The organism is Salmonella sp. SAL4457 (assembly GCF_046548235.1).
In the GTDB taxonomy this organism is placed as follows: domain Bacteria; phylum Pseudomonadota; class Gammaproteobacteria; order Enterobacterales; family Enterobacteriaceae; genus Salmonella; species Salmonella enterica.
In genome coordinates, this window is sequence record NZ_JBGDZO010000005.1 from 179,933 (window position 1) to 237,603 (window position 57,671).

At 53.9% G+C, this 57,671-nt stretch carries 44 protein-coding genes, 1 tRNA gene, 2 other RNA genes and 1 pseudogene (2 of these 48 running past the window's edge); 33 read left to right on the top strand and 15 right to left on the bottom strand.

Annotation, left to right across the window (positions count from 1 at the left end):
- The 5 genes from lpfE to ACLJNW_RS17045 form a co-directional block, all read left to right on the top strand.
- Positions 1-300 carry the 3' portion of a long polar fimbrial protein LpfE gene (gene lpfE, locus ACLJNW_RS17025; protein ID WP_000792957.1) on the top strand. The gene continues 228 nt to the left of window position 1, outside the view, so only the last 300 of its 528 coding nucleotides appear in the window; its start codon lies beyond the left edge, outside the window; it ends in the stop codon at positions 298-300.
- 217 nt (positions 301-517) lie between these two features.
- The gene (eptB, locus tag ACLJNW_RS17030; RefSeq protein WP_001269258.1) at positions 518-2,209 is read left to right on the top strand and encodes a kdo(2)-lipid A phosphoethanolamine 7''-transferase; all 1,692 of its coding nucleotides are present in this window, start codon (positions 518-520) and stop codon (positions 2,207-2,209) included.
- Positions 2,210-2,299: 90 nt separating this feature from the next.
- A tRNA-Pro gene (locus ACLJNW_RS17035) sits at positions 2,300-2,376 on the top strand.
- 34 nt (positions 2,377-2,410) lie between these two features.
- Positions 2,411-2,544, top strand: a non-coding RNA gene (locus ACLJNW_RS17040) — RtT sRNA.
- 35 nt (positions 2,545-2,579) lie between these two features.
- A non-coding RNA gene (locus ACLJNW_RS17045) (RtT sRNA) lies at positions 2,580-2,698 on the top strand.
- On the opposite strand, the gene ACLJNW_RS17050 is transcribed toward ACLJNW_RS17045, so the two are convergent.
- Positions 2,689-3,696 (bottom strand): substrate-binding domain-containing protein, encoded by a 1,008-nt coding sequence (locus ACLJNW_RS17050; protein WP_023204145.1) that lies wholly within the window; start codon positions 3,694-3,696, stop codon positions 2,689-2,691. The genes ACLJNW_RS17045 and ACLJNW_RS17050 overlap by 10 nt on opposite strands.
- 149 nt (positions 3,697-3,845) lie before the next feature.
- Here ACLJNW_RS17050 and ACLJNW_RS17055 point away from each other — a divergent pair, with 149 nt between their 5' ends.
- The 7 genes from ACLJNW_RS17055 to dppF all read left to right on the top strand — a co-directional run bounded on the left by ACLJNW_RS17055 (position 3,846) and on the right by dppF (position 12,608).
- A complete protein-coding gene (locus tag ACLJNW_RS17055; protein WP_023204144.1) occupies positions 3,846-4,970 on the top strand; it encodes an aryl-sulfate sulfotransferase in 1,125 nt (374 codons plus the stop codon).
- 57 nt (positions 4,971-5,027) lie between these two features.
- On the top strand, positions 5,028-6,353 hold the full coding sequence (locus ACLJNW_RS17060) for a uracil-xanthine permease family protein (protein WP_001136082.1): 1,326 nt from the start codon (positions 5,028-5,030) through the stop codon (positions 6,351-6,353).
- A gap of 555 nt (positions 6,354-6,908) precedes the next feature.
- The gene (dppA, locus tag ACLJNW_RS17065; RefSeq protein WP_000028049.1) at positions 6,909-8,516 is read left to right on the top strand and encodes a dipeptide ABC transporter periplasmic-binding protein DppA; all 1,608 of its coding nucleotides are present in this window, start codon (positions 6,909-6,911) and stop codon (positions 8,514-8,516) included.
- Between the two features lie 156 nt (positions 8,517-8,672).
- Positions 8,673-9,692, top strand: a complete 1,020-nt coding sequence (gene dppB, locus ACLJNW_RS17070) for a dipeptide ABC transporter permease DppB (protein WP_000938843.1) — start codon at positions 8,673-8,675, stop codon at positions 9,690-9,692.
- Between the two features lie 9 nt (positions 9,693-9,701).
- Positions 9,702-10,604, top strand: a complete 903-nt coding sequence (dppC, locus tag ACLJNW_RS17075; protein WP_000084690.1) for a dipeptide ABC transporter permease DppC — start codon at positions 9,702-9,704, stop codon at positions 10,602-10,604.
- Between the two features lie 10 nt (positions 10,605-10,614).
- Positions 10,615-11,598 carry a dipeptide ABC transporter ATP-binding protein gene (gene dppD, locus ACLJNW_RS17080; RefSeq protein ID WP_001196509.1) on the top strand — a complete coding sequence of 328 codons (984 nt, stop codon included), beginning with the start codon at positions 10,615-10,617 and terminating at the stop codon, positions 11,596-11,598.
- Positions 11,595-12,608 (top strand): dipeptide ABC transporter ATP-binding subunit DppF, encoded by a 1,014-nt coding sequence (gene dppF, locus ACLJNW_RS17085; protein ID WP_000103563.1) that lies wholly within the window; start codon positions 11,595-11,597, stop codon positions 12,606-12,608. The genes dppD and dppF overlap by 4 nt, the downstream gene beginning before the upstream one ends.
- A gap of 100 nt (positions 12,609-12,708) precedes the next feature.
- On the opposite strand, the gene ACLJNW_RS17090 is transcribed toward dppF, so the two are convergent.
- Both ACLJNW_RS17090 and ACLJNW_RS17095 read right to left on the bottom strand, forming a co-directional pair.
- The gene (locus ACLJNW_RS17090; protein WP_001150184.1) at positions 12,709-14,007 is read right to left on the bottom strand and encodes an aromatic amino acid transport family protein; all 1,299 of its coding nucleotides are present in this window, start codon (positions 14,005-14,007) and stop codon (positions 12,709-12,711) included.
- Positions 14,008-14,124: 117 nt separating this feature from the next.
- Positions 14,125-14,277, bottom strand: a pseudogene (locus ACLJNW_RS17095) (PLP-dependent transferase); the annotation flags it as partial.
- Between the two features lie 372 nt (positions 14,278-14,649).
- Here ACLJNW_RS17095 and ACLJNW_RS17100 point away from each other — a divergent pair.
- On the top strand, positions 14,650-14,757 hold the full coding sequence (locus ACLJNW_RS17100) for a type I toxin-antitoxin system toxin Ldr family protein (RefSeq protein WP_001537650.1): 108 nt from the start codon (positions 14,650-14,652) through the stop codon (positions 14,755-14,757).
- Between the two features lie 81 nt (positions 14,758-14,838).
- On the opposite strand, the gene bcsG is transcribed toward ACLJNW_RS17100, so the two are convergent.
- From bcsG to bcsE, 3 genes are read right to left on the bottom strand one after another with little or no spacing between them, the layout of a single operon-like run.
- Complete coding sequence (gene bcsG / locus ACLJNW_RS17105; RefSeq protein ID WP_000192022.1) at positions 14,839-16,518, bottom strand: cellulose biosynthesis protein BcsG; 1,680 nt, start codon at positions 16,516-16,518, stop codon at positions 14,839-14,841.
- Positions 16,515-16,706 carry a cellulose biosynthesis protein BcsF gene (gene bcsF, locus ACLJNW_RS17110; protein ID WP_000988321.1) on the bottom strand — a complete coding sequence of 64 codons (192 nt, stop codon included), beginning with the start codon at positions 16,704-16,706 and terminating at the stop codon, positions 16,515-16,517. The genes bcsG and bcsF overlap by 4 nt, the downstream gene beginning before the upstream one ends.
- The gene (gene bcsE, locus ACLJNW_RS17115) at positions 16,703-18,274 is read right to left on the bottom strand and encodes a cellulose biosynthesis c-di-GMP-binding protein BcsE (RefSeq protein WP_001205758.1); all 1,572 of its coding nucleotides are present in this window, start codon (positions 18,272-18,274) and stop codon (positions 16,703-16,705) included. Before bcsE ends, bcsF begins: the two co-directional genes overlap by 4 nt.
- Positions 18,275-18,518: 244 nt before the next feature.
- Here bcsE and bcsR point away from each other — a divergent pair, with 244 nt between their 5' ends.
- The 9 genes from bcsR to ACLJNW_RS17160 all read left to right on the top strand — a co-directional run bounded on the left by bcsR (position 18,519) and on the right by ACLJNW_RS17160 (position 34,375).
- Positions 18,519-18,722 carry a cellulose biosynthesis protein BcsR gene (bcsR, locus tag ACLJNW_RS17120; RefSeq protein WP_000282616.1) on the top strand — a complete coding sequence of 68 codons (204 nt, stop codon included), beginning with the start codon at positions 18,519-18,521 and terminating at the stop codon, positions 18,720-18,722.
- The gene (bcsQ, locus tag ACLJNW_RS17125) at positions 18,723-19,475 is read left to right on the top strand and encodes a cellulose biosynthesis protein BcsQ (protein ID WP_023204142.1); all 753 of its coding nucleotides are present in this window, start codon (positions 18,723-18,725) and stop codon (positions 19,473-19,475) included.
- On the top strand, positions 19,472-22,096 hold the full coding sequence (bcsA, locus tag ACLJNW_RS17130) for a UDP-forming cellulose synthase catalytic subunit (RefSeq protein ID WP_023204141.1): 2,625 nt from the start codon (positions 19,472-19,474) through the stop codon (positions 22,094-22,096). Before bcsQ ends, bcsA begins: the two co-directional genes overlap by 4 nt.
- 10 nt (positions 22,097-22,106) lie before the next feature.
- The gene (gene bcsB / locus ACLJNW_RS17135) at positions 22,107-24,407 is read left to right on the top strand and encodes a cellulose biosynthesis cyclic di-GMP-binding regulatory protein BcsB (RefSeq protein WP_000823812.1); all 2,301 of its coding nucleotides are present in this window, start codon (positions 22,107-22,109) and stop codon (positions 24,405-24,407) included.
- A gap of 3 nt (positions 24,408-24,410) precedes the next feature.
- Entirely contained in the window at positions 24,411-25,520 is a 1,110-nt protein-coding gene (gene bcsZ / locus ACLJNW_RS17140) for a cellulose synthase complex periplasmic endoglucanase BcsZ (protein ID WP_024146320.1), read from the top strand.
- Positions 25,502-29,044 (top strand): cellulose synthase complex outer membrane protein BcsC, encoded by a 3,543-nt coding sequence (bcsC, locus tag ACLJNW_RS17145; RefSeq protein WP_023204139.1) that lies wholly within the window; start codon positions 25,502-25,504, stop codon positions 29,042-29,044. The genes bcsZ and bcsC overlap by 19 nt, the downstream gene beginning before the upstream one ends.
- A gap of 173 nt (positions 29,045-29,217) precedes the next feature.
- Positions 29,218-31,224 (top strand): biofilm formation regulator HmsP, encoded by a 2,007-nt coding sequence (gene hmsP, locus ACLJNW_RS17150; RefSeq protein WP_023204138.1) that lies wholly within the window; start codon positions 29,218-29,220, stop codon positions 31,222-31,224.
- Positions 31,225-31,381: 157 nt separating this feature from the next.
- Entirely contained in the window at positions 31,382-32,668 is a 1,287-nt protein-coding gene (gene dctA / locus ACLJNW_RS17155; protein ID WP_000858228.1) for a C4-dicarboxylate transporter DctC, read from the top strand.
- Between the two features lie 219 nt (positions 32,669-32,887).
- A complete protein-coding gene (locus ACLJNW_RS17160) occupies positions 32,888-34,375 on the top strand; it encodes a M16 family metallopeptidase (RefSeq protein ID WP_001163182.1) in 1,488 nt (495 codons plus the stop codon).
- A gap of 53 nt (positions 34,376-34,428) precedes the next feature.
- On the opposite strand, the gene ACLJNW_RS17165 is transcribed toward ACLJNW_RS17160, so the two are convergent.
- The gene (locus ACLJNW_RS17165; protein ID WP_000037586.1) at positions 34,429-35,358 is read right to left on the bottom strand and encodes a sugar kinase; all 930 of its coding nucleotides are present in this window, start codon (positions 35,356-35,358) and stop codon (positions 34,429-34,431) included.
- Between the two features lie 228 nt (positions 35,359-35,586).
- On the opposite strand from ACLJNW_RS17165, the gene pdeH reads away from it, so the two are divergent.
- Both pdeH and ACLJNW_RS17175 read left to right on the top strand, forming a co-directional pair.
- Positions 35,587-36,354: a cyclic-guanylate-specific phosphodiesterase gene (gene pdeH / locus ACLJNW_RS17170; RefSeq protein WP_000595623.1), complete on the top strand. Its 768-nt coding sequence runs from the start codon at positions 35,587-35,589 to the stop codon at positions 36,352-36,354.
- A 109-nt stretch (positions 36,355-36,463) separates the two neighbouring features.
- A complete protein-coding gene (locus tag ACLJNW_RS17175) occupies positions 36,464-38,524 on the top strand; it encodes an AsmA family protein (protein ID WP_000158685.1) in 2,061 nt (686 codons plus the stop codon).
- Between the two features lie 39 nt (positions 38,525-38,563).
- On the opposite strand, the gene ACLJNW_RS17180 is transcribed toward ACLJNW_RS17175, so the two are convergent.
- The 4 genes from ACLJNW_RS17180 to ACLJNW_RS17195 all read right to left on the bottom strand — a co-directional run bounded on the left by ACLJNW_RS17180 (position 38,564) and on the right by ACLJNW_RS17195 (position 42,498).
- Complete coding sequence (locus ACLJNW_RS17180) at positions 38,564-39,886, bottom strand: MFS transporter (RefSeq protein ID WP_001148981.1); 1,323 nt, start codon at positions 39,884-39,886, stop codon at positions 38,564-38,566.
- Between the two features lie 350 nt (positions 39,887-40,236).
- On the bottom strand, positions 40,237-41,265 hold the full coding sequence (yhjD, locus tag ACLJNW_RS17185; protein WP_000191231.1) for an inner membrane protein YhjD: 1,029 nt from the start codon (positions 41,263-41,265) through the stop codon (positions 40,237-40,239).
- A 72-nt stretch (positions 41,266-41,337) separates the two neighbouring features.
- Positions 41,338-42,237, bottom strand: a complete 900-nt coding sequence (locus ACLJNW_RS17190) for a LysR family transcriptional regulator (RefSeq protein WP_000358042.1) — start codon at positions 42,235-42,237, stop codon at positions 41,338-41,340.
- A 90-nt stretch (positions 42,238-42,327) separates the two neighbouring features.
- Entirely contained in the window at positions 42,328-42,498 is a 171-nt protein-coding gene (locus tag ACLJNW_RS17195) for a hypothetical protein (RefSeq protein ID WP_153246886.1), read from the bottom strand.
- 369 nt (positions 42,499-42,867) lie between these two features.
- On the opposite strand from ACLJNW_RS17195, the gene ACLJNW_RS17200 reads away from it, so the two are divergent.
- Entirely contained in the window at positions 42,868-43,470 is a 603-nt protein-coding gene (locus ACLJNW_RS17200) for a response regulator transcription factor (protein WP_001196081.1), read from the top strand.
- Positions 43,471-43,475: 5 nt separating this feature from the next.
- Here the strand turns inward: ACLJNW_RS17200 and ACLJNW_RS17205 are convergent, their stop codons facing one another.
- Positions 43,476-43,832: a glycoside hydrolase family protein gene (locus ACLJNW_RS17205; RefSeq protein WP_001120252.1), complete on the bottom strand. Its 357-nt coding sequence runs from the start codon at positions 43,830-43,832 to the stop codon at positions 43,476-43,478.
- A 280-nt stretch (positions 43,833-44,112) separates the two neighbouring features.
- Here ACLJNW_RS17205 and ACLJNW_RS17210 point away from each other — a divergent pair, with 280 nt between their 5' ends.
- Positions 44,113-45,702 (top strand): STY4199 family HEPN domain-containing protein, encoded by a 1,590-nt coding sequence (locus ACLJNW_RS17210; RefSeq protein ID WP_000185010.1) that lies wholly within the window; start codon positions 44,113-44,115, stop codon positions 45,700-45,702.
- A gap of 12 nt (positions 45,703-45,714) precedes the next feature.
- On the opposite strand, the gene ACLJNW_RS17215 is transcribed toward ACLJNW_RS17210, so the two are convergent.
- Positions 45,715-47,364 carry an alpha,alpha-trehalase gene (locus ACLJNW_RS17215; RefSeq protein ID WP_000934257.1) on the bottom strand — a complete coding sequence of 550 codons (1,650 nt, stop codon included), beginning with the start codon at positions 47,362-47,364 and terminating at the stop codon, positions 45,715-45,717.
- Between the two features lie 325 nt (positions 47,365-47,689).
- On the opposite strand from ACLJNW_RS17215, the gene ACLJNW_RS17220 reads away from it, so the two are divergent.
- The 5 genes from ACLJNW_RS17220 to fraE all read left to right on the top strand — a co-directional run bounded on the left by ACLJNW_RS17220 (position 47,690) and on the right by fraE (position 52,946).
- Positions 47,690-48,409, top strand: coding sequence for a GntR family transcriptional regulator (locus tag ACLJNW_RS17220; RefSeq protein WP_000572565.1), 720 nt, complete (start codon positions 47,690-47,692; stop codon positions 48,407-48,409).
- A gap of 175 nt (positions 48,410-48,584) precedes the next feature.
- Positions 48,585-49,562 carry a 6-phosphofructose-aspartate deglycase gene (gene fraB, locus ACLJNW_RS17225; protein WP_080218858.1) on the top strand — a complete coding sequence of 326 codons (978 nt, stop codon included), beginning with the start codon at positions 48,585-48,587 and terminating at the stop codon, positions 49,560-49,562.
- A 63-nt stretch (positions 49,563-49,625) separates the two neighbouring features.
- Entirely contained in the window at positions 49,626-50,471 is an 846-nt protein-coding gene (gene fraD / locus ACLJNW_RS17230) for a fructose-aspartate kinase (RefSeq protein ID WP_000028435.1), read from the top strand.
- A 53-nt stretch (positions 50,472-50,524) separates the two neighbouring features.
- Positions 50,525-51,844 (top strand): anaerobic C4-dicarboxylate transporter family protein, encoded by a 1,320-nt coding sequence (locus ACLJNW_RS17235; RefSeq protein WP_000498935.1) that lies wholly within the window; start codon positions 50,525-50,527, stop codon positions 51,842-51,844.
- A gap of 58 nt (positions 51,845-51,902) precedes the next feature.
- Positions 51,903-52,946, top strand: coding sequence for a fructose-asparagine asparaginase (gene fraE / locus ACLJNW_RS17240; RefSeq protein WP_000702755.1), 1,044 nt, complete (start codon positions 51,903-51,905; stop codon positions 52,944-52,946).
- A gap of 46 nt (positions 52,947-52,992) precedes the next feature.
- Here the strand turns inward: fraE and gorA are convergent, their stop codons facing one another.
- Both gorA and ACLJNW_RS17250 read right to left on the bottom strand, forming a co-directional pair.
- Positions 52,993-54,345, bottom strand: a complete 1,353-nt coding sequence (gene gorA / locus ACLJNW_RS17245; RefSeq protein WP_000160764.1) for a glutathione-disulfide reductase — start codon at positions 54,343-54,345, stop codon at positions 52,993-52,995.
- A gap of 104 nt (positions 54,346-54,449) precedes the next feature.
- Positions 54,450-55,292 carry a 23S rRNA (adenine(2030)-N(6))-methyltransferase RlmJ gene (locus tag ACLJNW_RS17250; protein WP_000954235.1) on the bottom strand — a complete coding sequence of 281 codons (843 nt, stop codon included), beginning with the start codon at positions 55,290-55,292 and terminating at the stop codon, positions 54,450-54,452.
- A 210-nt stretch (positions 55,293-55,502) separates the two neighbouring features.
- Here ACLJNW_RS17250 and ACLJNW_RS17255 point away from each other — a divergent pair, with 210 nt between their 5' ends.
- Both ACLJNW_RS17255 and prlC read left to right on the top strand, forming a co-directional pair.
- A complete protein-coding gene (locus ACLJNW_RS17255) occupies positions 55,503-56,774 on the top strand; it encodes an acid phosphatase (protein ID WP_000766151.1) in 1,272 nt (423 codons plus the stop codon).
- A gap of 181 nt (positions 56,775-56,955) precedes the next feature.
- Positions 56,956-57,671: the 5' portion of an oligopeptidase A gene (prlC, locus tag ACLJNW_RS17260; RefSeq protein ID WP_023204135.1), read on the top strand. 1,327 nt of this gene lie beyond the right edge of the window; 716 of the gene's 2,043 nt are visible here — the first part of the coding sequence; its start codon is at positions 56,956-56,958; its stop codon lies off the right edge, out of view.

Here is a 57,671-nt window from a genome sequence, read left to right on the forward strand (position 1 = left end):
TTAAAAGATTGCGCGTATGCCACAAAGGCCAGCGTTACGATGGACGGTTCTCCGGACCCGACTGACCCCTCGCTTTTTGCCCTGGATAGCGGCGGCGCGACGGGCGTGGCGTTAAAAATTAAAACATCTGGTGGGGAGCAACAATACCCCTCCAGTACCGACTCTACGCCTGTCGAACACACTGTCTGGTTTGATGGTACGAACAAGCTGAACTATATCGCCAGCTATGTGCCTGTTAAGCCGGATGCCACCGTTGGCACAGCGAATGCGACGGTGAATTTTAGCGTCACATACGAATAATCACTGAGGGCCAGTTCGCTGGCCCTTTTCCATTTTTAGTGATTTTTTGTAAAAATCTTCTCCGATCACACTCTCCGTTGCCACTTTCCCCTCTGCTTGTGGTCTACTTAACCGTGCTTGTAGACTTTCTTACATCTGCGTTAGCCGCATATTTACCTGTTTGATTACAGAATCGTTGTACAGGTCGTTTTTATCCCGATTCCCAGGGTTTGTTTGCATGAGATACATTAAATCGATGACGCAACAGAAACTTAGTTTCTTGCTTGCGCTCTATATCGGTCTGTTTATGAATTGCGCCGTGTTTTACCGCCGTTTCGGCAGTTATGCACAAGAATTTACCATTTGGAAAGGCCTCTCCGCAGTTGTCGAACTGGGCGCCACGGTGCTGGTCACTTTCTTCTTACTTCGTCTTCTTTCACTGTTTGGCCGACGCGTCTGGCGTGTGCTGGCCACGCTGGTGGTGCTGTTTTCCGCTGGCGCCAGTTATTACATGACCTTCCTGAACGTGGTGATTGGCTACGGCATTATTGCGTCTGTTATGACCACCGATATCGATCTCTCGAAAGAGGTGGTGGGGCTGCACTTTGTATTGTGGCTGATTGCCGTGAGCGTGCTTCCGCTCATCTTTATCTGGAGTAACCACTGTCGCTACACGTTGTTGCGCCAGCTACGTACGCCGGGGCAGCGTTTTCGCAGCGCCGCTGTAGTGGTACTCGCAGGCGTAATGGTGTGGGCGCCTATCCGCCTGCTGGATATACAGCAAAAAAAGGTTGAACGGGCGACAGGCATCGACTTACCCAGCTATGGCGGCGTGGTGGCGAACTCCTATCTGCCTTCAAACTGGTTATCTGCGTTAGGGCTGTATGCCTGGGCGCAGGTAGATGAGTCGTCAGACAATAATTCGTTAATAAACCCGGCCAGGAAATTTACCTATGTTGCGCCGAAAGATGGGGATGACACCTACGTCGTTTTCATTATCGGTGAGACGACCCGTTGGGATCACATGGGGATTTTCGGCTACGAGCGTAATACCACGCCGAAGCTGGCGCAGGAAAAAAATCTGGCGGCATTCCGCGGCTATTCCTGCGATACCGCGACGAAGCTTTCTTTACGCTGTATGTTTGTACGGGAAGGTGGGGCGGATAATAACCCGCAGCGTACGTTAAAAGAGCAGAATGTTTTTGCCGTACTCAAACAGCTCGGATTCAGTTCCGATCTGTACGCCATGCAGAGCGAGATGTGGTTTTATAGCAATACCATGGCGGATAATATCTCCTACCGCGAGCAGATTGGCGCCGAGCCGCGTAACCGTGGTAAAACGGTTGATGACATGCTGTTGATTGATGAGATGCAGAACTCGCTTGCCCAGAACCCGGAGGGTAAACATCTGATTATCCTGCATACTAAGGGATCGCATTTTAACTATACGCAACGTTATCCGCGCAGCTACGCTCAGTGGAAGCCCGAATGTATTGGGGTCGATAGCGGCTGCACGAAAGCGCAGATGATCAACTCTTACGATAACTCCGTGACCTATGTTGATCACTTTATTACCAGTGTGTTCGATCAGCTACGTGATAAAAAAGCGATTGTGTTCTACGCCGCTGACCACGGCGAGTCGATTAACGAACGTGAACATTTGCACGGTACGCCGCGCAATATGGCGCCGCCGGAACAATTCCGTGTTCCGATGCTGGTATGGATGTCGGATAAATATCTTGCCAGTCCGCAACATGCGCAGATGTTCGCTCACCTGAAACAGCAGGCGGAGATCAAAGTGCCGCGTCGTCATGTGGAGCTATACGATACGATAATGGGCTGCCTGGGGTATACATCGCCGAATGGCGGCATTAACCAGAACAACAACTGGTGCCATATTCCCGATGCGCAGAAAGTCGCCGCGAAGTAGGTTGTCTGCCGACTTTCTCGCCGATTGAATTGTATTTTGCGACTAAGGGATTGACGGGCGTGCGCCTGAGCAGTAAGATGCGCCCGCATTCGGTGATTGGCGCAGCCTGGTAGCGCACTTCGTTCGGGACGAAGGGGTCGGAGGTTCGAATCCTCTATCACCGACCAAATTCAGAAACCCTGCTCAACGAGCAGGGTTTTTTGTATCTGAAGTCTGACGAGGATGAGAACCTCCGGGGGCAAGAGGTTCGACTCGAGCGAAGCGAGAGAACGTTGCGTCAGCAACGGCCCGCAGGGCGAGCCACGCAGTGGCGAGTCATCCTCTATCACCGACCAAATTCAGAAACCCTGCTCAACGAGCGGGGTTTTTTGTATCTGAAGCCTGACGAGGATGAGAACCTCCGGGGGCAAGAGGTTCGACCCGAGCGAAGCGAGAGAACGTTGCGCCAGCAACGGCCCGCAGTGGCAAGTCATCCTCTGTCACCGGCAGGTTGACGCTCGCACCACCAGTTCAGGCATGATCCCGTCGCTGTAGCTGACCTTCTCACCCGACAGAACGGCAAACAGGAGCGTGATTGCCTGTCGCGCCACCTCATCAAGATGCATATTCACTGCCGTCAGCGGCGGCAGCGATTCGCGCGCGCGGATACCGTCATAGCGAGTAACCACCCGCATTTGTTCAGGTATGGCGATGTCTTGTTCCTGAAAAGCGCGTACCGCGCCGCTGGCAAAGGTATCTATCAGCACCAGCACGCCGTCAACGTCGGGATGCGCCTGTAATAGCTGCTGCGCGGCCTGGTAGCCAGCATTTTCACCCTCGCTTTCATTGAGAGAGTAGACGACGGGGTCCTGGCGCCCCGCGCACCAGCGCTGGTAAGCCGCTTCGCTCTCCAGAACTGATGTTCGCCGTGTGTTACCGACAAATAACGCACATTTGCTGGCTCCGGAGGCCTCCAGATGCGTTAGCAGAAGCTGTGCTGTTGCCGCCGAGTGCAGCTCCACCCACGGCACAGGCGTGTCGGTCCCCGGCGTGCGGCCAATGGTGACGCAGGGAATGCCCGCTTGCGCCAGCGCCTGGAGCTGCGGGTCGTTCTCCGCCGGCTCAATCAGGATCGCCGCGTCAAAGCTGACGGCATCCAGTGGATTTGCCCCCGGCGGCACCAGAATCAGCGCATGCTGTTTTTCCAGCGCCATCATCGCGGACGTTAACGCCACCTCCATCATAAATCCCAGTCGTGACGCGCCGGAGGCAATCGCCAGCGGCACCGAAGAGAGCAAGGCAATGGTATTGGTTTTGCCGGTTCGTAACTGGCGGGCGCGAATATTCGGCGTGTAGTTGAGCGCAACAATGGCCTCTTCAATACGTCGTCGCGTCTGCGGCTCGACAAAGCGGGTGTTGTGCAATGCATTGGATACCGTCCCTGGCGATACGCCTGCATGGCGGGCAACATCAATCAACTTTGCGCGTTTTTTATTTTGAACAGCCATCTGCTTCCTGACCTGCGAAAATTTGCGCACAGGGTAGCATATTTACCAGACGGTAACGTTTGCTTTTTTTCAGTGAGGATCGTAAAAAACCCTTCATTAAAACGTTTTAATGAGGTATTTTGGCGCAAATTTATTCCTCAGGAGGCGATGTGGCACACTTAACTCAGGACTCGACTTTCACCCTTGGACGCCGTCTGGCGGGCCTTATCTACGCTGATAATGCGAAGAGCTTTGGCGGCTATACGCTTTTTGCGCCGCAAACCGCCGAAGGGCGGGTTTACCTGGTGGACGAGCAGGGCGAAGTCGCGCATCAGTGGCAGCTTCCGGTTCGCGCCGGGCGTGATGCGGTGCTGCTGCCGAACGGTAATCTGGGTTATAACGGCAGCCACCGCACTTCAGCGAACCTCTATCCGGCGTGGGATCTCTGGCACGGCGGCGACTTCTACGAAGTGACGCCGGATAACGAAATCGTCTGGCACTATGAAGACATCTTCCATCACCATGATGCGCAATGGTTGGCGAACGGTAATCTGCTGTATACCGCCGCGTCGCCGTTGCCTGCCGATATCGCCGCCCATGTTACCGGCGGCGACCCGCGCCGCGATGCGCCGGACGGCGTGATTCAGAGCGACGTCGTCAAAGAGGTCAATCGCGACGGTGAAGTGGTGTGGGAATGGCGTGCCTGGGAGCATTTGAATCCGGAAGATTTCCCGATTCATGATATTTTCGACCGCCGCCACTGGCCGATGATTAACGGCCTGTCCGTCACCCGTGATGGCCTGGTACTGATGAGCCTGCGCACGACGTCTGGCGTCATTGCCGTGGATAAAGAGAGCGGGAAGGTTATCTGGCATGCAGGGCCGGAAGTCGTAGCGCAGCAGCACACGCCGGTTGAGATGGAGAACGGGTCGATTCTGGTTTTCGATAACGGCAACCTGCGTCCCGGCGTCACCTCGCCGCATTCCACGGTGCTGGAGTTCGATCCGCAGACCAAAGCGATTACCTGGCAGTATCGCGATATCTTCCCGCCGGCGTTTTTCTCGCCGTATATGGGGAGCGCGCAGCGGCTGGCGAACGGCAACACCTTTATCTGTGAATCGGCGTTTGGCCGCCTGTTTGAAGTCACCCCGGAAGGCGAAACGGTATGGGAATATATCATTCCGTTCTTTAATGAATATCCGGAGCACCTCAGTAAAGGCATTATTCCTGGAAAACAGAACAGCGCCTTCCGTGCGCATCGCTATGCCGCTGATGCCATTAGTTGGTTGAAATAATACAGACCGCCAGCCCGCGCTGGCGGTTATTTTTTTGATGTTTTATGGGAGTTAATCATGCCGCAGCCTGGCCTTACTACGCCGGATAACGATGCATTACCCTGGCAAACCACCTTACTTTTGGCGCTTCAGCATGTGCTGGTCGTTGCCGCCACCCCCATTACCTCCGTCTTTCTGATCGCCAAAGCGCTCCACTTTACCGATACGGTGACCGCCTCGGTACTTAGCGCAACCTTTCTGATGTGCGGTCTGGGCGCTATTTTGCAAAGCCTGGGTGTGAAAGGGGTGGGCGCGCGTTTGCCGTTTATTATGGTACCGGGGGGCGCGCCGATTGCGATTTTCGTTGCGATCGCTTTACAGACCAATATCCAGACCGCGATTGGCGCCGTAATTCTGACTTCGCTGTTCTACTTTATCGCGTTGCCGATTTTCCGCCGCTGCCTGCACCATTTTCCCCCTTTTATCATCGGCATCATGCTGCTAATGGTGTCGATTAACCTTATTCGCCTGTACGGCGGGTTGATCATTGGCCAGCCAGGGAGCGCCGACTTCGCTCATCCAACCAGTATCATTTTATCGCTGGGGACTATTCTGATAACGCTGATTTTCGCGCTGGCGTTTAGCGGTATTTTGCGCCAGCTGGCGGTGATGTTCGGCCTTTTAGCGGGAACGCTGCTGGGAATGGCGTTGGGCAGCACCGATTTTAGCGGTGTTAGTCACGGGCCGCTGTTTAGTTTCCCACAGCTTTTGCCGTTCGGCTGGCCGATTTTTGATCTCTCCGCCTCGCTACCGTTACTGATTTACGCGGTCATCTCTATGGCTGAAGCAACTGGGCAAACGATTGCGACCGCGGAAATAGTCAATTCCACGCAAAATGTGCAGCAGACGATTCCACGTACCATTCGTGGTGATGCGGTAATGTCGCTGCTGGGGGGTATTTTTGGCACCTCCTTAATTATCACCTCCGGCGAAAATATTGGGGTGGTACGCACCACTAACGTGAAATCGCGTTTCGTGACTGCGGCTGCTGGAGGATTGTTAATCCTGATTGCCATATTCGCGCCGCTGGTACGTCTGGCGACCTGTCTGCCAGGTTCGGTGGTGTGCGGTACGGCGGTGATTGTCTTCAGCATTATCGGGGTCATCGGCATTGATATGATTGCGCGTGAGCCACTGCATACGCCGGGTAAAACCTATGCGCTGGCGATGGGGCTGGCCATGGGAATGCTACCTATACTGGTACCCGGCCTGTATCAGAATTTCCCGGCGGGCGTACAGATGGTCTTTGGCAACGGCATGGCAGCGGGGACGTTGACGGCGATTCTGGTGAACTCGTTGTTTAACTGGAGCGAAAAGCGCACGCAGGCCAGGGTCAAAAGTTAGTTTTTGTGATCGCGGTAGGCCGCACGACGGCCTACTTATTTACAATTTTGTGACATATTCGATGGTGTTTTTCAATGTCCGTATAACTCTTTTTTGCACACGGCTTATGAATAACCTCAGCATTTTCGCCTGTGCGTTTTAGCGTTAGTGGTATTAATCGCTCAGATAATCAACATATCGAAAGAAATTTTTCAATTAATGTCTAATTGTTAATCACTAACTGTTGCAAAATATTAAGTGAATAACTCTGCCTTTCTGCCTATAGCACAAATTTCCCTGCTGAAAATACCCTTCTGAACTTTTTTTAATCTTTGTTTGTTAATTCTCACCGTTGTTGTAAAAGCTGGTTACCTGTATTGACGTTTTGACATTCTATTGACAGATTGTAGGGAATGAGGGGCATTTTATGGAGAATCCGCACTGCAACTCAGTCGATTATGCGAACGGAATCCCCACCTCTCACTACTGACCTGACCAGGTAAAAAACAAAAAAGGCCGGGCGGTAAAAGCCTTTGCAAAGGGCAAAACAACATACATCACAATTGGAGCAGAAGAATGAGTATTTCCTTGAAGAAGTCAGGGATGCTGAAGCTTGGTTTGAGCCTGGTGGCTATGACCGTTGCAGCAAGCGTGCAGGCCAAAACCCTGGTTTATTGTTCAGAAGGTTCGCCGGAAGGCTTTAACCCACAGCTCTTTACGTCTGGCACCACCTATGATGCCAGTTCCGTACCTATCTATAACCGTCTGGTTGAATTCAAAACCGGCACCACGGAAGTGATCCCGGGTCTTGCTGAGAAGTGGGATATCAGCGAAGACGGTAAAACCTATACGTTCCACCTACGTAAAGGGGTGAAATGGCAATCCAGCAAGGATTTCAAACCCACGCGCGAGCTGAACGCCGATGATGTCGTGTTCTCTTTTGACCGGCAGAAAAACGAGCAGAACCCGTACCATAAAGTGTCTGGCGGCAGCTATGAATACTTTGAAGGCATGGGGCTGCCGGATCTGATTAGCGAAGTGAAGAAGGTAGACGATCACACGGTGCAGTTTGTGCTGACGCGTCCGGAAGCGCCGTTCCTTGCCGATTTAGCCATGGACTTCGCCTCTATTCTTTCCAAAGAATATGCTGACAACATGCTGAAAGCCGGTACGCCGGAAAAAGTGGATCTGAACCCGGTCGGCACTGGCCCGTTCCAACTGGTGCAATATCAGAAAGACTCCCGCATTCTCTACAAAGCTTTTGACGGCTACTGGGGCACGAAGCCGCAGATCGACCGTCTGGTCTTCTCCATCACCCCTGACGCCTCTGTGCGTTACGCCAAGCTGCAGAAGAACGAATGTCAGGTGATGCCGTATCCGAACCCGGCGGATATTGCGCGCATGAAAGAAGATAAAAACATCAACCTGATGGAGCAGGCCGGTCTGAACGTGGGTTATCTCTCCTACAACGTACAGAAAAAACCGCTGGATAACGTCAAAGTTCGCCAGGCGTTGACCTATGCCGTGAATAAAGAGGCCATCATCAAAGCCGTTTATCAGGGCGCGGGCGTTGCGGCGAAAAACCTGATCCCGCCGACAATGTGGGGCTACAACGACGATATTAAAGACTACGGCTACGATCCGGAAAAAGCGAAGGCGCTGCTGAAAGAAGCCGGTCTGGAAAAAGGCTTCACCATCGATCTGTGGGCGATGCCGGTACAGCGTCCCTATAACCCGAATGCGCGTCGTATGGCGGAAATGATCCAGGCGGACTGGGCGAAGATTGGCGTTCAGGCCAAAATTGTCACCTATGAATGGGGCGAATACCTCAAGCGCGCTAAAGATGGCGAGCACCAGACGGTGATGATGGGCTGGACCGGCGATAATGGCGATCCGGATAACTTCTTCGCCACGCTGTTCAGCTGCGATGCCGCCCAGCAAGGCTCCAACTATTCAAAATGGTGCTACAAGCCGTTTGAAGACCTGATTCAGCCTGCGCGTGCGACCGATGACCACAACAAGCGTATTGAGCTCTATAAACAGGCCCAGGTTGTGATGCATGACCAGGCGCCAGCGCTGATCATCGCTCACTCCACGGTTTATGAGCCAGTGCGTAAAGAAGTTAAAGGCTATGTGGTTGATCCATTAGGCAAACATCACTTCGAAAACGTCTCTGTCGAATAATTAAAAGAGCGCTGCGCCCCGGTGTTGTGTAGGCCGGATAAGCGCAGCGCCATCCGGCGTAATGCTTTATCCGCGATGCAGTTTGCGTGGGATAAGATTTGTGAGCAATACAGACTCACGGTTCCAGGCCGTGGGTCATGAGAGAGAATTCGGGTTATGTTGCAGTTCATTCTCCGACGTTTGGGACTCGTTATCCCGACGTTTATCGGTATTACCCTTCTCACCTTTGCCTTTGTCCACATGATCCCCGGCGATCCGGTGATGATCATGGCGGGTGAGCGAGGTATTTCCCCTGAGCGTCATGCTCAACTGCTGGCTGAACTCGGTCTTGATAAACCGATGTGGCAGCAGTACCTCCATTATATCTGGGGGGTGATGCATGGCGATTTAGGCATCTCGCTGAAAAGCCGAATCCCCGTGTGGGACGAGTTTGTGCCTCGCTTTAAAGCGACGCTGGAACTTGGCGTCTGCGCCATGATTTTTGCCGTCGCCGTGGGGATTCCGGTGGGCGTGCTGGCCGCAGTGAAGCGCGGTTCTATCTTCGATCACACTGCCGTTGGCCTGGCGCTGACCGGTTACTCTATGCCTATCTTCTGGTGGGGCATGATGCTGATCATGCTGGTCTCCGTCCACTGGAACCTGACGCCGGTTTCCGGGCGCGTGAGCGATATGGTGTTCCTTGATGATACCAATCCGTTGACGGGCTTTATGCTGATCGACACCGCTATCTGGGGCGAAGAGGGTAACTTTATTGATGCGCTGGCGCATATGATCCTGCCTGCGATGGTGCTCGGCACAATCCCGCTGGCCGTCATTGTGCGTATGACCCGTTCGTCGATGCTGGAAGTGCTGGGGGAGGATTACATCCGTACCGCACGCGCCAAAGGGTTGACCAGGATGCGCGTCATTATCGTCCATGCTCTGCGTAACGCCATGCTGCCAGTCGTTACCGTGATCGGCCTGCAGGTCGGGACGCTGTTGGCGGGCGCGATTCTGACAGAAACTATCTTCTCGTGGCCCGGTCTGGGGCGCTGGCTGATCGATGCGCTGCAACGCCGCGATTATCCGGTAGTGCAGGGCGGCGTGTTACTGGTAGCGACGATGATTATTCTCGTCAACCTGCTGGTAGACCTGCTGTACGGCGTGGTGAACCCGCGTATTCGGCATAAGAAGTAAGGGGCCATCATGTCACAGGTTACTGAAAATAATGTTAATGCCGCACCGGCGCCCATGACGCCATTGCGGGAGTTCTGGCACTATTTCAAACGCAATAAAGGCGCGGTCGTCGGGCTGGCGTATGTTCTCATCGTGATCCTGATTGCGGTGTTTGCCAACTTTATTGCGCCGTACAACCCGGCAGAGCAGTTCCGCGATGCGCTGCTGGCGCCGCCGGTCTGGCAGGAAGGCGGCAGTTGGGCGCATATTCTGGGAACGGATGATGTTGGTCGCGATGTCCTCTCGCGCCTGATGTATGGCGCGCGTTTGTCACTGCTGGTCGGCTGTCTGGTGGTCGTCCTGTCGCTGGTAATGGGGATTATTCTCGGCCTGGTCGCGGGTTACTTCGGCGGTCTGGTCGATAACATCATCATGCGCGTGGTCGATATTATGCTGGCCCTGCCGAGCCTGCTGCTGGCGCTGGTGCTGGTGGCGATCTTCGGCCCCTCCATCGGCAACGCTGCGCTGGCGTTGACGTTTGTGGCGCTGCCGCACTATGTCCGCTTAACCCGCGCGGCGGTTCTGGTAGAGGTGAACCGCGATTATGTGACTGCCTCCCGCGTGGCGGGCGCAGGCGCGATGCGTCAGATGTTCGTCAATATTTTCCCGAACTGCCTTGCGCCGCTGATCGTTCAGGCGTCACTGGGCTTCTCTAACGCCATTCTCGATATGGCCGCCCTCGGCTTCCTGGGGATGGGCGCACAGCCGCCTACGCCGGAATGGGGCACCATGCTCTCTGACGTTCTGCAGTTTGCCCAAAGCGCCTGGTGGGTCGTGACCTTCCCGGGGCTGGCGATTCTGCTGACGGTACTGGCATTTAACCTGATGGGTGACGGTCTGCGTGACGCGCTCGATCCCAAACTGAAGCAGTAAGAGGTTCGAGATGGCGTTATTAAATGTAGATCAATTATCGGTGCACTTCGGCGACGAAGGGACACCGTTCAAAGCCGTCGACCGCATTAGCTACAGCGTGAAGCAGGGTGAGGTGGTCGGGATTGTCGGCGAGTCTGGTTCCGGCAAATCCGTCAGCTCGCTGGCGATTATGGGGCTTATCGATTACCCAGGCCGCGTGATGGCGGAAAACCTGCTCTTTAACGGACAGGATCTGAAGCGCATTTCCGAGAAGGAACGTCGCAACCTGGTGGGTGCTGAAGTGGCGATGATTTTCCAGGACCCGATGACCAGCCTCAATCCTTGCTATACCGTTGGCTTTCAGATTATGGAAGCCATCAAGGTACATCAGGGCGGGAACAAGAAAACCCGTCGTCAGCGAGCGATTGACCTGTTGAACCAGGTGGGTATTCCCGATCCGGCTTCTCGTCTGGATGTCTATCCGCACCAGCTTTCTGGCGGCATGAGTCAGCGCGTGATGATTGCGATGGCCATAGCCTGTCGACCAAAGCTGTTAATTGCTGATGAACCGACCACGGCGCTGGATGTGACCATTCAGGCGCAAATCATTGAGCTGCTGCTGGAGTTGCAGCAAAAAGAGAACATGGCGCTGGTGCTGATTACCCATGACCTGGCGCTGGTGGCGGAAGCGGCGCACAAAATTATCGTCATGTACGCCGGGCAGGTCGTCGAAACCGGCGCTGCGCAGGATATTTTCCGCGCGCCGCGTCATCCGTATACCCAGGCATTGCTACGTGCGTTACCAGAGTTTGCGCAAGATAAAGCGCGTCTGGCGTCGCTGCCGGGCGTGGTGCCGGGGAAATATGACCGACCGACGGGTTGTCTGCTTAACCCTCGCTGCCCCTACGCCACGGACAGATGTCGTGCGGAAGAACCTGCTCTCAACCAACTGGACGATGGACGTCAGTCAAAATGTCATTACCCACTCGATGATGCCGGGAGGCCCACACTATGAGTACGCATGAGGCCACCTTGCAACAGCCGCTGTTGCGGGCTATCGACCTGAAAAAACACTATCCGGTGAAGAAGGGGATCTTTTCTCCGGAACGGCTGGTAAAAGCGCTGGACGGCGTGTCGTTTAATCTCGAACGCGGTAAAACGCTGGCCGTAGTGGGGGAGTCCGGTTGTGGAAAATCCACACTGGGTCGCCTGCTGACGATGATTGAAACGCCAACCGGCGGCGAGCTTTATTACCAGGGGCAGGATCTGCTCAAACACGATCCGCACGCGCAGAAACTGCGGCGGCAGAAAATTCAGATTGTGTTTCAGAACCCCTACGGTTCCCTGAACCCACGCAAGAAAGTGGGGCAAATTCTGGAAGAGCCGTTGCTGATCAATACCAGCCTGAGTAAAGCGCAGCGTCGTGAAAAAGCGCTGGCGATGATGGCGAAGGTGGGGCTGAAAACCGAGCACTACGACCGCTATCCGCATATGTTCTCCGGCGGCCAGCGTCAGCGTATCGCTATCGCCCGTGGTCTGATGCTTGATCCGGACGTAGTGATTGCCGACGAACCGGTCTCCGCGCTCGACGTGTCGGTGCGCGCCCAGGTGCTGAACCTGATGATGGATTTGCAACAGGATATGGGGCTGTCTTATGTCTTTATCTCGCACGACCTGTCGGTGGTGGAACACATCGCCGATGAAGTAATGGTCATGTACTTAGGCCGCTGCGTGGAGAAAGGGACCAAAGAGCAGATTTTTAACAATCCACGTCATCCCTATACCCAGGCGTTGCTCTCCGCCACGCCACGGCTGAATCCGGACGATCGCCGTGAGCGGATTAAGCTGACCGGCGAGTTGCCGAGCCCGCTGAACCCGCCGCCGGGCTGCGCCTTCAACGCCCGCTGCAGCCGTCGCTTCGGACCCTGTACGCAGTTACAGCCGCAGCTTAAAGAGTACGACGGCCAGTTGGTGGCCTGCTTTGCCGTCGATCAGGATGAAAATCCGCAGAAACCGCTGAGTTAATTGCGTTTTATGCCGGATGGCGGCTGCGCCTTATCAAGCCTACACCGTACCTGTAGGCCTGGTAAGCGTAGCGCCACCGGGCATGGCTCTCCGGTACGACTTATTCAATCAATTTTAATAACGGCGACAGGCACAACAATATTCCATATAACAGAATAAGCCAGGTTTTCAGGCCGCGTAATTTTTCCAGTTGCGCTACTTTATAAATCAGGAAAAAGGGAATAATACACGCGACAATGCCATAAAGCGGACTGCCTAACTGGAAAAAGACCAATACTGAGACGCGAAACGAAACCCAAATAACCAGAGTAACCACGATAAAGACACAGATTCCAGATGTCAGTAACAGTGGGTTGACGTTTTTGACATCCATAATACGACTCAATACATTCAGTACAATACCTTTAAGCGCTTCGTGAAAACCTAAATAAATACCAAAGAACGCGGTAAGTACGGCAAAAATATTGAGGATGGTAGAGGTAATGTGGATGATATGGCCAGGGATTACCTGAGCTGCCAGCGCAAGGGCGGAAATATTCTGCTCGAATGCTGATACCGCCTCTTCATGACTAATCGAAAAGGTAAACGAGAACGAGAAAAAGAGAATAATGGCAATCAGCGTAATATAGCTAATGCGATGCGTGCGAATCGCCATCCGGGTGGCCAGCACACGGTCAGGTTCGCGCTTACGATAGGCGATGTTCATTGGGTTTAGCACCTGAATGAAGACCGCAGAAAAGAAGCAAAATGGGATAGTGAGCAGTACGTCGCGAAAGAAAACCGATGCGGCGGGAAAGGCGGAAATATTATCAAGATTCCAGTGTGGGATCATCGCGAAACCGAATATCAGAATGATCCCGACTTTTACCACCACCATCGGGCCGGAAATTTTAAATAATAACTTTTCCCCGCCGGAGGCAATCGCCACCAGCACGGCGAAAATCGCGACTTTATAGATAATAGACTGCGAAAGATCGACCTCAGTAAGGCCGAAGGTTTTGATATAGGAGGCGCTATCAAACACCACCGACAGGGAATAAATAAACACCCCGTGGATAATCATAAGAAAATAGATTACACCGAGAAAAATGCCCCAGTTTTTGCCAAGATAGTGACTGATAATATCCGTATAATCGTCACAGGTTTCGCTTTCAGATAACGTTTTTAGATAAATATCCTGCACAATATAGGTAGCGGGATAGGCGATGATAAAAGCGGTAATAAATACCCAGATCCCCTTGAGACCGATTTGCACTGGCATTAAGACGGTACCGGCGCCGATCGCCATACCGATACACAAGAGCACCCAGCCAAAATCATATTTTGTAAACGGTAATCTCGTTGAAAGCGATGTGGTCGTAGCGTTACTGTTATTTAATGGTAATGTGTCGTCCTGCATAGAGCCCCCTGCCCAAAATATAGGCAGCTCTCTCATAAAGAATGCTGCCTATAACCAGGCTATAGTGCCTTGATACCCGATGCGGCAAACCGGTGACAGCGGTTCGCCGAGCAATCGTCAGAATGCTGCTTTTCTGCTGGCGCGTTCAAGGTCATGAATAATATCGTCGGGATCTTCAGGTCCCGCTGAAAGACGGATAAGTTCGTCGGTAATACCTGCTTTTAGCCATTCCTCTGGCGCAACAGGCGAATATGTCATAGACGCAGGATGCTGAACGAGGGTTTCGGTATCACCGGGACTGGCCGCGAGGAGGCATAATTTACAGAATTGAGCGGCTGACTGCCAGCCTCAGAAATGCTGAATGTATTCTGGCAAATAAAAGTAATCGTCTGCGAAGCGTCACGCAGATTGCACGTTAGCGCCGTGCCGGGACGGGGATTTTGCCGTAATATCAGCAGCAAGCCGGGTTTACCCGGTGAGGCGCAATGTTGCGGGGGCTTGATCCCCGGCGGCATAGGTTGCTGGATAGAGAAAACCCCCGCACGTTGACTGGTATAAACCTGGCAACCTGACGGGGGCTAACTTGAACCTCAACACATCAAGGATAGCCGCGAACGGTTGCCATTGCAACAAGGCGGCTATATGACGCTTACGCAGTTGGGCGTGGCCTTCTGGCACGATCTGGCGGCGCCGATCATTGCTGGCATTATCGCCAGTGTGATCGTCAACTGGCTACGTGACAGGAAGTAACGCGTTTTGAGCGTCTGTCCGCCGTAATGGCAACATGCGCCCGAACCAGGCCGCAGGGGAAACCTTGCGGCCTTTTTCGGTTTACTGCGGGTAAGGCACCCAGTCGCCGCCATTCAGACGAACGTAGGGCTTACCCTGATACTGAATCACCACCGCATTAGCGTTTTCTGAAACCGGCGCGGTTTGCGGCAGATTGCTGGTCAGCTTGTTCCAGTTCACACTGTCTTCGGTAAAGAGCTTACCGTCCACGGCGCGTACGACCAGTTCGGAAATCGCCAGGTAGCTGCTCGGCTGGTTAATATCAATCGGCGCGCCCTCATGCGGGGCTTTCATGCCAAAAAATTTCACGCCCGCCGGGACGTTGGTGATGGAGGGGCTGGGAATATCGCGCAGGCCTGAGATCTGCATTCTGTCGCCCTTCAGCGCGCCGCCGTGCTCCGGTACGACGACTACCATCACCTTACGCCCGGATTTCTCCAGTTCGGTAAAGAAGGCGTCCAGTTCATCGAACAGTTTCTGCGCGCGGATTTTATAATCCGCCGTTTTGCTGACGCCGGGGAAGTGGTTGCCATCGTGCAGCGGCAGCAGGTTAAAGAAAGTCGCGGAGCGGGAATTGGCTTCACGTTCTTCCCCTGTCAACCAGCGGTTCAGGACCGCCAGATCGTCATATACCGGCGAGCCGTCGAATGACAGCAGGGCGGTTGGCAGGCCGGACTGGTTCATCAGTTCGCTCTGCATACCGCCGTTTTCGCGAACTTCTTTCAGGAAGCCGCCAAATTCACCGTTATGATCCATCATCAGATGCTGAGTAAAGCCCAGTTTCGCCAGATTATCAAACAGATAACATTCGTTATCGGCTGGTTGATAAAGTCGGGTATGCGAAGGTTGACCACAGCTGGCGCGCAGCAGACGAATGGCCGCCGGGCCGCTGTAAGACGTACCGGAATTAAAGTGTTTAAACAAAATGTCAAAGTGCGACCATAGCGGATGTGACATCAAGCCTGCCGCTTCGACATCCGACCAGGAGAGCGAACAAATATTGATGACCAATAGGTCGAACGGCTGCGCATCAGGCGGAAGCTGCGCCGGGAACGTCGTTTTCCGCTTTTCTTCCGCGGCATAGAAGGTGTTCAACCAGGCGTTCAGATTCGCGGTCGTCGGCGGCGCGGTTTGCGCAGGCATATCGCCGATGACCGGCTTATCGCCCGCTGTCGCGACGGTAGCGGCTGCATTACCGCCAGTCGTCGTCACCGTATCGGTTGGCTGGCCTGCCGGCCACAGCGTAAAAACCGGGCCGGTTAATGTCAGGACATTCAGCCATACCATGATGGCGACCACAAACACCGTGACCCGAATCCACTGTGATAAAAAAAGCCAGGCAACCAGCAGTACGAAGATGGCGCCGATCATTTGCCAGTTAATAAAACGGGCGATCAGATCGAGCAGATAACCGGAGCTGAATTCCGCCACCTGCGTCCCCTGGCTCATAATGCTTTGCGGGCCGGGCAGCCAGGTATCATGCCAGAACAGCGCGAAGCCGACGGGAATGGCAATCCAGTGGCGCAACCGGTGAAGGCGATACTTTGGTATTGGCATGAGCAGAAACGCCATGAATACCAGATTCAGTAAAGGATGAAAATTCAGATAGCCTGCCCACAGCAGGCCAAACTTGACCAGAAAATAGAAGTTCCAGCCGGAAAGACCGCGCCAGTACTGCCAGAGCGGAGAAGGCATTGAAGGAGTTTGAGTATGCTGAGTCATTTTTTGTCTGCCTTGACTTTCGTAGCGCGGCGCAGAGTTCCGGCTGGTTTTACATAACGAGGTTTGGCAAATAGCAGCCGGGTCGTATCACTGATACGGCGTAGCGAATGACGCGCCAGATACCCCAGCGGAAAGAAAATCAGCGCGCAAAAAAGAATAATTTGCACGATATCGCTGATGGTCATCATGATGCACGCTCCGCGGTGTCGTCGAGCAGTCGCAGGGGTTCTGGAATACGACGCCAGATGCGGCCATCGTGTTCGGCATTTATTACCGGGTCGGCGCGTTTTGCCAGCGGTAGCGGCGTTCCCCACAGTTCCGGCGACAATAAGCGCATCTGCACCAGCTCGGCGCTGATTTGTTTATCTTCGAACCAGACCATACGATTAGAGAAAATATCGCCCGTCGGCAAAGGGAAAATATGGTTTAACGCGGTATCCAGATCGTTGACCCGGCAGAATGATAAAAACAGCACCAGACGGTTGCCGCCGATGGTCATAATATCGCCGGTTCGGTTTGGCCGACATAATGTTAACGCCTGCTCAACCCGAATGCCCGGCACCGGGCGCAGCGCGACCAGAACGCCTTTCCCGTCGGCGGGGAGCAGGGTGTTGCTCATCATCGTATGGATGGCATCGCAGAAGATATCCCACGGCTGAAAACCGCGCAGTTTCAACGGCTGCGTCATTGACAGTAGCGTGGTGATGTCTTCCGGTACGTAACGGCTGAACTGCTGTCCCTGCACGCTTTCAATAAGCGTCAGGCAGCGTGAAAGCGGGGCGTTCCAGGGAATGATCATATTCGCGCCGCAGCCCAGCAGCAGGCGCTCATCGGTGGCGCGCAAACTGGCGATATTTTCGCGCACGACAATTTTCAGCGCGCTTCCCCGCTGGCGCCGCAAAGTATGAATGCGACGAGCAAGCGGCTCGATTTGGTTGTTCTGTGTAAGCGAAAAAATAATTGTCGCGGCCTGCGCCGTGCGCGCGTCGTTGAATAGCGCTTCGTTATTGTCGAAAAGCGTCCAGTGTTCCGAGAGCGGCGGCGCGCCTTCAAGGACGGCGACGTGGCTAAGAATGCGTTTTTCATCGCTACGCGGCTGAATTGCCGTCTCCTCCTGATGGGATAGCGTCCAGCGTTCGTCCTGCTGACACAGCAATAACTGCTGTCGGGCGCTGACGCCTTTTTCGTTACACCAGAAGGCAATATCGAACAAATGTTGGTCGCCCTGAAAACGTAAACTGGCGAGGCCGAAAAGTGAGCGATACTCGCCCATCAACAACGAGGACTGTTTATCGCTATTATTACAAGGGTTAATAACCAACAATGAACAGTGATGAAAACGAGTCCATTTATTCATTTTTTCCAGCCATTTATGCAGGCTTTCTGACGTTATATTCCGCCACGTGTTATTTGCACAAATAAGAATGAAAAAGTAATGCGTCGGGTTAACAGAACAAAGCAAATCGTGGGGCAAAGAGTATAGCCCTTTTTCTGAATCCGGCATGGCAAATAAGCGGATTTTCTCCGGACCGTGAGATTCATCTAATTTGATTACTTTGCCAGGATCGCCTTCCATGCCGATGACGGCGACATTTGCATTCTCCGTTTGTGACGCAATCGTTTGATTCACCAGGCTGATGGCATCTTGCTGGCGATCGGCGTTAACCCACCAGACGCCGCCGGTTGGCATATGGCGCAGTTCATCCCATAATGATGAGATGCCGAGAGAAAATACGGGGTCCACAGTGTCCCTCATGTCACTATTTTAACTGTTTATCAGTTTACTAGCGAAAGCACAGAAATAAACCTAACATTGAAATTAAAACGCATCAGATTTAGCATGTGAATCAATTTGTCCGGCAGGATGCCCTGTAACTCTGCGCTTTGCATTTTTACACATTATAAATGATGTCACGGAAAGATGAAAAATGCGCGTTCTCCCGTATTGACGACGGGGCGTAATGCTGCCAGTGAGAAATATTTAAAAAGGAGCAACCAGAATGTATAACAATGAACCTGGCGCTCAGTCCGATCCAACGTTGGGCTACACTTTTCAAAATGATTTTCTGGCATTAAGCCAGGCGTTTTCACTACCCGAAATAGATTATACCGATATTTCCCAACGCGAACAGTTGGCGGCGGCGATTAAAAGATGGCCACTCCTGGCTGAATTTGCGCAACCACATTCATTAAGGAAGCCATGAATGGCGATTCTGGGACTGCAGGGCGTGCGCGGCGGGGTGGGAACCACATCTCTCACCGCAGCACTCGCCTGGGCGTTACAAATCTTAGGGGAAAATGTCCTGGTGATTGACGCCAGCCCCGATAACCTGCTGCGCATGTCGTTTAACGTCGACTTCGTCCATCAGGGCGGTTGGGCGCGATCGTTGCTGGACGGCCAGGACTGGCGCGATGCCGGGTTACGTTATACCTCACAGCTTGATCTACTGCCGTTTGGACAGCTCACCGCGCAAGAGCGGGAAAATCCGCAGGCCTGGCAGGAGACGCTGGGAGAGATCGGATCGGCTATCCAGGCGCTGAAAGCGAGCGGGCGTTATAGCTGGATTTTACTGGACTTGCCCTACGGCGCGTTACCGCTGACACGGCAGCTGGTGAGCCTCTGCGACCATACGCTGGCGATAGCCCAGGTTGACGCTAACTGCCATATTCGCCTTCATCAGCAGGCGTTGCCTGCCGGAGCGTATATTCTGATCAATGACTTACGCATTGGCAGTCAGTTACAGGACGATCTGTACCAGGTCTGGCTGCAAAGCCAGCGCCGGTTGCTGCCCATTGTGATCCATCGCGATGAGGCGATGGCGGAGTGCATGGCGTCGAAACAGCCGTTAGGCGAATATCGCAGCGATTCGTTAGCCGCCGAAGAGGTGTTAACGCTGGCGAACTGGTGCCTGCTGCATGATGCGGGCGACAAAACGTCCGCCGGGAGCCTGCGATGAGCGCCCTTTCCCGGTGGCTGCTTATCCCGCCGGTTAGCGCGCGTTTGAGCGAGCGCTATCAGGGTTACCGCCGCCACGGCGCGTCGCCGTTTAGCGCAGCGCTCGGCTGCCTGTGGATGATTCTGGCGTGGATAGTGTTTCCGCTTGAGCATCCGCGCTGGCAGCGTATTCGCGACGGGCATAAAGCGCTTTACCCGCATATTAACGCCGCCCGCCCGCGCCCGCTGGACCCGGCCCGTTACCTCATTCAGACCCTCTGGCTGGTGATGATCTCGTCGGCTAAAGAACGTCATGAACCGCGCTGGCGGTCATTTGCGCGCCTGAAGGACGTTCGTGGACGTTACCATCAATGGATGGATACCTTACCGGAACGGGTGCGCCAAAAGACAACGCATCTGGAAAAGGAAAAAGAGCTGGGACATCTTAGCAACGGCGCCCGGCGTTTTATTCTGGGCGTTATCGTGACCTTTTCACTGATACTGGCGCTGATCTGTATTACGCAGCCATTTAACCCGCTATCGCAATTTATCTTTCTGCTGTTGCTGTGGGGCGTTGCGCTGTTGGTACGACGTATGCCGGGACGCTTTTCCGCGCTGATGCTCATCGTGCTGTCGTTAACGGTCTCCTGTCGTTATATCTGGTGGCGCTATACCTCGACGCTAAATTGGGACGACCCGGTCAGTCTGGTGTGCGGGCTGATTCTGCTGTTTGCGGAAACCTACGCCTGGATTGTGCTGGTGCTGGGGTACTTCCAGGTGGTGTGGCCGTTAAATCGTCAACCGGTGCCGTTGCCGAAAGAAATGTCGCAGTGGCCGACGGTGGATATTTTTGTACCGACCTATAACGAAGACCTTAATGTGGTCAAAAATACCATTTACGCTTCGCTTGGCATTGACTGGCCGAAGGACAAGCTGAATATCTGGATCCTTGATGACGGCGGGCGTGAATCATTTCGTCATTTTGCCCGACATGTTGGCGTGCATTACATTGCCCGCACCACGCATGAACACGCCAAAGCCGGCAACATCAACAATGCGCTAAAACACGCGAAAGGCGAGTTTGTGGCGATCTTCGATTGCGACCATGTGCCGACACGCTCGTTTCTGCAAATGACAATGGGCTGGTTCCTGAAAGAAAAACAGCTGGCGATGATGCAGACGCCGCATCATTTCTTCTCCCCGGACCCGTTTGAGCGCAACCTGGGACGTTTTCGTAAAACGCCTAACGAAGGCACGCTGTTTTACGGACTGGTGCAGGACGGTAACGATATGTGGGACGCCACTTTCTTTTGCGGATCGTGCGCGGTGATTCGCCGTAAGCCGCTGGATGAGATTGGCGGTATCGCCGTTGAGACGGTGACGGAAGATGCGCATACTTCGCTCCGGCTGCACCGGCGAGGTTATACCTCAGCGTATATGCGCATTCCGCAGGCGGCGGGGCTGGCGACGGAAAGCCTGTCGGCGCATATCGGGCAGCGTATTCGTTGGGCGCGGGGTATGGTGCAAATTTTCCGCCTCGATAACCCTCTGTTTGGTAAAGGCTTAAAACTGGCGCAGCGGCTGTGCTACCTCAACGCGATGTTCCATTTCTTGTCCGGCATTCCGCGCCTGATCTTTCTGACCGCGCCGCTGGCTTTTCTGCTGCTGCACGCCTATATCATTTATGCGCCTGCGTTGATGATTGCGCTATTTGTGATACCGCACATGGTCCACGCCAGCCTGACTAACTCGAAGATTCAGGGCAAGTATCGTCACTCTTTCTGGAGTGAAATCTATGAAACGGTACTGGCATGGTATATCGCACCGCCGACTCTGGTCGCGTTGATCAATCCGCACAAAGGGAAATTTAACGTCACGGCGAAAGGCGGGCTGGTGGAAGAGAAGTACGTCGACTGGGTAATCTCGCGTCCGTATATCTTCCTTGTCTTGCTTAACCTGCTCGGCGTGGCGGCGGGCGTATGGCGATACTATTACGGGCCGGAAAATGAAACGCTGACCGTCATCGTTAGCCTGGTGTGGGTCTTCTACAACCTGGTCATTCTCGGCGGCGCGGTTGCGGTTTCGGTAGAGAGTAAACAGGTCAGACGCGCGCATCGGGTCGAAATTGCCATGCCGGGGGCCATCGCCCGCGAAGATGGACATTTATTCTCCTGTACCGTACATGACTTCTCCGACGGCGGGTTAGGCATCAAGATCAACGGTCAGGCGCAGGTGCTGGAAGGGCAGAAAGTGAATCTGTTGCTTAAACGCGGGCAGCAGGAATATGTCTTTCCAACGCAGGTGGTGCGCGTAACGGGCAATGAGGTCGGGCTGCAACTGATGCCGCTCACCACCAAACAACATATTGATTTTGTGCAGTGTACCTTCGCGCGCGCCGATACGTGGGCGCTTTGGCAAGATAGCTTCCCGGAAGATAAACCGCTGGAAAGCTTGCTGGATATTCTGAAGCTGGGCTTCCGCGGATATCGCCACCTCGCGGAGTTCGCGCCGCCTTCAGTAAAAGTAATTTTCCGATCGTTGACGGCGTTAATTGCCTGGATTGTATCGTTTATTCCGCGTCGCCCGGAGCGGCAAGCGGCGATACAGCCGTCGGATCGGGTTATGGCTCAGGCTCAACAATGATGATAATGCGATGAAAAGAAAATTGTCCTGGATGTGTGCGGCGGTAATAGGATTAAGCGCGTTTCCTGCTTTCATGACGGCGGCGGCGCCTGCTACGCCGCCATTGATCAATGCTGAACCCACCGAGCCTGCGCCGTCGCCCGCAACTGAGGCGCCCGTCGTGGCGCAGACCGCGCCTTCGCGCGAGGTCAAGCTGACCTTTGCGCAAATCGCGCCGCCGCCGGGTAGTATGGCGCTGCGTGGCGTTAACCCTAACGGCGGCATTGAATTTGGTATGCGCAGCGATGAAGTGGCGTCGAAAGCGGTGCTGAATCTGGAATATACGCCCTCGCCGTCGCTCCTGCCGGTTCAGTCGCAGCTCAAGGTTTATCTCAATGATGAACTGATGGGCGTACTGCCGGTGACAAAAGAGCAGTTGGGGAAAAAGACGCTGGCGCAGGTACCTATCAATCCGCTATTTATCACCGACTTTAACCGGGTGCGGCTGGAGTTTGTCGGCCACTATCGCGACGTGTGTGAAAACCCGGCCAGCAGTACTCTGTGGTTAGACATCGGGCGAAATAGCGCCCTGGATCTGACCTATAACATGCTGGCGGTGAATAACGATCTGTCCCACTTCCCGGTGCCGTTTTTCGATCCGCGGGATAACCGTCCAGTGACGTTGCCGATAGTGTTTGCTGATATGCCGGATCTGGCGCAGCAGCAGGCGGCTTCTATTGTCGCGTCCTGGTTTGGATCGCGGGCGGGCTGGCGCGGTCAGCGCTTCCCGGTGTTGTATAATCACCTGCCGGATCGCAATGCGATCGTGTTCGCCACCAACGATCGACGCCCCGATTTCCTGCGCGATCATCCTGCGGTTAACGCGCCGGTTATCGAGATGATGAGCCATCCGGATAATCCGTATGTGAAGTTGCTGGTCGTGTTTGGCCGTGATGATAAAGACCTGTTGCAAGCGGCAAAAGGTATCGCGCAAGGGAATATTCTCTTCCGTGGTTCCAGCGTGGTGGTCAACGATGTAAAACCGCTGCTGGCGCGCAAACCGTATGATGCGCCGAACTGGGTGCGTACCGATCGCCCGGTCACTTTTGGCGAGCTGAAAACCTATGAAGAGCAGCTCCAGTCGAGTGGGCTGGAGCCGGCGCCCATCAACGTTTCTTTGAATCTGCCGCCGGACCTCTATTTGCTGCGTAGCAACGGTATTGATATGGATCTCAACTACCGTTATACCTCGCCGCCGACTAAAGACAGTTCACGGCTGGATATCAGTCTGAATAACCAGTTTCTGCAAGCCTTTAGCCTTAACAGCACGCAGGAAACTAATCGACTCCTGTTGCGCCTGCCGGTACTTCAGGGACTGCTGGATGGTAAAACGGATGTGTCTATTCCAGCGCTCAAACTGGGGGCGATGAACCAACTACGTTTTGACTTCCGCTACATGAACCCGATGCCGGGCGGGTCGGTGGACAACTGTATTACCTTCCAGCCGGTACCGAATCATGTGGTGATAGGGGATGACTCCACTATCGATTTTTCGAAATATTACCACTTTATCGCGATGCCGGATTTACGCGCGTTCGCCAATGCGGGTTTCCCGTTCAGCCGGATGGCCGACCTGTCTGACACGCTGGCGGTGATGCCGAAGACCCCAACCGAAGCGCAAATGGAAACGCTGCTGAATACGGTCGGCGCCATTGGCGGACAGACCGGTTTCCCGGCAATTAATCTGACAATCACCGATGATAGCGCTCAGATAGCCGACAAAGACGCCGATCTGCTGATTATTGGCGCTATTCCGGGCAAGCTAAAAGATGATAAGCGTATCGATCTGTTGGTGCAGGCGACACAAAGCTGGGTAAAAACCCCGATGCGGCAGACCGCTTTCCCGTCGATTATGCCGGATGAGGCCGATCGCGCGGCGGATGCGCAGTCCACCGTCACCGCCAGCGGCCCGATGGCGGCGGTAGTGGGCTTCCAGTCGCCGTTTAATGATCAGCGCAGCGTGATTGCTCTGCTGGCTGACAGCCCGCGCGGCTACCAGCTACTGAACGACGCCGTGAACGACAGCGGTAAACGCGCCGCGATGTTTGGTTCCGTGGCGGTGATCCGCGAGTCCGGCGTTCACAGTCTGCGCGTTGGCGATATCTATTACGTCGGACATCTGCCGTGGTTTGAGCGGCTGTGGTATGCGCTGGCGAATCACCCGGTGCTGCTGGCGGTACTGGCGGCCCTCAGTGTGGTATTACTGGCGTGGGTATTGTGGCGTCTGCTACGTATTCTCAGTCGCCGTCGTCTCGACCCTGACCATGAGTAACGCATGATGACTATGCTGCGCGGATGGATAACGATGCTCGTCATGCTGACGGCAATAAATGCGCAGGCAGCCTGTAGCTGGCCTGCGTGGGAACAGTTCAAGAAAGATTACATTAGCCAGCAGGGACGCGTTATCGATCCGGGCAATGCGCGAAAAATTACCACCTCCGAAGGGCAAAGCTACGCCATGTTCTTTGCCCTGGCAGCGAACGATCGACCGGCGTTCGCGCAACTGTTTAACTGGACGCAAAACAATCTGGCGCAGGGATCGTTGCGTGAACATCTGCCCGCCTGGCTGTGGGGGCAAAAAGATCCCGACACCTGGTCGGTGCTGGACAGCAACTCCGCGTCCGACGGCGATATCTGGATGGCATGGTCGCTGCTGGAGGCCGGTCGTCTGTGGAAAGAGACGCGTTATACCGAGGTGGGCACGGCGTTGCTAAAACGCATCGCCCGCGAAGAGGTCGTGAATGTGCCGGGGCTGGGCTCAATGCTGCTACCTGGCAAAATCGGCTTTGCCGAGGCGAATAGCTGGCGTTTTAACCCAAGCTATCTGCCGCCGCAGTTGGCGCAATACTTTAGCCGTTTTGGCGCGCCGTGGTCGACGTTACGGGAAACCAATTTGCGGCTTTTGCTGGAAACCGCGCCGAAAGGTTTCTCGCCGGACTGGGTGCGTTATGAAAGCAAGCAAGGCTGGCAGTTGAAAGCGGAAAAGACGCTGATCAGTAGCTACGATGCGATTCGCGTCTATTTATGGGCGGGAATGATGCATGATGGCGATCCGCAAAAAGCGCGTTTACTGGCGCGATTTAAACCGATGGCGACGTTAACGATGAAAAACGGCGTTCCACCGGAGAAAGTGGATGTCGTCAGCGGGAATGCGCAAGGGACGGGGCCGGTCGGGTTTTCCGCCGCTTTACTGCCTTTCCTGCAAAATCGCGACGCCCAGGCCGTGCAGCGACAGCGGGTCGCAGACCATTTTCCTGGCAGCGATGCCTATTACAACTATGTGCTGACTCTCTTTGGACAAGGCTGGGATCAGCACCGTTTTCGCTTCACCGTCAAAGGTGAATTATTACCTGACTGGGGCCAGGAATGCGTAAGTTCACGTTAAGTCTCATGCACGCTTTTTTGCCGGCTGGCGGTCGAAACGCCTTACCTGGCAAAAGGGGCGTTTCTCGGGCATTGTTGGGTTTATCGCTTGGTATGGCGCTAACACCGCTTGCCGGCGCAGCGACCTCCGCGCAGCAACAGTTGCTGGAGCAGGTTCGGCTGGGCGAGGCCACGCACCGTGAGGACTTAGTCCGTCAGTCGCTCTATCGCCTGGAGCTGATCGACCCCAATGATCCACAGGTTATCGCCGCCCGTTTCCGCTATCTGTTGCGCCAGGGGGATAGCGACGGGGCGCAGAAGCTACTTGATCGGCTGGCGCAACTGGCGCCGGAGTCGACGGCGTATCAATCTTCCCGCACCGCGATGCTGCTCTCCACGCCGCAAGGACGCCAGTCTTTGCAGGAGGCGCGTTTACTGGCGACGACCGGCCATACTGAACAAGCGATCGCCAGCTACGACAAGCTGTTTAAAGGTTATCCGCCGGAGGGCGAACTGGCGGTCGAATACTGGACGACCGTGGCGAAATTGCCCGCCCGCCGTCACGAAGCGATTAACCAGCTACAGAAAATCAATGCCGTCAGTCCGGGTAATAACGCTCTGCAAAATGCGCTGGCGCAACTGTTGTTCGCCAGCGGGCGGCGCGATGAGGGATTCGCGGTGCTAAAACAGATGGCGAAATCCAGTACGGGACGCAGCGCGGCCTCCGCCATCTGGTACCAGCAGATAAAAGATCTCCCGGTGAGCGACGCCAGCGTAAAAGCGTTGCAAGACTATCTGACGCAGTTTAGCGAAGGCGATAGCGTGTCTGCCGCCCGCGCCCAGCTTAGCGAGCAGCAAAAACAGTTAGCCGATCCGGCGTTCCGCGCGCGCTCGCAGGGCATCGCGGCGGTTAATGCCGGAGAAGGCGGTAAGGCCATTGCGCAATTGCAGCAGGCGGTGAGCGCCCGGCAGGACGACAGCGAGGCGGTCGGCGCGCTGGGGCAGGCATACTCACAGCGTGGCGATCGCGCCCGCGCCGTCGCGCAGTTTGAAAAGGCGCTGGCGATGGCGCCGCACAGCAGCAGCCGCGATAAGTGGGAGAGTCTGCTGAAGGTCAATCGCTACTGGCTGTTAATTCAGCAGGGCGACGCGGCCTTAAAAGCGAATAATCTGGCCCAGGCGGAGCGTTTCTATCAGCAGGCGCGAGCAGTGGATAACACCGACAGCTACGCGGTGCTGGGGCTGGGGGATGTGGCGATGGCGCGCAAAGATAATGCCGCCGCCGAACGTTATTATCAGCAGACGCTGCGTATGGATAGCGGTAATACCAATGCTGTACGCGGGCTGGCGAATCTTTATCGCCAGCAGTCGCCGCAAAAAGCCGCCGCGTTTATCGCTTCTCTTTCCGCCAGCCAGCGGCGCAGTATCGACGATATCGAACGCAGTCTGGAAAATGACCGTCTGGCGCAGCAGGCGGAAACGCTGGAAAGCGAGGGCAAATGGGCGCAGGCCGCAGAACTGCACCGTCGCCGGCTGGCATTAGATCCGGGGAGCGTGTGGGTAACGTATCGACTGTCACGCGATCTGTGGCAGGCCGGGCAGCACGCCCAGGCCGATGCGCAAATGCGCTCTCTGGCGCAGCAGAAGCCAAACGATCCGGAACAGGTCTATGCTTATGGGCTTTATCTTTCCGGCAGCGATCGGGACCGGGCGGCGCTGGCGCATCTCAATACCCTGCCGACCAGCCAGTGGAACAGCAATATTCAGGAACTGGCGGGCCGATTGCAAAGTAACCAGGTGCTGGAAAGCGCTAACCGCTTGCGCGATAGCGGCAAAGAACGCGAAGCGGAAGCGTTGTTACGTCAGCAGCCGCCCTCTACGCGCATTGCGTTAACGTTGGCAGACTGGGCGCAGCAGCGTGGCGATAATGCGGCGGCCCGCGCCGCTTATGACGCCGTTCTGGCGCGGGAACCGGGTAATGTCGATGCCATGCTGGGGCGGGTGGAAATCGACATCGCACAGGGCGATAACGCTGCGGCGCGCGCTCAACTGGCGGCGCTGCCTGCGTCGCAAATCACCTCTCTTAACATGCAGCGCCGCGTCGTGCTGGCGCAGCTCCAGCTTGGCGATATCACGGCGGCGGCGCGGATCTTTAACCGCATTACGCCGCAGGCAAAAGCACAGCCGCCATCAATGGAAAGCGCAATGGTATTGCGTGACGCCGCCGCTTTTCAGGCGCAAACGGGCGAGCCGCAGCGGGCGCTGGAGACCTACAAAGAGGCAATGGTCGCCGCAGCGATTACGCCGGTTCTTCCCCAGGATAACGATACCTTTACCCGCCTGACGCGCAATGATGAAAAAGATGACTGGCTAAAACGCGGCGTGCGTAGCGATGCGGCGGAGTTGTACCGTCAGCAGGATCTCAATGTCACGTTGGCGCACGATTATTGGGGGTCGAGCGGGACTGGCGGTTACTCCGATCTGAAGGCGCATACCACGATGCTTCAGGTGGATGCGCCCTGGTCGGACGGACGGGCGTTCTTTCGTACTGATATGGTGAATATGGATGTTGGCCGCTTCTCTACGGATGCGGATGGAAAATACGATAATAACTGGGGTACCTGTACGCTGGAGAAATGCAGCGGACATCGTAGCCAGGCCGATACGGGCGCGAGCGTGGCGGTCGGCTGGCAGAATGAGACCTGGCGCTGGGATATCGGCACGACGCCGATGGGCTTTAATGTCGTTGATGTGGTCGGCGGCGTCAGCTATAGCGACGATATCGGGCCGTTGGGTTATACCCTGAACGCGCATCGTCGCCCGATCTCCAGCTCGCTGCTGGCGTTTGGCGGGCAAAAGGATGCCAGCAGCAATACCGGCACCAAATGGGGCGGCGTGCGGGCCAACGGCGGCGGCGTCAGTCTCAGCTATGATAAAGGCGAAGCAAACGGTGTCTGGGCGTCGCTCAGCGGCGACCAGTTGAGCGGTAAAAATGTGGAAGATAACTGGCGCGTGCGCTGGATGACCGGTTATTACTATAAGGTGATTAACGAGAATAACCGCCGTGTTACCGTCGGGCTGAATAACATGATCTGGCATTACGACAAAGATCTGAGCGGTTATTCACTGGGTCAGGGCGGTTATTATAGCCCGCAGGAATACCTGTCGTTTGCGGTGCCGGTGATGTGGCGGCAGCGTACGGAAAACTGGTCGTGGGAGTTAGGCGGCTCGGTATCCTGGTCGCACTCCCGCAACCGTACCATGCCGCGTTATCCGCTGATGAATTTGATCCCGGCAGATTATCAGGAGGATGCGCGTGACCAGACCAACGGCGGCGGCAGCAGCCAGGGATTTGGCTATACCGCGCGGGCGCTCATTGAACGCCGGGTCACTGCCAACTGGTTTGTGGGTACGGCTGTCGATATTCAGCAGGCGAAAGACTATACCCCCAGTCATCTGCTGCTGTATGTCCGTTATTCCGCGGCGGGCTGGCAGGGGGATATGGATTTACCGCCGCAGCCTCTGGTGCCTTACGCTGACTGGTAATCATTGCGTCAGGCCTACGAATTGACAGGCGTCGTAGGCCTGAGAAGCGCAGCGCCATCAGACGCTATCATTAACCGTTATTCAGAAAAGTCCTTTTCAGATACAGCCTCTCTTAATGCCGCTGCAATCGGGTATACTCAGGCGGCAGTCCGGGATATCCAGGGAGAGTCAATTTGCGCGTCAGCCGCTCGTTAACAATTAAACAGATGGCAATGGTTGCGGCCGTTGTCATGATGTTTGTTTTTGTCTTTTGCACCGTTTTGTTGTTCCATCTGGTACAGCAGAACCGCTACAACACGGCTACGCAACTGGAAAGCATCGCGCGCTCTGTTCGGGAACCTCTTTCTTCCGCGATTTTAAAAGCGGATCTCCCCGGCGCGGAAACCATTCTGGAAAGTATTAAACCTGCGGGCGTGGTGAGTCGCGCCGATGTGGTATTGCCGAATCAGTTCCAGGCGTTGCGTAAGCGCTTCATTCCTGAACGCCCCGTCCCGGTTATGGTGACGCGTCTCTTCGAACTGCCGGTACAAATTTCTTTACCGGTTTATTCGCTGGAGCGTCCCGCCAATCCGCAACCGCTGGCCTACCTTGTATTGCAGGCGGATTCGTACCGTATGTACAAGTTCGTCATGAGCGCGCTCTCTACGTTAGTGACCATTTACTTACTTTTATCGCTGATCCTGACGGTGGCCATCGCCTGGTGCGTAAACCGCCTGATTGTGCATCCGCTGCGCAAAATCGCCCGCGAGCTGAACGACATTCCGCAGCAGGAGCTGATCGGACATCAGCTGGCGTTGCCGCGTCTGCATCAGGATGATGAAATTGGAATGCTGGTGCGCAGCTATAACCTCAACCAGCAGCTTATGCAGCGTCAACGCGAGGAGCAAACGGACAACGCGATGCGTTTTCCGGTTTCCGAGCTGCCCAATAAAGCCTTTTTAATGGCATTGCTGGAACAGGTTATCACCCGCCAACAAACCACCGCGCTTATCATCGTGACGTGCGAAACGTTGCGTGACACGGCAGGCGTGCTGCAAGAAACGCAGCGGGAGATTCTATTACTGACGCTGGTTGAGAAGCTGAAGTCGGTGCTGGCGCCGCGCATGGTGCTTACGCAGGTCAGCGGGTATGACTTCGCCATTATCGCTCACGGCGTCAAAGAGCCGTGGCACGCCATCACATTAGGTCAGCAAATACTCACTATCATTAATGAACGACTGCCCATCCAGGGTATTCAACTGCGCCCAAGCTGCAGTATTGGCATTGCGATGTATTATGGCGATCTGACCGCCGAAGCGCTCTATGGTCGCGCCGTCTCCGCCGCGTTTACCGCGCGCCGAAAAGGTAAAAATCAGATCCAGTTCTTTGACCCGGCGCAGATGGAGGCCGCTCAACAGCGCCTTACCGAAGAGAGCGATATCCTTACCGCGCTGGATAACCATCAGTTTGCCATTTGGCTGCAGCCGCAGGTCGAGATGCGCAGCGGCAACGTATTAAGCGCCGAAGCCTTGTTACGTATGCAGCAGCCGGACGGTAGCTGGGAATTGCCGGAGGGGCTGATTGAGCGCATTGAATCCTGCGGCCTGATGGTCACGGTGGGCCATTGGGTGCTGGAAGAGTCCTGTCGCCAGCTTGCCGCCTGGCAGGAGCGCGGCGTGACATTGCCGCTCTCCGTCAATCTTTCCGCGTTACAGCTCATGCACCCTGGCATGGTGTCGGAGCTGCTGGAATTGTTAAACCGCTATCGTATTCAACCAGGTACGCTGATTCTTGAGGTCACTGAAAGCCGCCGTATCGACGATCCGCACGCTGCCGTCGCTATCTTACGTCCGTTACGTAATGCTGGCGTGCGTATCGCACTGGATGATTTTGGCATGGGTTACGCGGGGCTGCGCCAGTTACAGCATATGAAGTCGCTACCGGTCGATATCCTTAAAATTGATAAAATGTTTGTCGATGGGTTACCGGATGATCACAGTATGGTGACGGCGATTATCCTGATGGCCCGCAGCCTTAATTTACAATTGATTGCCGAGGGCGTGGAGAACGAGGCGCAACGCGCGTGGCTGGAACAGGCTGGAGTCAACGTCGCGCAAGGCTTCCTGTTTGCTCGGCCCGTTCCCGCGGATATCTTTGAAGAACGGTATCTGTCGCACGAAAATCCTGATTACAAAAGTTAAAAAAGGTCGCGCTTGTGCGAGCCAGCTCAAACTTTTTAACATTTTTGTTTCAATTATGATCCTGGCGCATTTCTGTCATGTTGTGTGGGTGTTATTTTAAGGCCGCAGGTTACTCATAACCTTACAAGACCTGTGGTTTTTACTTCAAGGACACCCTATGAAAACCTCTCTGTTCAAAAGTCTTTATTTTCAGGTCCTGACAGCAATCGCCATTGGTATTCTCCTTGGCCATTACTATCCTGAACTGGGCGCACAAATGAAACCGCTTGGCGACGCGTTCGTTAAGCTCATTAAGATGATCATCGCTCCTGTCATTTTCTGTACAGTCGTGACGGGCATCGCAGGCATGGAAAGCATGAAAGCGGTGGGGCGTACCGGCGCGGTCGCGCTGCTTTACTTTGAAATTGTCAGTACGATTGCGCTGATTATCGGTCTTATCATCGTCAACGTCGTGCAACCTGGCGCCGGGATGAACGTCGATCCGGCAACGCTGGATGCGCAGGCGGTGGCCGTTTATGCCGCACAAGCCAAGGAGCAGGGCATTATTGCCTTCCTGATGGATGTCATACCGGGCAGCGTGATCGGCGCGTTTGCCAGCGGCAACATTCTGCAGGTCTTACTGTTTGCGGTGTTGTTTGGTTTTGCGCTGCACCGTTTGGGCAGCAAAGGCCAGCTCATTTTCAATGTGATTGAGAGTTTTTCGCAGGTCATTTTCGGCATCATCAATATGATCATGCGCCTGGCGCCGATTGGCGCATTCGGCGCGATGGCCTTCACCATCGGTAAATACGGCGTCGGTTCTCTGGTGCAACTGGGGCAGCTCATTATCTGCTTCTATATCACCTGTATTCTCTTCGTGGTGGTGGTGCTGGGGACGATTGCACGGGTAACGGGCTTTAGCATTTTTAAATTTATTCGCTATATCCGGGAAGAATTACTCATTGTGCTCGGCACCTCCTCTTCCGAGTCAGCGTTGCCGCGTATGCTCGATAAGATGGAAAAACTGGGGTGCCGTAAATCGGTGGTGGGGCTGGTGATCCCGACGGGGTATTCGTTCAACCTTGATGGCACCTCTATTTACCTGACGATGGCGGCGGTGTTTATCGCCCAGGCGACCAACAGCCATATGGATATCTTCCACCAGATAACGCTGCTGGTCGTGCTGCTGCTATCGTCAAAAGGCGCCGCGGGCGTGACCGGAAGCGGCTTTATTGTGCTGGCGGCCACTATCTCCGCCGTAGGCCATTTGCCGGTGGCGGGACTGGCGTTAATCCTCGGTATCGACCGCTTTATGTCCGAAGCGCGCGCGCTGACTAACCTGGTGGGTAACGGCGTGGCGACGGTGGTGGTTGCCAAATGGGTGAAAGAGTTAGATCACCAAAAGCTGGACGATGTGCTTAATAATCGTGCGCCGGATGGCAAAACGCACGAAATTTCCTCCTAATCTCGCCACTTATGCCCGTAGTCCCTTCCAGGACTGCGGGTGTTTGCGCATAATTGACCCCTGCGCCCAAAGCATACAGCATGATGCTTAGGGATTATTTCACTTCTTCCGTGACATTTTTAGGTTCTCGCGGTCTAACACGAAGTGTTTTTACGTCATATTCAGGCATCCCTGCCGGGGCTGTCTTTTTATTACCAGGATTGTTGATCAGGGGTTCACATGCAGGGCACAAAAATTCGACTCTTAGCGGGCAGTCTGTTGATGTTGGCCTCTGCCGGCTATGTGCAGGCAGATGCGCTCCAGCCCGATCCGGCATGGCAACAGGGGACGCTGGCTAATGGGTTACAGTGGCAAGTGTTGGCTACGCCTCAGCGCCCCAGCGATCGTATTGAAGTTCGTCTCCAGGTTAATACCGGTTCGCTCACCGAAAGTACGCAACAGAGCGGGTTCAGCCATGCGATTCCCCGTATCGCGCTGACGCAAAGCGGTGGTCTGGATGCCGCACAGGCACGTTCTTTATGGCAGCAAGGGTTTGATCCGAAACGTCCCATGCCGCCCGTTATTGTTTCTTATGATTCCACGCTCTATAACCTCAGTTTACCCAATAACCGTAACGATCTGCTGAAAGAAGCGCTGACCTATCTGGCTAACGTCTCCGGTAAATTAACCATTACGCCAGAGACGGTGAATCATGCGTTAAGCAGCGAAGATATGGTTGCGACGTGGCCAGCAGATACGAAAGAGGGCTGGTGGCGTTATCGGCTGAAAGGGTCGGCGTTATTGGGGCACGATCCCGCGGAACCGTTAAAGCAGCCGGTAGACGCAGCCAAAATTCAGGCTTTCTATGAAAAATGGTACACCCCGGATGCCATGACGCTGATTGTTGTCGGCAACATTGATGCGCGCTCCGTCGCCGAGCAGATCAATAAAACGTTCGGTACGCTGAAAGGTAAACGCGAAACGCCCGCCCCGGTGCCGACGCTTTCGCCGCTGCGGGCGGAATCAGTGAGCATTATGACCGATGCGGTGCGCCAGGATCGTCTCTCCATTATGTGGGATACGCCGTGGCAACCGATTCGCGAGTCGGCGGCGCTGTTGCGCTACTGGCAGGCGGATCTGGCGCGCGAAGCGCTGTTCTGGCATATCCAGCAAGAGCTTACTAAAAATAACGCGAAAGATATTGGTCTGGGGTTTGACTGCCGGGTTCTGTTTCTGCGCGCGCAGTGCGCCATCAACATTGAATCACCTAATGATAAGCTCAATACCAATTTGAGCCTGGTGGCGAATGAACTGGCGAAAGTACGCGATAAAGGTTTGTCGGAAGAGGAGTTTACTGCGCTGGTGGCGCAGAAAAATCTCGAATTGCAAAAGCTGTTCGCGACCTACGCGCGTACCGATACTGACATTTTGACTGGACAGCGTATGCGCTCGCTGCAGAATCAAGTGGTGGATATCGCGCCGGAGCAGTATCAGAAGCTGCGCCAGAATTTCCTCAACAGCCTGACCGTCGATATGCTCAATCAGAATCTACGTCAGCAGCTATCGCAGGAGATGGCATTAATTTTGCTGCAACCGCAAGGCGAGCCGGAATTTAATATGAAGGCGTTAAAGGCGACGTGGGATGAAATCATGGTCCCGACTACTGCCGCCGCTGTTGAAGCAGATGAGGCGCATCCGGAAGTGACGGAGACACCGGCGGCACAGTAAGCTGCCGCCTGTCGGCCCGGTAAGCGCAGCGCCACCGGGCAAGAGCGAATGACTTACTGCGGCATCGCGTCGTGCGGAATAATGGCCCCACGGTACTGAATCACCGTGCTGGCCGTCAGGTGTCCGCGCTTCGCGGCATCCGTCGCGCTGCCGCCCGTCAAACGAACGGCCAGATAACCGGCGCTGAAGGAGTCGCCTGCGGCAGTGGTGTCTATCACTTTCTCTTTCGGCAGTTTTACTGCCGGAACGTCAATGAGCGCCTCGCCCTGAATTGAGACCAGGCAAGAGTCCGCCCCGCGTTTTACCACCACTTCCTGCACGCCTGCCGCATGGGTGCGGGCAATGACCTCTTCCACCGGTTGCTGACCCCATAGCGCGTCTTCATCGTCCAGTGTCAGGAAAGCGATATCAGTACATTCCAGCATCTTTTGATAGACCTGCTGCGTTTCTTCGCGACTTGTCCATAAACGCGGGCGATAGTTATTATCAAAAATGACTTTCCCGCCGTTGGCCCGGCATTCACGCAATAAAGACAGCAGCTTATCACGGCTGGTCGGGCTTAAAATCGCGAGGCTAATGCCGCTCAGGTAGAGATAATCGAAGGTCGCCAGCGCCTTGCAGATAGCCGCTGACTGCTCGCTCTCCAGCCAGAATTTCGCTGCCGCTTCGTTACGCCAGTAGTAGAAGGTACGCTCGCCAGTGTCATCGGTTTCGATGTAATAGAGGCCTGGTAGGCGATTTTCCATCCGCTGCGTTAGCGAGGTATCCACATTTTCATGCTGCCACGCCTCCAGCATCTGTTGGCTGAAACTGTCGGTACCCAGCGCCGTCACATAGTGAACGGCCAGAGCGGCAGAATCGACCTGACGGGCAATATAAACGGAGGTATTCAGCGTGTCGCCGCCGAAGCCGCGCTGAACATCAGCGCCTTTCTGCGACAGCTCAATCATGCATTCGCCAATCACGGCAATCTTTTTAGACATAGTCGTGAACCTGATCTGTAAAAATTAGCGTTAGTGTGCGCTGTGGATGTTTAGTGGTCAATAATATTAAAACATCGGTCCATTATTTTTTTGAGCAAGTGCGTATTTTTGACAAGTTTCGGGGGCTGTTTTTATTTTGCCAGGGACCGAGGGTAAAGTTCTCTGCCTGAACGCCGATAACCTTTGACGAGTCCGGACAGTCACACTCCCATTAACAGGACAACTGAGATGATAAAGCAGGTTATCCAGCAGCTACGCGTTCCTGATGCAGGTATAGAGAATTTGCAGGAACGGCGCTATTGGCTGCAATGCGAGCGTGCCTATACTTACCAGCCGATATACCAGACGGATGGCCGTCTGATGGCGGTTGAACTTCTCACTGTCGTCACTCATCCTGATAACCCTTCCAGACGTATTGCCCCGGATCGTTATTTCGCGGAGTTAGCGGTTCGACACCGCATTGACGTAGTGAAAGAACAACTTCATCAGCTTGAACAAAAAGCGGATTTTTTCACTCGCCATCACTTATTGGCATCAGTCAATGTCGACGGCCCTACGCTGATTGCCATGCGACGACAGCCGGACATTCTGGCCGCGATGGAGCGCTTACCCTGGCTGCGTTTCGAACTGGTGGAACATATTCGTTTGCCGAAAGACTCCTCTTTCGCCTCGATGTGTGAGTTCGGCCCGCTGTGGCTGGATGATTTTGGTACAGGCATGGCCAATTTTTCAGCGCTGAGCGAAGTGCGTTATGACTACATTAAAGTGGCGCGCGAGCTATTCGTCATGCTGCGTCAGTCCGCGGAGGGGCGCAACCTGTTCATTCTGCTGCTGCAACTGATGAACCGCTACTGCCGCGGCGTTATTGTCGAGGGCGTGGAGACGCTGGAAGAGTGGCGTGATGTGCAGCGTTCGCCCGCCTTTGCCGCCCAGGGCTATTTTCTTTCTCGACCCGTGCCGCTGATATCGCTCGAAGAGGTGATTCTGACCCTGTAACGCCAGACTGTTCCCGTAATACGTGGTATTACGAGGCGCGGTCATCCTCCTTTTTCGTCTGGCTGAACTATCTTTAGGACAGGCAAGGGAAGAAGTGAGGAAATAACACATGACTAAAGCAGGCAAAATAACCGCCGCCATCACAGGGACTTTCTTGTTGTTGATCGCCATAGTGATTTTGTTGATCGCAACATTTGACTGGAACCGCCTCAAACCGACCATCAACCAGAAAGTCTCTACCGAATTGAACCGGCCTTTCGCTATTCGCGGCGATTTAGGCGTGGTGTGGGAACGCCAAAAACAGGAGACCGGCTGGCGAAGCTGGGTACCGTGGCCGCATGTTCACGCGGAAGACGTCATTCTCGGCAATCCGCCGGATATTCCGGAAGTTACGATGGTGCATCTGCCACGCGTTGAGGCGACGCTTGCCCCGCTGGCGCTCCTGACCAAAACCGTCTGGCTGCCGTGGATCAAACTGGTGAAACCCGACGCGCGTCTTATTCGTCTGTCCGAGAAAACCAATAACTGGACCTTTAACCTCACGCAAGACAAGAATACGGACCCCAATGCTAAACCTTCCGCCTGGTCCTTCCGGCTGGATAATATTCTCTTCGACCAGGGGCGAATCGCGATCGATGATAAGGTCAGTAAAGCGGATATCACTATTCTGGTCGATCCGTTAGGCAAACCGTTGCCGTTCAGCGAAGTGACGGGAACGAAAGGCAAAGCAGACAAATCCACCGTGGGCGACTATGTCTTCGGCCTGAAGGCGCAGGGGCGTTATAACGGGGAACCGTTGACCGGTACGGGGAAAATAGGCGGTATGCTGGCGCTACGCAGCGAAAGTACGCCTTTTCCTGTGCAGGCCGATTTCCGCTCTGGTAATACGCGGGTGGCTTTTAGCGGCGTGGTGAACGAACCGATGAAAATGGGCGGCGTCGATCTGCGGCTTAAATTCTCTGGCGATTCACTGGGCGATTTATATGATTTAACCGGCGTGCTGCTGCCGGATACGCCGCCGTTTGAGACCGATGGGCGATTGGTGGCGAAAATTGACGCCGAAAAGTCATCAGTATTTGATTATCGCGGTTTTAACGGGCGCATTGGCGACAGTGATATCCACGGCTCCCTCACTTATACCACCGGTAAACCGCGCCCTAAACTGGAAGGCGATGTCGAATCGCGCCAGTTACGCCTGGCCGATCTTGGGCCGCTGATTGGCGTGGATTCCGGGAAAGACGCTGAGCAGTCGAAACGGTCTGAACAGCGCAAAGGCGAGAAGAATGTTCAGCCGGCGGATAAAGTGTTGCCTTACGATCGCTTTGAAACCGACAAATGGGACGTCATGGACGCCGATGTCCGGTTTAAAGGCCGGCGTATTGAGCATGGCGGCAGTCTACCGATTAGCGATCTTTCGACCCATATCATCCTGAAAAACGCCGACTTACGTCTACAGCCGCTGAAGTTTGGTCTGGCAGGCGGCAGTATTGTCTCCAACATCCATCTGGAAGGGGATAAAAAGCCAATGCAGGGGCGGGCGGATATACAGGCGCGTCGGCTGAAGCTTAAAGAACTGATGCCGGATGTGGAGCTGATGCAGAAAACGCTGGGCGAGCTGAACGGCGATGCGGATATTCGCGGAACGGGCAACTCGGTCGCCGCGCTGCTTGGCAACAGTAACGGCAATCTCAAATTATTGATGAATGATGGATTGATTAGCCGCAACCTGATGGAAATCGTGGGGCTGAACGTCGGCAACTATATTGTCGGGCAGATTTTTGGCGATGACGAAGTGCGGGTTAACTGCGCGGCGGCGAATCTCAATATTGCGAACGGCGTGGCGCGACCGCAAATTTTTGCTTTTGATACAGAAAATGCGTTGATTAACGTGACCGGTACGGCGAGCTTCGCCTCTGAACAGCTCGATTTAACCATTGATCCGGAAAGTAAGGGGATTCGTATTATTACGCTGCGATCGCCGCTGTACGTGCGCGGGACATTTAAAAATCCGCAGGCGGGCGTCAAGCCCGGCCCGCTGATTGCGCGCGGCGCGGTTGCGGCAGCGCTGGCGACGTTGGTAACGCCCGCCGCCGCGCTATTGGCGCTCATTTCGCCCTCTGAAGGCGAAGCCAATCAGTGCCGGACGATTTTAACGCAGATGAAGCAGTAACGTGAAACGTAGCGCCGGATGATGCCATCCGGCGCCCTATTACAACGCCTGATGACGCGTCTCATGGGTTAACAGCAGTGCAATCAGCGTCAGCGCCGCCATTGACGCCAGGTAAACCCCTACCGCCGCCAGCCCGTAGTGGCTTTGCAGCCATGCGGCAATATACGGCGCGACGGAAGCGCCCAGAATCGATGACACATTGTAGGAAAACGATGCGCCGGTATAGCGTACTTCCGTCGGAAATAGCTCCGGCAGCAGCGCTCCCATTGGGCCGAAGGTCAGCCCCATCAGGCTCAGACCTAACAACAGGAACACGAATACCAGCGCTGGATTGCCTGAACCCAGCAGCGGGGTAAAGGCGAACAACGCGAAGAGAATGATGAGCGTGGTAATGATGACCATGCTTTTCCGACGACCAAATGCGTCCGCCAGCAGGCCGGCGACGGGCACCATCACGCCGAAACCAATCACCGCCATCATCAGCATCCACAGTATTTCATTGCGCGGCAAGCCAAGCCCCACCGGCGCGGCGGCAGTGCTGTAAGTCATGGAATAGACGGTCATGATATAGAACAGCGTGTAGGTCGCCAGCATAATAAACGTGCCGAGAATGGTTACGCGGACATGCTTCGTCAGCAACGTGCCCAGCGGTATTTTTACCTGTTTTTTCGCTGCGGCAACTTTCGCAAACACCGGCGTTTCATGCAGCGACACGCGCACATACAGGCCGATAATCACCAGCACCGCCGAGAAGATAAACGGCACGCGCCAGCCCCAGCTCATAAACTGCTCGTCGGTCAGCAGCCAGGAGAGCAACAGGAAGGTGCCATTGGCAAAGAAGAAGCCGATCGGCGCGCCCAACTGCGGGAAGGAGCCATACAGCGCGCGTTTACGCGGCGGCGCATTCTCCGTCGCTAATAACGCTGCGCCGCCCCATTCGCCGCCCAGCCCCAGTCCCTGACCGAAACGCGCCAGCGCCAGCAGCAGCGGCGCGAAAATACCTATCGTCGCGTAGCCCGGTAACAGACCGATAATGACCGTGGAGATCCCCATCGTCAGCAGCGAAGCCACCAGCGTGACTTTGCGGCCTACCCGGTCGCCGAAGTGACCGAATAGCGCAGAGCCAATCGGACGCGCCACAAACGCGATAGCGAAGGTGGCGAGCGATTGTAGCGTTGCCGCAGTGGGATCGCCCTGGGGGAAGAAGATAAGGGGGAACACGATCACCGCTGCGGTGGCGTAAATATAGAAGTCGAAGAACTCAATCGCGGTGCCGATAAGCGAGGCAATAACGACTTTATTGCGTGAGTTTACCGGAACATGTTCCTGCTCATGGTCGAGTGTTGTGGCGGTTGCTTGCATACTATTTTCTTATTTTTAGCGAACGAATAGCCATATTACGCACAGCAAAAGTTATATTTCAATGTGTAACAAAAGCCAAAAATGGTCAAAAAAAGCGCAAAAAGGGGATAATGTTTAAGCCAGCCATTTTGCGTCTATGAAATGCTTCACATAATTTTAGAATTGGTGGATAAAACTGGTTTCAGGTTAAATAAAAGTTAATTACTGGATTTATATGCTGAAACAATGAGATGAGGCGGAAGGACGTGCCTGATTGTACCGCCGGGTACGCTTTACATACCCGGCCTGGGTCCACACAGCAGTAGGCCGAATGACGACGCCGTGCGTGCCATTCGGCAGCAAGCCGCAGACTAGCGTTGCGTTTTACCCGGCATTCGCGGGTCGTCCTTATATTCGGCGGTGGCTATCCAGGCCGCGCAGAATAACGTCAGGCGGGCAAAAAAGTAGAAGAAGGCCATCAGACCGAGTACGGAGCCAAACGCCGCGCCGGAAGGCGATTTCACCAGTGACGGCAGCGTATAAGTCATAATGATTTTAATCACCTCAAAACCGATAGCGGCGATAAATGTCCCGCGAATCAACGCTTTTTTACGGGGACGATGGCGAGGCAGTCGCCAGAAAATCCAGAAAAAAAGTAGATAGTTGGCAAAAATAGAGATGGCCAGACCGATCAAATGCCAGGCCGGTTTTAACCATTCGATGCTGTCGAGATACAAGGCGGAGATGATCATCTGCTGGGCGGAACCGGCGATGGAAGTAATGGACAGCGTAATGATTAAAGCGATTAATAATCCAATCAGCGAGATAAAATCGCGCAGATATTTGAGCCAGATTTTCTCCTGATCCTGCGGCTTGCGCTCCCAGACGTCCCGTGACTGGGCGCGAATCGCTTCCCGCAGGTTGCCCATCCAGTTAACGCCGGAATAGAGCGCGATACCCAGTCCGACCAGCCCTACCGTGGTACGCTGTTGAACCGCCGTATTAATCGTATTTTTAAGCGTGGACGCCAGCGTAGGATCGCTCACATTCATCAATATCTTGCTGAAAATATCTTCCAGTAGATTAGGGTGCGAGGCGAGGATAAAACCTGCCGCGGCAAAGGACACCATCATTATCGGGATCATCGACAGAAACGAAAAGTAGGTGATAGCCGCGCCAAACTGATTACCCAGTCGATCGTTAAAACGTTCGGTCGCGCGAATGAGGTGGGCCACCATCGGTTGACGCTGAATTTTTTGCATCAGGGTGGTGACGGAATGCAACGCCTGATTTGCCTTTTCGTTTTTTTCCGGGGCGTCATGCGGCTGCGTTTCTATTTTTTGTATCGGATCGTGCTCCAGTTCCTGAATAGGGCGTTTTACGTCATTTTCCTGCGTCATCAGGTCGGTAGTCCTTCATCATTAATAGAATATGTCAGTATAGCTTCTCCCCGGTGGATGCTGAAAATGCGGCTACTCTGCGGCCTCTTTAATGGTTTCAGTCAGCCATACCATAAACAGGTGTACCCGGCGGGAAAGATTACGGCGATGGGGATAATGCAGCGTCACCGGCAGTGGAGCGGCGCGATATTGCGGTAAAATTTCAATGAGCGTTCCGGCGCGTAACGCCTCCCGTACAGCAATGCGCGGCGTCTGAATGATCCCTAATCCTGCCAGACAGGCCGTATGCCAGGTCTCCGTACTGTTTACCGTTAGCATTCCGCCGGTTTTTACCCACTGCATACCGTGGGGCGTTTCGAAGGCAAAACCCGGTGAAGAGACTCCCGGGGTCAATGAATAATGCACCATCGCATGTGAGGCGAGGTCGTCAAGGTTTTCTGGATACCCAAAGCGCGCCAGGTATTGTGGGCTGGCGCAGTTCACCCTTCTCAGTTTGCCAAGCGGGCGCGTCAGTATCCCCGGCGCATGTAGCGGCTCTGTACGCACCACACAGTCGAAATCTTCCCGTAGTAAATCGACCTGTCGATCGCTACTACAAAGTTCCAGCGCAATGCCGGGATACTGATGCAAAAAAGTGGGCAGGCGCGGCATGATAAGGCTGTTTGCGAGACATGGCGGTATATCTACCCGTATTTTGCCGCTGATACTGGCGGGATCAGGCTGGAAAAGACCCTCCAGTTCATCCAGGTTACTCAACAGATCTTTTGCCCGTTCGTAGTAAACCATTCCGTCCTGAGTAAGCTGTACCCGCCGGGTGGTGCGGTGGAGCAGGCGGATGCCCAGTTGATGTTCTAACGCTTGTATTTGCCGTGAGACGCTGCCTTTGGGAAGGCCGATATCCTCTGCTGCACGGGAAAAACTTTCCCGTTCCGCCACGCGTACAAACAATTTCATTGCATATATTTTATCCATCATCAGGCTCTATTATTGTTCTTATTGAAACAGTGACGCTGAAGCGGCTGGTTTTATTGATTTTCTAGCATCTAATAAGCCCTTTCGCAATCATTGCTCGCGTGACGAATACGTCTGATTGCGTTGCGCGGCGGATTTATCGCCTTCCGGCCAGGCTTTTAGCGCCAAAAAGCCGATAAACGGGACGAGGGCGGTAAAACACGCCGATAACAGCGGGTGTAGTGGGGCAGAGAAATGCATGTACATACACGGTATTGTCATTGACCCATCGTCGCGGTTTTTAGGCGGATTGATTAATTTTTTAACAAAATGTGCTACTTTATTTTTTGTAACACATCAGGTGAAAAGCAGATATTTCCTTTGTGACGCGCCAGGCGTACTCTTTATTAAATTAATATTCAAATTAGCCTTGGCTGTTCGCGCTAATAAGATATTCCTTACTTTAAAAGGCTAATTTTAGCGAATTCTGTAATCCCGATGTTGAAGCTGTAAATATTCATAACCTTTCCCTTCCTCAACCAATGACTATCGGTAAAATGGCCTATACCAAATGGCGACTTCTTATTTTACCCTACGGGTAATACCCTTCCTCATCTTGAGACTATTATCTTACCCAGGTGGAGAAAAGTAATGCAGGTAATCATGTTTGACAGGCAGTCAATATTTATTCATGGAATGAAAATCAGTTTGCAGCAGCACATTCCAGGAATAAGTATCCAGAGTGTCGGTCAGGCAGAAGAACTCTGGCAAAAAATAGAAAGCGCGCCGGATGCGCTGGTCATGCTGGATAGCGGCCTGGATGCTGAATTTTGCCGCGAGGTGTTACAAAGAATCGCGCAGCAATTTCCGGAGGTGAAGATTATTATCACGGCGATGGATGGCAGTCAAAAGTGGCTGCATGAAGTCATGCAATTTAACGTTCAGGCCGTGGTGCCACGCGATTCTGATGCCGAAACCTTTGTCCTTGCGCTCAATGCTGTCGCTCGCGGGATGATGTTTTTACCGGGGGATTGGTTAAATTCAACGGAGCTGGAGTCCCGTGATATAAAAGCGTTAAGCGCCCGCCAGCGGGAAATTTTACAGATGCTTGCCGCAGGAGAATCAAATAAACAAATTGGGCGGGCGTTAAATATTAGTACCGGGACGGTTAAAGCGCATCTGGAGTCGCTTTACCGGCGGCTGGATGTAAAAAATCGTACCCAGGCCGCCATGATGTTAAATGAATCGAATTAGCGACGTTAAATTCGCAGCCCGCTTATTTCTGGCTGTGAAATATCACCCGTATTGATTAATGATAAAAAACGCTGATGTCCGATGCTGAACATCAGCGCAATAAGCGTTTCGCGTTGAAACCGATCGTTAAGTTCCGGCAAACAATTCTGTAGCAGCATATCGCAGCTATTGAGGTCATCCAGCAAGAATGCCTCCGCCTGTTCGGGCGTAATGAACGTCAGCGTCTCATCCGGCGTCAACATATGCCCGTAACCAATCACCCAGTTACCCTGCCGATCGCGATACTTTTCCAGCGACAGACCCTGCCACTGTTTAATAAACGCGATGCAGGCGGAGCTAAAGCGAGATGAAATGTGCGGCATGGCATCTTTCTCATAAAAAGCGCGATTATAAAGTGTGCTGCACGCGTGGCTAGCGGTCAGACGGCCAAACGCAGGCAGGGAAAAGGTCTATGCCGTTCAGCGTCACGCCGCGTTGACAGAATGAAAAACTGATGTTTTCGGTTAGTAACCGATCTTCTTATAAATTTGCAATCATTAAGATTAAGTCACTGAAATGTGGCTAAATCTGTTATATCTATGAAAAAACATAATTAAAAGAAAACGAAGATCTCGTCGCGGGATCGTCTTTTTAGGGAAGATAATGACGAATAGCGCTTCGCAGGCGACACGCGCGCCTTTTGAACATAGCCTGGGGATTATCCGCCAGGCATCAATAGAAATCCTGCTGCTGCTGGGTATTCATACCACAGAGGGAAAAGAGCCCCGGTGGTTCATGGAACAACTTGAGCAGGCGCGTCTTAACCTGGGCGGTTGGGGCGCGGTGGCGAAAAAATTGCGGATAAATGACGCGCAGTTGAGCCAGTTTATGCTGCAACTGCGTCACCTTCAGCAGCATGTTCCCCAGTATGACAGCGGGCAAGAGGTGAGCGAAAATCAACTCCTTGCCGCGTTGCGTTTTGTCACCTCGCTGGAACATCTACGTCAGCAGCAGCCGCTACTGACGTATCAAACTGAGCTGGAAGACCCCGACCAGGAGGCGCATCTTGAGGCGCAGCGTCAGCTTCGGGCGATAGAACTGACGTTAAAAGCGCTTATTGCGCGCGCATGGCCGGATCGGGCGTCGCTGAATCACTACCTCAAGCAACATTTTGGCCCGGACCGTTTGCGCCAGTGGTTAAAACAGGGAGAAGATCAACATGCGCTGGAGGGCATGTTGTTCAGCGAACTGGCGCTTATGGTGGTCGATAAAAAATTGTTTGCCCGTCATTACGTCAGAATTTTTAATGACGCCTCAGCGTTAACGCTGTTCGCCGAGTCGCGCACCACCCTGCGTATGTTTCTGGATGATTGCCGCCTCGCGCGAAACGAGGTTATCGCCAGGCAGCCGCTCACCTCAGCGCAGCTTATGCTGCTAAACGTTCAGTATCAGCAAATCGTTCGGCCCATCCAGCGCGCCTATGCCGAAAAACGTACTCGCGTGAATCCCGCTTCGTTTCTGCTGGCGGATGAACGTGAATTGCGCCAGTTCTGGGAAACCGCGCGGCTTAAAGATCGGCAGGCCGGGGGAGATAAGCATGAGATTAGCGAGAGCATAGAACCACCGCGTAAGCGGCCTCCGCGTACGCCTGAAGAGCGTGAGCAACTTATTTCCGGCACTTTGTGGGCCGGGGTTGGCGTCATGACGCTGGCGATACTGGCGGGCGCGTTCTGGCTATTTAGTTCGTCGTCGCCAGGCTCCGATAACGGGCAAGCTCCCGCAATGGCGCAGGATGAACCGCCGCGCGAGGCGCCTTCCGCGCGGGAAACGCTCAATCATATGGGGATTACCTGGGATGCGTTTACCATGCGGGCGGCGATAGAGCGCAATGATACGCGGGTGACGGCGCTGTTCCTCCAGGGCGGAATGAACTGGCAGCTCGCGTGGACGGAGCAGGCGTTTGCGGCAGGACATACCGAGGTGCTGCAACTGTTGTTGCGTTATCCCGCGCTGATGGATGAGGTCAAACCCTGCCGACGATTTATCACAACGTTAAGTCATGACATGTCGAGCGGCGCGCCGCTGACCGCGATGCATAAAACCTATTTGCAAACGTTTTGCACCGTTCCGGCTGTTGTGACGCGCCAGCAGCACGATACGGAGCAGGCCCGACTGCGCGCTCAGGCCCGGCCCAGCGCAGACAATAAAAAATGGCTGAAAATTCAGTCAGCCATTTATGATGCGATTCACTGAGGCCGGAGCAGGTTAAGGCTCTCCGTAAAGGCCAATCAGGCGGCGCACCACGCCATTGGTCCAGCCGAACCCGTCCTGTAGCGGATACTCGCCCCCGCCGCCTTCGCGGGGCGTACCGCCGGAAATATGGTATTTCTCGATCAGTTTATGGTGCTCCTGATAAAAATGGTTCACCGTTTTTAACCAGTTATGGGCGATTTCATCGCCCAGCATATCGTCGCCATACCGTTTGAAGCCCTGGATCGCCATCCATTGCAGCGGTGCCCAGCCGTTCGGTTTATCCCACTGTTCGCCGGTTTCGTATTCGGTCGCCATAATCCCGCCGGGCGTTAACAGACGGCTGCGTACCACATTTGCCAGACGGTCGGCCTGCTCATGGTTCGCCATACCGACATACAGCGGCACGATACTGGCAGCGGAAAAGAGCGCCATTTCTTCGCGTCGCCAGTCATAGTCCCGATAACAGCCGTTTTCATCATCCCACAGATAATGGTTCACGGCGGCGCGTCGGTCGCTGGCTTTCTGACGAAATAGCGCCTCGGTGTCACGTTCGCCTTTCAGCGCTGAAATATTGGCGATAGCGCTCTCCAGTTTATACAGAAAAGCGTTCAAATCGATAGGGATAAACTGGGTCGTACGTATGCTGGCAAGCCGGCCCGCATCGCGTAGCCAGCGTGAAGAATAGTCCCAGCCGGACGCCGCCCCGGCGCGCAAATCCCGGTAGACTTCATTGGGCGGACGACCGGAATGTTTTGCGGTTTCGACATCTTCCAGCCAGGACTCGTCGCGCGGCGTGTCGCGATCGTCCCAGTAGCGGTTCAGCAGGGAACCGTCCGGCATCCGCACAACGTGGCGATAAGCCTGGTTGAGCGCCAGCGATTCGGCGCCGTCCATCCAGAAGGCGTATTCCATTTTGAGATGGTCGAGATAACGCCGCGCGCCGCGTACGCCATCTTCTTCGAATAGTTCAACCATCAGGGCGAAAACCGGCGGCTGCGAGCGGCTCAGATAATAGGTCCGGTTGCCGTTGGGAATATGGCCATAGTTTTCAATCATCCAGGCGAAATTATCCGCCATACATTTAAGTAAGTCTTCGCGCCCGCTTTCCGCCAGACCCAGCATGGTAAAATAAGAGTCCCAATAATAGGTTTCGCTAAAACGGCCTCCCGGCACGATATAGGATTGCGGCAGCGCCAGCAGCGAAGACCACGGAATATGATCCTGCGGTTCGCGCGTCAGTATCGGCCAAAGCTGGTCAATATGTTCTTTGAGCGAGTTTTCGGGATTAGAGACATACTCGCTGGATAAGGTTTCCGGTAGCCAGAAATGGTTCTCGACGAAGCGGCGTAAGTCAAAATCACGGTGGCGTCTGACCTTACGGTAGCGGATCAGGATATCAAGCGGGTCCATCTTCGGCGCGCAGTCCGGGAACGTTTTACTGTCTGGAAACAGTTTTGTTGACTGTACATGCTCGAACAGTTCGAGATACCGATCGGCAGGGGTCAGGGCGTCAGAGGCGGGAAGCCCCTCGATCATCTCCGGCTCCGGTTCCGCCTCGATCATTTCATCCAGCTTTAACTCGCACGGGTCTGTTTCATAAAGCAGATCGACATCAATAGTCAGATCTTCAGAAGGCGTGGGGTTTAATTTCTGGTTGAGCATAATGACAAGGACCTCCGGCTTGCGTCGTAAAAGATACGGGTGTTGCCCGGCTGTCTATTAAGCGTAGACATTCGCTTCGATACCTGAGTGGCAAAGTGTGCGATAGATCACATTTTGCAATTTGTCTCTCAAGAAAAACAATTTATAACTTACTGAATAGTATTGCGAAAATCCTATTTTCATGACGCCCGCCCCAGACCTAAAATCAGAACATTCGTTTCATAGCGGTATCACTACGTCACCGCATGGCGTGGATTCACAAGCAAAGGTAACGTAAATAGTTATAATACAAGCCATGGCACCATGATAATACAAATGGATACAAATGATCGAGCAACCCGACAGTAAAAGCGCTAAACCGCTTTATAAGCAGCTTGAAGCCGCCTTAAAAGAGGCCATTGCGCGTGGAGAGTATAAACCAGGCCAGCAGATCCCGACGGAAAATGAACTGAGCGCGCGCTGGCAGGTGAGCAGGGTCACGGTCCGTAAGGCGTTGGATGCGCTGACGCGTGAAAATTTGCTGACCCGTGTCTCCGGCAAAGGCACCTTTGTCTCTGGTGAGAAATTTCAGCGCAGTATGACCGGCATCATGAGTTTCAGCGAGTTATGCCAGTCCCAGGGACGTCGCCCGGGGTCACGCACCATCAAATCCGTTTTTGAATCGGTAGACGATGAGACAAAAGCGTTACTGAATATGAACGATGGCGAAAAAGCGGTCGTCATTGAACGTATCCGCTATGCCGACGATGTGGCGGTATCGCTGGAAACCGTACATCTTCCCCCTCGTTTTGCGTTTTTGCTGGACGAAGATCTTAATAATCACTCTTTGTATGAATGCTTACGCGAGAAACACCACTTATGGTTTACCCACTCCCGTAAGATGATCGAACTGGTTTATGCCAGTTTTGAAGTCGCCCATTATCTTGGCGTCAACGAGGGTTATCCGCTGATCCTGATAAAAAGTGAAATGATTGATAACAAAGGAGAACTCTCCTGCGTTTCGCAACAGTTGATTGTCGGCGATAAAATACGGTTTACCGTATGATGTCAGCATTACGCTAACGAAGAGCAGGCTGAATCGGGATCCAGATCGCGGATCCCGATTTTTTTTGCTTTCCATCTTGATCAAATGTCTTTAAATGTCATATAAAAATAATAATACATTATGAGTCATTTATGGCGAATCCTCGCCTGTATCATTGATGGAACCAGAGGAAAGCATGATGGGTATGAAAGAGACAGTTAGCAATATTGTGACCAGCCAGGCAGAGAAAGGAGGCGTTAAACATGTCTATTATGTGGCGTGCGGCGGTTCTTATGCGGCGTTCTATCCGGCGAAAGCATTTTTAGAAAAAGAAGCGAAAGCGTTGACTGTCGGTCTGTATAACAGCGGAGAATTTATTAACAACCCGCCGGTAGCGCTGGGAGAAAATGCCGTTGTGGTTGTCGCCTCCCACAAAGGTAATACGCCAGAGACAATTAAAGCGGCTGAAATCGCCCGTCAGCACGGCGCGCCGGTCATTGGTTTAACCTGGATAATGGATTCACCGTTGGTGGCGCATTGCGACTATGTGGAAACGTACACGTTTGGCGACGGTAAAGATATTGCCGGAGATAAAACGATGAAAGGCCTGCTGAGTGCGGTCGAACTGCTCCAGCAGACGGAAGGGTATGCGCACTACGACGATTTTCAGGATGGCGTCAGCAAAATCAACCGTATCGTCTGGCGCGCTTGCGAGCAGGTAGCGGAGCGTGCGCAGGCGTTCGCGCAGGAATATAAAGACGATAAAGTCATTTACACCGTCGCCAGCGGCGCGGGCTATGGCGCAGCCTACCTACAGAGCATCTGTATCTTTATGGAAATGCAATGGATACATTCCGCCTGTATTCATAGCGGTGAGTTTTTCCACGGGCCGTTTGAAATTACCGATGCGAATACGCCTTTCTTCTTCCAGTTTTCCGAGGGCAATACGCGGGCGGTGGATGAACGCGCGTTAAACTTCCTGAAAAAATATGGCCGCCGGATTGAAGTTGTCGATGCGAAAGAGCTGGGGCTATCGACCATTAAAACCACGGTTATTGATTACTTTAACCACTCTCTCTTTAATAACGTTTATCCCGTTTACAATCGGGCGTTAGCTGAGGCGCGTCAGCATCCGTTAACGACGCGCCGCTATATGTGGAAAGTGGAATATTAATTACATCAGGATGGATAAAAAAGCAGGGACGCTTTTTATTGTAAAGACAAACAAGGAATAATGATGAGCATCAGCGTATTGGGTATTGGCGACAACGTTGTCGATAAATACCTGCATTCCGGCATTATGTACCCCGGCGGTAATGCATTAAATTTTGCTGTCTATGCAAAATTAGCAGACATCCCCAGCGCGTTTATGGGGGCGTTTGGCAATGACGACGCCGCGCAGCACGTACAGGATGTATTACACCAGCTACAGATAGACATCTCTCACAGCCGCCATTATACCGGCGAAAATGGGTATGCCTGTATCCGTCTCACGCATGGCGATCGGCAATTTGTCGCCAGCAACAAAAACGGCGTATTGCGGGAACATCCTTTTAGCCTGTCTGACGATGATCTTCGCTATATATCACAATTTACCTTAGTCCATTCCAGTATTAACGGCCACCTGGAATCGGAACTGGAGAAAATTAAACAACAAACCGTCTTACTCTCTTTTGATTTTTCCGGGCGCGGTACAGACGACTATTTTGAAAAGGTATGCCCGTGGGTAGATTATGGATTTGTCTCCTGTAGCGGGTTATCGCCAGATGAAATCAAAATAAAACTCAATAAACTTTATCGTTATGGCTGTCGGCATATTATTGCCACCTGCGGGCATGAAAAAGTTTATTATTTTTCCGGCGCGGATTATCTGGAGTGGCAACCTGCTTATATCGAACCTGTCGATACGCTGGGCGCAGGCGACGCCTTCTTAACCGGTTTTTTGCTTTCCATTTTGCAATCGGGTATGGCGGAACCCGATAAAGAAAGCGTGCTACGCGCCATGCGGCAGGGCGGGAAATCGGCGGCGCAGGTGTTATCTCATTACGGCGCATTTGGTTTTGGTAAACCGTTTGCACAATAGGTTACGTCCCTCAATGTAAAGCGACACTCACTCCAGATAACCCAGGAGGAAGTATGTTTTGGACGGAATTATGTTTTATCCTTGTGGCCCTGATGATAGGCGCCAGGATCGGCGGCGTATTTTTAGGGATGGTCGGCGGGTTAGGCGTCGGCGTGATGGTTTTTATTTTTGGCCTGACGCCTTCTACGCCACCGATTGATGTTATTCTGATTATTCTTTCTGTTGTCCTGGCGGCCGCTTCTTTACAGGCCTCCGGCGGGCTGGATTTACTGGTCAAACTGGCGGAAAAAATTCTGCGTCGCCACCCTCGTTACATTACGTTATTAGCGCCGTTTATCTGTTATATCTTCACTTTTATGTCAGGAACGGGGCATGTCGTTTATAGCTTGTTACCGGTTATTTCTGAAGTCGCACGGGATTCTGGTATTCGACCGGAACGTCCTTTATCTATTTCCGTTATCGCATCGCAACAGGCGATCACCGCCAGCCCTATATCTGCCGCCATGGCGGCGATGATTGGTTTAATGGCGCCGTTGGGCGTCTCTATTTCAACCATTATGATGATTTGCGTGCCTGCTACGTTAATCGGTGTAGCGATGGGGGCAATAGCGACCTTTAATAAAGGAAAAGAGTTAAAAGACGATCCGGAATATCAACGTCGGCTTGCTGAAGGGTTAATTAAACCTGCGCAGAAAGAAAGTAAAAATACGGTAGTCACTTCGCGCGCCAAATTGTCGGTGGCGTTATTTCTGACCAGCGCGATCGTTATCGTTCTGTTAGGACTGATTCCGGCGCTGCGGCCCATGGTGGAGACAGCGAAAGGGCTACAACCGCTTTCGATGTCCGCCGCTATCCAGATTACGATGCTCTCTTTTGCCTGCCTGATTGTGTTGTTATGTCGGCCGCAGGTCGATCAGATTATCAGCGGTACGGTATTTCGGGCGGGCGCGCTGGCGATTGTCTGCGCCTTCGGCCTGGCCTGGATGAGTGAGACGTTCGTGAATGGTCATATCGCGTTGATTAAGGCAGAAGTGCAAACTCTATTGCAACAGCATACCTGGCTTATCGCCATTATGATGTTTTTCGTGTCCGCTATGGTCAGCAGCCAGGCGGCAACGACGTTAATTCTGTTGCCGCTGGGGCTGGCGTTAGGGTTGCCCGCTTATGCATTAATCGGTTCCTGGCCTGCCGTTAACGGCTATTTCTTTATTCCGGTGGCGGGACAGTGTCTGGCGGCGCTGGCGTTTGACGACACCGGTACGACGCGTATCGGCAAATATGTGCTTAACCATAGTTTTATGCGTCCGGGATTAGTTAACGTGATTGTCTCGGTCATTGTCGGGCTGTTAATAGGAAAAATGGTTCTGGCCTGATTGTTATTCATGTTTTTATAGCACACGCCACTTATTATTTTTAATTCAGAGGAAGAAAATGAAAATTAGAGTTTTCATGGCCACCGTGTTGCTGCTCATCAGCCACTGTGTATTTAGCACAACGTCACTACCGCATATTGTTATTCTCGCGACAGGCGGTACTATCGCCGGGACGGCAGCCAATAATACGCAAACCGCCGGATATAAATCCGGTGAGCTTGGCGTGCAAACATTAATAAATGCCGTGCCGGAAATGAATAATATCGCTCGCGTTGACGGCGAGCAGGTGGCGAATATTGGTAGCGAAAATATGACCAGCGATATTATCCTGAAACTTTCACAGAAGGTGAATGCGTTATTGGCGCGGGACGATGTTGACGGTGTGGTCATTACTCATGGCACTGACACGCTCGATGAAACCGCCTACTTTCTTAATTTGACCGTGAAAAGCGACAAACCGGTGGTGTTTACCGCTGCAATGCGGCCCGCGTCGGCAATCAGCGCCGATGGCGCAATGAACCTGCTGGAAGCGGTCACGGTGGCTGCTGACCCGAATGCGAAGGGACGCGGCGTAATGGTGGTTTTAAACGATCGTATTGGTTCGGCGCGCTTTGTAACGAAAACCAATGCCACGACTCTGGATACCTTTAAAGCGCCGGAAGAGGGCTATCTGGGGGTCATCGTTAATGGTCAGCCACAGTTCGAAACGCGGGTGGAAAAAATTCATACCCTGCGATCTGTTTTTGACGTACGTAATATCAAAAAATTACCCAATGTGGTGATTATTTACGGCTATCAGGACGACCCGGAATATATGTATGATGCGGCGATCGCCCATCACGCGGACGGTATTATTTATGCCGGAACCGGCGCAGGTTCAGTCTCGGTACGCAGCGACGCGGGGATTAAAAAAGCGGAGAAGGCCGGGATTATCGTGGTGCGCGCTTCCCGCACCGGAAACGGCGTAGTACCGTTGGATAAAGGGCAGCCAGGGCTGGTGTCTGACTCGCTCAACCCGGCGAAGGCGCGAGTCTTGCTGATGACGGCATTAACTCAGACGCGTAATCCGGAACTGATCCAGAGTTATTTCAGTACGTATTAATCATGCAGGCTTGTGCGCCCACCCTTGAAGATGGGCGCACAAGATATTAACGCATGGTCACAAACTCTTCCGATGCGGTCGGGTGAATAGCGACGGTATTATCGAAGTCTTTCTTGGTAGCGCCCATCTTCAGCGCTACCGCGAAGCCCTGCAACATTTCATCCATGCCGAAGCCGATACCGTGGATACCCACAATTTTTTCTTCCGGCCCGACGCAGACCAGCTTCATACGGCACGGCTGGCGGTGCGTCGTCACCGCGGTATACATAGCGGTAAACGATGATTTATAGACTTTTACCTGCTCGTCGCCGTACTGCTCGCGCGCCTGCGGCTCGCTTAACCCGACGGTGCCGATAGGCGGATGGCTAAAGACCACGGTCGGGATGTTGCTGTAGTCCAGATGCTCGTCCGGCTTGTTGTTAAACAGGCGTTCGGAGAGACGGCGACCGGCGGCGACGGCGACTGGCGTTAACTCCACTGCGCCGGTGTTATCGCCAACGGCGTAAATGCCTTCAACGTTGGTATTCTGGAATTTATCGACAATGATGTAACCTTTTTCATTGGTTTTCACGCCCGCCGCCGCCAGATTAATATTGTCGGTCGACGGTTCGCGACCAATAGCCCAGATCAGGCAATCAACGGTTTCACTGCGGCCATCTTCCAGTTCCAGAGTCAGACTGCCGTCGGCGTTTTTCACCACCGCTTTCGGCACGGCATGAGTATGCAGTTGCGGGCCTTCGGCGTTCATCACCTCAACCAGCGTTTCGCTAATCATCGGGTCAAAACTGCGCAGCGGCGCATGTTTACGGACAAACAGATGCGTTTTCGCCCCCAGCGCGTTGATAACGCCAGCCAGTTCAACGGCGATATAACCTGCGCCTACCACTGCGACGCGCTCCGGCAAGGCCGACAGCGCAAAGAAACCGTCGGAATCAATGCCGTATTCCACGCCTGGAATCTCAGGATGGCTCGGACGGCCGCCGGTAGCGATCAAAATATGGTCGGCGGTGATGGTTTCGCCGTTCACTTCAATGGTTTTGGCATCGACAAAGCGGGCAAAGCCTTTAATCACATCCACGTTATTTTTGCCCAGCACGTTGTCGTATGAAGTATGGATGCGGTCAATATACGCGGTACGGCTGGCAATCAGCTTGCTCCAGTCGAACTGATTAATCGTGGCGTCAAAACCGTAGTCCGGGCCATACAGATGAATCGCTTCACGAATCTGCGCGGCATGCCACATCACTTTCTTCGGCACGCAGCCCACGTTAACACAGGTACCGCCCAGCTCTTTGGCTTCGATGAGCGCGCATTTCTGGCCGTACATAGCGGCGCGGTTAATCGAGGCGATACCGCCGCTGCCGCCGCCGATAGCGATGTAATCATAGTGTTTGGTCATGACCGCTCCTTTATGTTCGTTGTCGGACGGATAGATTCTGCGCTACCCGCCAAAATATTCGCGATTGTATACCTGAAGGTGAAAGGTTCCACCGATGGCTGTGATTACTCCGGCACGATCCAGCTTACCGAAGTGTGTCCGTGACCGTTTGGCGCCAACCTGCTGTGCAGCCACGGTAGCACGTTGTTCATCTGCTGCTCCAGTTTCCACGGCGGGTTAACCACGATCATACCGGACGCCGTCATCCCGCGCTGATCGCTGTCCGGGCGGATCGCCAGCTCAATTTGCAGGATTTTACGGATGCCGGTGGCCTCCAGCTCATGAATCATGCGCTTAATTTGCTGGCGGAGTACCACCGGATACCATAGCGCGTATGTCCCGGTGGCGAAACGTTTATAACCCTCGCTGATGCCGCTGACTACCGCCTGGTAGTCGGTTTTCATTTCATAAGGCGGGTCAATGAGAATAAGACCGCGGCGGGAAACCGGCGGCAATTTGGCTTTCAGTTGCTGATAGCCGTCAGCGCGTTCCACGCGGGCGCGGTTGTCTTTTTGAAACTCCGCGCGCAACAGTGGGAAGTCGCTGGGATGCAATTCCGTGAGTTGCAGACTGTCCTGCTCACGCAGCAACTGGCGGGCGATTAACGGGGAGCCCGGATAGTAGCGTAACTGCCCGCTGCGGTTGAAATGTTTTACGACGCTAATATACGGTTCCAGTTCGGCGGGCAGATCGTCCTGCTGCCAGATACGGGCGATGCCTTCCAGATACTCTCCGGTACGTTCAGCATGTTCGCTGCCCAACTGATAACGCCCCGCGCCCGCGTGCGTGTCCAGATAGAGAAACGGTTTTTCTTTCTCTTTTAGCGACTCGATGATCAGGCTCTGAACGGTATGTTTAAGGACGTCGGCGTGGTTGCCAGCGTGAAAGCTGTGACGATAACTGAGCATGGATGCAGATATTCCGGGAAGTAAACAAGTTAGCCGATAGTTTACCGCAGATCCGCGCAGATTACCCCAGTACCGCCATGTTGTTTCGCGCGTTGTGAAAGTATTGCAAGACGTGTTCGTATCATCAAACCGTCAACTGCGCAGGCCAGCATCGCCTGTGGGCAAGGTAGTAGTTTTGACCTGGCGTTATTTTTAATGAAAGGAACCATAATGAAACTACACATTACTGTACTGGCGTCATCTCTGGCGCTGGCGATGCCGGCACTGGCGAAAGATATTCCCCTGTCCCAGGCGGAGTCGATAGCGAAAAGCGTGACGCCCGACTCGGCGAGCGTCGCCTTTAATGACCTTGAGGCTCAATGGCTGACACAGTTGCGTAAGGCATTACAAGGCGATACCGCCGCGTTGACTCGCGACGCCCTGGCTCAGATGCGACAGAATTCCATCCAGGCGGATAATGCCTGGTTACAGGCTAGCGGTTATGATTTTCATACTACTGAGAATCAACAGATGGGGATTACCCTACTTTCCGCCTTCAATACATTGCCGGAAGCAGTATTGAAAGACAATCTGGCGACGGTGACGGCGATTAATCACGATGCCGATGTTAATACCCGTCACCAGGCGCTGGCGGATGCGGAAAGCGTGGAGTATCTCTATTTCCTGAGCGACGCAATGGGGCCGCGGCTGGGGCGGGCATTTCTCGCCGCTTATGATAAAGGTGAGTTGGGCAAAGCGGCGGCGTTGATTAAAGCCTCGGAAGTCAGCACCGGCGCGGCGAAAAAATATTTTCATTACCCGCGTCCTTACCAGGTGCCGGGTAATACTATCCATTTGACGCCGGATGATGTGGTGGTAAAAGATGGTCATCCTTATACCGCAGGTGGCGGTGCTTTCCCCAGCGGACACACGAATACCGGTTATACGGATGCGCTGTTGATGGCGGAAATGATCCCGGAACGCTTTGATGCGCTGGTGATTCGTGGCGCGCGTTATGGCTATTCTCGCCTGGTCCTTGGCGTACACTATCCGCTGGATGTGATGGGCGCGCGGATGGTCGCGCAGCGTAATGTCGCGCATTATCTTAACGATCCGTATTACCGTACGTTATTCAACGAAGCTCGCGCTCAACTGCGTGAGGCGCTGGTGAAAGAGTGCGGTACGACGATTGTCGAATGCGCGGCATCGACCGGAAAAGACGATCCGTACCGCGATCCGGCCATGCATACCTTCTACCGCTTCACCATGACTTATAACCTGCCGCAACAGAAAGGCGAGCATCAGCCGTTGAAAATACCAAAAGGCGCCGATGTTCTGCTACAGACAGCGCTGCCGAACCTGTCGCCAGCGCAGCGTCAGGCGTTAATGGAAGAGACGGCGTTACCGGCAGGATATCCGTTGTCGGGCGAGACCGAGGATCAACAGTTCTGGCAGCGTCTGGATCTGTCCGCTGCTTACGAGATGGCGAGAAAAACGCGCTGACGTTGTCACCCGGCTTATAAAACGTAAGCCGGGATGATGTTAAAGGGGCGGCTTATTGCAGCGATACCCACGTCTGTACGCTGTCCATCATTGAAATTCCCCTTACTATCCCCCATTCTAGATCTCATCGCGAGAGCGCCAAAAGCGCGCTCCACTCACCTTCTTCTACAGGACTGCGCATATGACCAATCCATTACTAACGTCTTTTTCACTGCCGCCTTTTTCTGCAATTAAACCGGAGCATGTGGTGCCTGCGGTCACCAAAGCGTTGGCCGATTGCCGGGCGGCGGTAGAAGGCGTTGTGGCGCATGGCGCGCCGTATAGCTGGGAAAACCTCTGCCAGCCGTTGGCGGAAGCCGACGATGTTCTGGGGCGTATTTTCTCGCCAATTAGCCACTTAAACTCGGTGAAAAATAGCCCGGAGCTGCGTGAAGCCTACGAACAGACGCTGCCGCTGTTGTCGGAATACAGCACCTGGGTTGGACAGCATGAAGGACTGTACAACGCGTACCGCGACCTGCGCGACGGCGATCATTACGCCACGCTGAATACCGCGCAGAAGAAAGCGGTTGATAACGCGCTGCGTGATTTTGAACTGTCCGGCATCGGTCTGCCGAAAGAGAAACAGCAGCGTTACGGCGAAATCGCCACTCGCCTGTCTGAGCTGGGCAACCAGTACAGCAATAATGTGCTCGATGCCACCATGGGCTGGACGAAGCTCATCACCGACGAAGCCGAGCTGGCGGGAATGCCGGAAAGCGCTCTGGCGGCAGCGAAGGCCCAGGCGGAAGCCAAAGAGCAGGAAGGTTACCTGCTGACTCTGGATATCCCGAGCTATCTGCCGGTCATGACCTACTGCGACAACCAGGCGTTGCGCGAAGAGATGTATCGCGCCTA

Coding starts and splice junctions, on each gene's coding strand:
- eptB (WP_001269258.1), top strand. CDS start 518: ATGAGATACATTAAATCGATGACGCAACAGAAACTTAGTTTCTTGCTT.
- ACLJNW_RS17050 (WP_023204145.1), bottom strand. CDS start 3,696: ATGGCTGTTCAAAATAAAAAACGCGCAAAGTTGATTGATGTTGCCCGC.
- ACLJNW_RS17060 (WP_001136082.1), top strand. CDS start 5,028: ATGCCGCAGCCTGGCCTTACTACGCCGGATAACGATGCATTACCCTGG.
- dppA (WP_000028049.1), top strand. CDS start 6,909: ATGAGTATTTCCTTGAAGAAGTCAGGGATGCTGAAGCTTGGTTTGAGC.
- dppB (WP_000938843.1), top strand. CDS start 8,673: ATGTTGCAGTTCATTCTCCGACGTTTGGGACTCGTTATCCCGACGTTT.
- dppC (WP_000084690.1), top strand. CDS start 9,702: ATGTCACAGGTTACTGAAAATAATGTTAATGCCGCACCGGCGCCCATG.
- dppD (WP_001196509.1), top strand. CDS start 10,615: ATGGCGTTATTAAATGTAGATCAATTATCGGTGCACTTCGGCGACGAA.
- dppF (WP_000103563.1), top strand. CDS start 11,595: ATGAGTACGCATGAGGCCACCTTGCAACAGCCGCTGTTGCGGGCTATC.
- ACLJNW_RS17090 (WP_001150184.1), bottom strand. CDS start 14,007: ATGCAGGACGACACATTACCATTAAATAACAGTAACGCTACGACCACA.
- ACLJNW_RS17100 (WP_001537650.1), top strand. CDS start 14,650: ATGACGCTTACGCAGTTGGGCGTGGCCTTCTGGCACGATCTGGCGGCG.
- bcsG (WP_000192022.1), bottom strand. CDS start 16,518: ATGACTCAGCATACTCAAACTCCTTCAATGCCTTCTCCGCTCTGGCAG.
- bcsF (WP_000988321.1), bottom strand. CDS start 16,706: ATGATGACCATCAGCGATATCGTGCAAATTATTCTTTTTTGCGCGCTG.
- bcsE (WP_001205758.1), bottom strand. CDS start 18,274: ATGAGGGACACTGTGGACCCCGTATTTTCTCTCGGCATCTCATCATTA.
- bcsR (WP_000282616.1), top strand. CDS start 18,519: ATGTATAACAATGAACCTGGCGCTCAGTCCGATCCAACGTTGGGCTAC.
- bcsQ (WP_023204142.1), top strand. CDS start 18,723: ATGGCGATTCTGGGACTGCAGGGCGTGCGCGGCGGGGTGGGAACCACA.
- bcsA (WP_023204141.1), top strand. CDS start 19,472: ATGAGCGCCCTTTCCCGGTGGCTGCTTATCCCGCCGGTTAGCGCGCGT.
- bcsB (WP_000823812.1), top strand. CDS start 22,107: ATGAAAAGAAAATTGTCCTGGATGTGTGCGGCGGTAATAGGATTAAGC.
- bcsZ (WP_024146320.1), top strand. CDS start 24,411: ATGATGACTATGCTGCGCGGATGGATAACGATGCTCGTCATGCTGACG.
- bcsC (WP_023204139.1), top strand. CDS start 25,502: ATGCGTAAGTTCACGTTAAGTCTCATGCACGCTTTTTTGCCGGCTGGC.
- dctA (WP_000858228.1), top strand. CDS start 31,382: ATGAAAACCTCTCTGTTCAAAAGTCTTTATTTTCAGGTCCTGACAGCA.
- ACLJNW_RS17160 (WP_001163182.1), top strand. CDS start 32,888: ATGCAGGGCACAAAAATTCGACTCTTAGCGGGCAGTCTGTTGATGTTG.
- ACLJNW_RS17165 (WP_000037586.1), bottom strand. CDS start 35,358: ATGTCTAAAAAGATTGCCGTGATTGGCGAATGCATGATTGAGCTGTCG.
- pdeH (WP_000595623.1), top strand. CDS start 35,587: ATGATAAAGCAGGTTATCCAGCAGCTACGCGTTCCTGATGCAGGTATA.
- ACLJNW_RS17175 (WP_000158685.1), top strand. CDS start 36,464: ATGACTAAAGCAGGCAAAATAACCGCCGCCATCACAGGGACTTTCTTG.
- ACLJNW_RS17180 (WP_001148981.1), bottom strand. CDS start 39,886: ATGCAAGCAACCGCCACAACACTCGACCATGAGCAGGAACATGTTCCG.
- yhjD (WP_000191231.1), bottom strand. CDS start 41,265: ATGACGCAGGAAAATGACGTAAAACGCCCTATTCAGGAACTGGAGCAC.
- ACLJNW_RS17190 (WP_000358042.1), bottom strand. CDS start 42,237: ATGGATAAAATATATGCAATGAAATTGTTTGTACGCGTGGCGGAACGG.
- ACLJNW_RS17195 (WP_153246886.1), bottom strand. CDS start 42,498: ATGACAATACCGTGTATGTACATGCATTTCTCTGCCCCACTACACCCG.
- ACLJNW_RS17200 (WP_001196081.1), top strand. CDS start 42,868: ATGCAGGTAATCATGTTTGACAGGCAGTCAATATTTATTCATGGAATG.
- ACLJNW_RS17205 (WP_001120252.1), bottom strand. CDS start 43,832: ATGCCGCACATTTCATCTCGCTTTAGCTCCGCCTGCATCGCGTTTATT.
- ACLJNW_RS17210 (WP_000185010.1), top strand. CDS start 44,113: ATGACGAATAGCGCTTCGCAGGCGACACGCGCGCCTTTTGAACATAGC.
- ACLJNW_RS17215 (WP_000934257.1), bottom strand. CDS start 47,364: ATGCTCAACCAGAAATTAAACCCCACGCCTTCTGAAGATCTGACTATT.
- ACLJNW_RS17220 (WP_000572565.1), top strand. CDS start 47,690: ATGATCGAGCAACCCGACAGTAAAAGCGCTAAACCGCTTTATAAGCAG.
- fraB (WP_080218858.1), top strand. CDS start 48,585: ATGATGGGTATGAAAGAGACAGTTAGCAATATTGTGACCAGCCAGGCA.
- fraD (WP_000028435.1), top strand. CDS start 49,626: ATGAGCATCAGCGTATTGGGTATTGGCGACAACGTTGTCGATAAATAC.
- ACLJNW_RS17235 (WP_000498935.1), top strand. CDS start 50,525: ATGTTTTGGACGGAATTATGTTTTATCCTTGTGGCCCTGATGATAGGC.
- fraE (WP_000702755.1), top strand. CDS start 51,903: ATGAAAATTAGAGTTTTCATGGCCACCGTGTTGCTGCTCATCAGCCAC.
- gorA (WP_000160764.1), bottom strand. CDS start 54,345: ATGACCAAACACTATGATTACATCGCTATCGGCGGCGGCAGCGGCGGT.
- ACLJNW_RS17250 (WP_000954235.1), bottom strand. CDS start 55,292: ATGCTCAGTTATCGTCACAGCTTTCACGCTGGCAACCACGCCGACGTC.
- ACLJNW_RS17255 (WP_000766151.1), top strand. CDS start 55,503: ATGAAACTACACATTACTGTACTGGCGTCATCTCTGGCGCTGGCGATG.